The organism is Pontibacter sp. HSC-36F09 (genome assembly GCF_024171605.1).
Taxonomy (GTDB): domain Bacteria; phylum Bacteroidota; class Bacteroidia; order Cytophagales; family Hymenobacteraceae; genus Pontibacter.
The window spans coordinates 57,672-115,342 of the sequence record NZ_JALKAA010000004.1; the positions used below are offsets into that span (position 1 = coordinate 57,672).

A 57,671-nucleotide genomic window follows, 5' to 3' on the forward strand; every position below is an offset into this window, starting at 1 on the left:
TCCGCCAGCAGCTCATCCATCGTCTTGTTAAAATCTGCTACCCATTCTTCGTAGTACTTGCCGGTGCCGGGGCCAGAGAATCCGGTGTGGATCTTGCGCACTTTACCCTGGCGGTCGATGAAGATGGTGGTGGGGAAGGAGAGGACATGGTTTAGCGCCGGCAATGCCTGCGCGGCAGCTTCTTTGTCGGCCGGACCCGCGTAGAGCAGGTCGTACTCGATGTCAAAGCGGTCTTTCATCTTAGTCAGGCGCGGCACGGCTTGCTCGTAACCTTTCGTGCGCTCAAAACCCAGTCCGATGATCTCCAGGCCGCGGTCTTTGTTCTTGCTGTAGTAAGGGGCCAGGAACTGGGTCTCGTCCATACAGTTCGGGCACCAGGAACCCAGCAGTTGCACCAGCACCACCTTGCCCTGGTACTTGTCGTCCGACAAGGATACCTTGTTCCCTTCCAGATCCGGGAAGGTAAACTCCAGCGACTCGTAGCCTGGCTTCAGGAAAGTCAGTTCGTTGGCGTTGGCCAGCTCGGCGTTCTCGTTGCGCTTGGCTGTCCAGGACTCGTAGTCGTAGAGGCCGGCAAAGTACTCGCCTTGCAACGTACTGTCCGCACTTGGTTTGGCTGTGAACAGGTAGTCGTGGTTGCCGTCAAAAGTCGACAGCTTCAGCTCATTGCCTTCCACCTGACCTTCCAGGTAACGGTAGTCGCCGGTTTGCGTGATGAATGTGCCGGTAACGTGATTGTCTTTCTGCTCAAACACACCGATAGCCGGGTAGGTTTTGCCATCTTTCTTTGTAAAAGTCACTTCCCACTTGCCGGTATAGTCAAAAGTAGCCGGAGCGGGGTTTTCCTTGAAGCGATTGGTCTTGCCATGCTCGGCTGTAAAAGGAACGGAGTAGGGCTTGGACAGGTCGTTTCGGGTGAAGCGGCCGGCCATTTTATCGCCGTCTACTTTCGCAATCAGGTCGGCGTCGAAAATGTGCAGCCGTATCCGGAGCGAATCGCCCTCTTGATGAAATTCATCCACCAGAATGCGTTCATCGGCGTTCACCAGGTATAGCACGGTCTTGCCGTTCTGTTCTTCTGCTTCCATGATGAACGGAATCTCCTGGCCCTGGGCCTGGAGGGCAACCCGCCAAGAACCCGGTTTGATGGTGTTATCAGTAGATGTCATAGAGCCACAGGAGGTTAATAGCTGCGTGAATGACAAAGCCAACAACAAAATCAGCCTTGCCGGGGTATTAAAACAAGTACGTATCATACGGCAAAATTACGAGAAGGAATCGTTAAATGCGAAACATGAGAACGAATAGCACAGGCGGTGGTGGAAATGTTATATTCATGACCGCTAATGTTGTGCTTAAACACTCATATTTCGTACATTTGTAAACTTCACAATGAAGCATTAAACATCATAACAATAGCAAAACTATGGCATTTGATTTAGGAATGATCAAGGCAGTGTATGCCGGGATGGCCGAGCGCGTGAATGCTGCCCGTAACGCAGTAGGCAGACCGCTTACCCTAACAGAGAAAATCTTGTACGCGCACCTTTTCGATGGCAACGCGACACAGTCTTTTGAGCGCGGCAAGACCTATGTGGACTTCGCTCCGGACAGAGTGGCTATGCAGGACGCCACAGCGCAAATGGCCTTGCTTCAGTTTATGCAGGCTGGCAAGCCGCAGGTGGCTGTGCCTTCTACGGTACATTGCGATCACCTGATCCAGGCTCGTGTAGGTGCTGACCAGGACTTGCAAGACGCTTATACTGAAAACAAAGAGGTATACGATTTCCTTGCCTCTGTTTCAAATAAATATGGCATCGGCTTCTGGAAGCCAGGTGCCGGTATCATCCACCAGGTGGTACTCGAGAACTACGCCTTCCCGGGCGGTATGATGATCGGTACGGACTCCCACACACCAAACGCCGGTGGTCTAGGTATGATCGCGATCGGTGTGGGTGGCGCTGATGCTGTAGACGTAATGTCCGGCATGGCCTGGGAGCTTAAATTCCCGAAAGTGATTGGTGTAAAACTGACCGGCAAGATGAGCGGCTGGACTTCACCGAAAGACGTGATCCTGAAAGTTGCCGGTATCCTGACTGTGAAAGGTGGAACGGGCGCTATCGTAGAGTACTTCGGCGAAGGTGCTGAGTCTATGTCTTGTACCGGCAAAGGTACTATTTGTAACATGGGTGCCGAGATCGGGGCGACTACTTCAGTGTTCTCTTACGATGACAGCATGCGTGCGTACCTGCGCGCCACCAACCGCGAAGAAGTGGTAGAAATGGCGGACGAGGTGGCAGGCTACCTGCGTGCAGACGACGAGGTATACGCTGACCCGGCTGCTTTCTACGACCAGCTGATCGAGATCGACTTGTCTACACTGGAGCCGCACGTGAACGGTCCGTTCACGCCAGACGCTGCCTGGCCGATTTCTCAGTTTGCTGCTGTTGTAAAAGAGCACAACTGGCCAGCTAAACTGGAAGTAGGTCTGATTGGTTCTTGCACCAATTCCTCTTATGAAGACTTGACCCGTTCGGCTTCAATTGCTGAGCAGGCGGTGTCTAAAAAACTGGTTGCACAAGCTGAGTTTACCATCACGCCGGGTTCTGAACTCGTGCGCTTCACAACAGCCCGTGATGGCTTGTTGGATACATTCGCTCAGATGGGCGGTGTGGTACTGGCAAACGCCTGCGGACCGTGCATCGGTCAGTGGGCCCGTCACACCGACGACCCGACCCGCAAAAACTCCATTATCACCTCATTCAACCGTAACTTCGCCAAGCGTAACGACGGCAACCCGAACACACACGCGTTCGTGGCCTCTCCTGAGATCGTAACTGCTTTCGCTATTGCCGGTGACCTGACTTTCAACCCACTGGTTGACAAGCTGATCAACTCCGATGGAGAAGAAGTAATGCTGGATGAGCCAAGAGGCATCGAATTGCCACCACAGGGCTTCGCCGTAGAAGACGCAGGCTATGTAGCCCCAGCCGAAGACGGTAGCAGCGTAGAAGTGGTAGTAGATCCGAAGTCTGACCGTCTGCAGTTGCTGGAAGGCTTTAAGCCATGGGAAGGCACCGACCTGAAAGGTATGAAGCTACTCATCAAAGCACAGGGCAAGTGTACGACTGACCACATCTCCATGGCTGGTCCTTGGTTGAAGTACCGTGGTCACCTCGACAACATCTCCAACAACATGTTAATTGGTGCCATCAACGCCTTCAATGGTGAGGCCAACAAGGTATACAACGACATGACGCGTGGTTACGACACCGTACCTGCCACGGCCCGTACTTACAAGGCTGCCGGCATCGGTACCGTAGTAGTAGGTGACGAGAACTATGGTGAAGGTTCATCCCGTGAGCACGCTGCCATGGAGCCGCGCTTCCTGGGTGTTCGTGCCGTTATTGTGAAGTCATTCGCACGTATCCACGAAACCAACCTGAAGAAGCAGGGTATGCTGGGTCTTACATTCGCCAATAAAGCCGACTACGACCTGATCGAGGAGAAAGATACGATCGATATCCTGGGTCTGGAGGATTTCAAACCGGGTCAGCCGCTGAAAGTGGTGTTGACGCACAAAGACGGTTCTCAGGATGCCTTCATGGTAAACCATACCTACAACGAAGGACAGATCGAGTGGTTCAAGGCTGGTTCAGCCCTTAACCTGATCCGTTTGCAGCAAAAGCAGTCAGCTAACGGTTAATTAGCAGTTAGCTGCCCATAATAGAAACGCCCCGCTCGACAGAGCGGGGCGTTTTGTTTTACTGCAAGGTATAGCTTGTGCTAAGGTATAGCTCCGGTTATGGTCTGATGATCAGCAGGCGACTCGTCGTGGTATTGTTTTCGTACGTCAGCTGAACAATGTAAAACCCTTCTGCCAGACCGTTCAGGTCAAAAATGGCCTCGTGCGGCATACGGCTGCGTAGTTTCAGACTAACCCGCCGTCCCATGGCATCCGTCATGAACAGGATGAGTGGGGCGTCCGCCTTCGGCAAAGCAATATGCAGTTCGTGCACAGCCGGGTTCGGGTATACCAGGAAATTGGGAGGAGCAGGAATTATAGTTTCGACTTGCTTGATCTCTATCCGCCGCGTAACAGTGTCTTCACCACAATCAGAAGAATTCGAGACAATCAGGGAAACATCATAGTTGCCAGGCAGTTCATAGGTATAGCTGGGGTGCTGCTCCGTGGAGGTGTCTCCGTTGCCAAAATTCCATCGCCAACTGCTGCCATGCTCGCTTTCATTGCGAAAGTCGATGCTCTTGCCGGGTTCCATTTGTTCTTGTGGCTGCACGATGCTAAAGCCAGCTATGGGAGAATTGGCTACCACCAACTGGAAAGGTACCAGTGGACTGTCAAACAAGGAGTCGGCGTTGCAAACGTAGAGGATAGTGCTCGTATCGAGTGCGGTGATTTTGAAGTTGCTGCCTGCGCCTAGGAGCTTTGTTTTGGCTTCGTCAGCAAAAAACTTGAACTGTTTGCCGCCTGCTGGCGCCAGGCTGATCGAAGCACCCACACACACTGTATCGATGATGGCCAAAGGCGCTGGCCCGGCTTTCATGACCTGGTATTTTGTGAGCGCAGCTCTGGCGTTCTGTTGAAGATGTTCCAGATCGTCGCCGGCCACAATGGCAAACGAAACCAGTTGGCTCTGGCCCGGCGCTAATTTGTTGGCCGTCGTGCCCACGACATGGGCCACATCATTGCCGTAGCCGCTGCCCCAGGCTTTCTTCCTGGCCACGCCACCCGAAAGTGCTTTATTTTTCTCTTGTGTGCTAAAGCCGTCGGCAATTGCAAAGGTAGAGGAGCCCCCGGACAGGTTATCGATTGCGTAATAAGAAGGAGGGGTGACCGAAAGCAGACTTATACCTGCATAAGGCGATGCCTGTCCCATGTTATAGACGTATCCCATTTTCAGCGTTTCGTCCCAGTCGGCTACGTTCATGTAGGCATCCGTTATATTCCAGTCAGCGAACAGGCCGGCATGGAGCGTTTCGATCGTGTCTGGCGTGACATTGCGAATGCGGTACTCTAAAATAATATAGTCGGCGTCAGGAGACTCGCTCCAGGCCATGCCTTTGTAGCTCACCTGCACGCCTGCCTGGGCCGGAGCCGGGAATTTGTCGCGCATCACGCCACTGATCTCCTGATCCGCATCTTCTGTGTTATGGCGCAGCCGGGCAGATTTCACTGATACAAAGTCATTGTCCGTTTGCCAACTGGCATTGCGCACATTGTCCGATATACGGTCCGGGGCAGCGGCGACCATTAACCCACCTTCAAAAATCATGGAAGTGCCGCCTTTGTAGGTGATACCGATGCCCTGTCCGAAATTATACCCGTTATACCCGAGGTTACCTTTACTGGTCAGGGTAACATGCAGGTTATTGGCCGTCAGCATCAGGTAGTCAGGGTTGACCGGTAACTGGAAGTATTGAAAGTCCTGGTACGCGCCGTCCGCAAAACCGACTCTGAAAGTGGCCTGTGCATTGTGAGGCGCATCGGGGAGCACCACAAACCGGAATGGCTTGCTGTGGTTGTTACTTGTCGCCAGCGTACCCATGGCACCAATGTTGAGTTCATTATCATCCAACACCTTGATAAAAGGCGAGGTTGAGGTGAGTGTTAACTTGAGGGCAGTAGTAGGGTCGAGATAATTCATCATGCTCAGGTGAATCAGCAGCGTGTCGCCGATCTGAGCCACCTTGTTGTCAACGACGCTGAAAGAAGTACAACGCACTGACTTTGCCTGAATGTCCCGAAGCGCTCTTTTCACATTCAGGCGGCCTCTGCCAAGAAGTTCGAAATAAGAAGCATTACCAGACAGGTGATAGATATTATCTGAAGTAGCTCTCAGCCTCTCAATTACCTGCACGGCGTTGAGGTGTGGCAACTGAGAACGCAACAAAGCGGCAGCGCCTGCCACCTGAGGAGAAGCATAAGATGTGCCATATCCTCTGCTATAAGCATCATCTCTTGAGATAGCTGTAGTATAAATACCGGAACTGGGAGCGGTAACATCAACTTTATAATTCCAGGTTTGGCCACTGGTTTTCACATCGTTGTTAGTACCTCCTACTGAGAGTACATTCTCATAAGCTGCAGGATAAATATTAACTTTTGCATTGGTATTACCACAAGCGGCTACAATGACCACATCACGATCAAGTGCGGCGTAATTGATGATGTCCTGTTCAAATTTAGAAGACCCTTCCCCGCCCCATGACAGATTAATGATACTACAACCCTTGTCAGCTGCGTATACAATGGCTTCGTATCCTCCAAAGCTGCCATATTCAGTAGAAGGAAAAACCTTGATTGGTAAAAATTTGGTATTAAAACCTACTCCTGCAATGCCTACTCCATTGTCGGCGTGACCGATCGCTGCGCCGGCTACACCCGCCCCATGCCCACGGTAAGGACTGTCATCATCTGGGTTATTGTCTCGGTCTGCAAAATCCCACCCGAAGAAATTATCAATAAGTCCGTCTCCATCATTATCAATACCGTCAACAGGGTCGTCGTAATTATATTTGATTTTCTGACGAATGTCTTCGTGCGTAAGCCTGAAACCAGTATCCAATATACCTATTATGATGTTTGTATCGCCCTTTTGTATGGCCCATGCGCCATAGGCCTGTATGTTTTTCAGGTAAGCCTGCGAGGTTTTGGTGGAGTCGGCAGAGGGGTCGTTGGGCTGGTAGAGGGGTACCCGTTCGTAGAGCGGCTCCACGTACTCTACCATACCGGTTGCCAACAGGGCTTGCTGCACGGCTTCCAGATTGTGCGAAGGGTCGTGTTTCAATTCGTAGATAAGTGAGAGATCCACATGGGCTTTCCGGGCAAAAGGGGAGGGGGCTTTATCCGGAAATTTCTGCTCCACTGATTTGGCTCCTACCTTTTGCAAAGCTTTTTGCATGGGGTTTCCGGCAGCCATGCGCAGCTGGTTGCCGGACTGCGGCTTGAGCTTGTAGACGACAGTATGCGGTTTAGTCGTTGTTCCTATACCTGCTGGAGCGGACAGATGCTGCGCAGCCAACAAGGACGAACTCAGGACTAGAAACAGGAAAGATAGTATGCAGCGGTAAACCACTGGCCCTGGGGTAAACATTAAATCATATTAAACTATTAGGTGAATACAACCTCTGCCTGAGCAGGGAGAGGTATAAAGTAAAGCGCATACAGCACGGCGAAATTTAAAGATGCTTCCCGAGCTTAATAAAAAAATACGTAACTTTCCAACAATTGATTCTAATATATGTGTTTAATTATATAAAATAAATACTATGACCTCGAATTTGAAAAATAAACATCTTCCCATTCTAGAAAACGCTGTGAAAGCCTTGCATGAGCGTCGTTTTTTTGCCCAATATCCTGAAAACCCAATGCCTGATATTTACGGCGAAAATGCTGATAAAGAAGGTCGTGAGAGGTATAAGCAGCATCTTAACAACAAGTTTACAGAATTGGTGCATGATGGAGCTGAAAATTGGTCAGGTCAGGAAGAATCGCCTTATGAGCAGCAGCTATTAGGTATAAAGTACCCTTACTTCAGTGCAGAAACGCTGGTGGAGCGTGCTGATGAGGCTTTCCACCAGTGGCGCAAAGTAAAACCGGTTGATCGCGCTGCTATTCTGGTAGAGTCGCTGGAGCGCATGAAAACCAGATTTTTCGAGATTGCATACGCTACTATGCACACCACCGGCCAGGCCTATATGATGTCGTTCCAGGCGTCGGGTCCGCATGCGGCTGACCGGGCGCTGGAGGCGATCGCGGCAGGTTACGAAGAGCAGACGCGTTTTCCGGAACACATGGAGTGGGAGAAGCCAATGGGCAAGTATAACCTGAAGCTGAACAAGAGCTGGCGTGCCGTTCCGAAAGGTATAGGCTTGGTGATCGGCTGCTCTACCTTCCCTACCTGGAACACCGTGCCAGGCATGTATGCAAGCCTTGTTACCGGTAACCCGGTTATCGTGAAGCCGCACCCGAAAGCAGTCCTGCCTATCGCGATTGTGGTATCAGAAGTGCAGAAGGTGTTGGTAGAAAACGGCCTGAGCCCGTATATCTGCCAGTTGGGAGTAGACGCGGACGATCGCCTCATCACCAAAGAACTGGCCGAGAATCCGAAGGTAAAACTGATCGACTACACTGGTGGTACGGAGTTCGGTAACTACGTGGAGAGCCTGCCAGGCAAAGTGACTTTCACAGAGAAAACTGGTGTGAACTCGATCATACTTGATTCGGTGCAGGACATTGACAAAGTGGCCCAGAACCTGGCTTTTTCGCTTAGCCTGTACTCCGGACAGATGTGTACGGCTCCGCAGAACTTCTTTGTGCCGGCAAGCGGCGTAAAAGTGGGCGAAGAAGTGATGCCATACGAAGAAGTAGTGAGGAAACTGGCCGATGCCGTAACGGGCCTGGTGAATAACCCGAAAGCCGGGCCGCACATACTGGGAGCTATCCAGAATCCGTCCACAGCAGAGCGTGTGAAAGAAGCAGCCAGCGTGAAAGGCAAAGAAGTGCTGAGCACCTGCGACATCAGCAACCCGATGTTTGCCAACGCCCGCATCTGTACGCCGGTTATTTATGAAGTGGATGCGACAGAGAAAGAAAGCTTCAGCCGCGAATTGTTTGGCCCGATCGCTCTTGTCATCAAAACAAAGGACACAGACCAATCGATTGAACTGGCAAAAGAGATGGCTATGAATTACGGTGCGATCTCCTGCGGTGCCTATACCACAGATGAAGAAACAAAAGAGAAGATCATGGATGAGATGAGTCTGGCGGGCACTCCGGTGAGCTTTAACCTGACGGGCGGCATCTACGTGAACCAGAACGCAGCTTTCTCTGATTTCCACGTGACGGGTGGCAACCCGGCCGGTAACGCTTCCTTCACAAACCCTGAGTATGTGATCAAGCGCTTTACCTGGGTGGGCTTCCGTGAGCCTGTGGCTGGCTAGTCTGAGGTCGAAATAAAAACAAAAAGCCCCGGCGCTATACCTAGCGCCGGGGCTTTTTGTTTTTATTTGAACAGGTTGTCCATGTCCTTTTTGAGGTTGTCGAGGCCGTCTTTCAAGCCCTGCCATTTGCTTTGACTGTCCTCCTGGTCGCTTAGTTTGCTGGCGATAAGCTCACGTTTGGCTTCCAGCGCGGCAACATGCTCGTGGTAGGTATGGTTTGAGTCTGCAGCCGTGGCGTTTGCGCGGGCCTTCAGGGTTTTGATCTTGCTGTCAAGTTCTTCCAGGCTTTTCTCGATTTCCTCGCGTGTCAGGTTATTGGGCGCACGCATGTGTTCGGGTTTCAGGTTGTAAGTATCCATATCTTTCAGTTCAGGTTCAGTGTAAAGCGATACCACTTACAGGTATCACTCTAGATACTTGAAAAGACTTGAAAAGGATGTATAAAGGCAAGTGTTGATATGCTCTGGATGTTTTTTTGTTACTTATTTAGAAATTATCTAAATAAGTCTTTTCTGTTATAGAGATGGTGATTACTTTTGCATCACTTTTTAGAATTAATCTAATTAAAGATACATGCAACGCATACTCACTATCGTCTTTACCTTTGTGCTGCTGGCACAGCAAGCATTTGCACAAACCACTGGCCGCATCGAAGGCCGCATCCAATCCGAAAGAGGTGAAGGTATAGCTGGTATCAGCGTGGGGCTGGAGGGCACCTCTTACGGCTCCACTACCGATGACGAGGGAAAATTCCTGATCAAAAACATACCGGCTGGTAACTATACGCTGGTTGCCTCGGGTATAGGTTATACCCTGCAAAAGCAGTTGCTGGAAGTAGCAGGAGGGAAGGCTTCGTTTGTAAATGTGGACCTGGCCACGTCGTCGCATTCGCTGGGCGAGGTGCAGGTAACGGCGCATCGCAGTGGCGAGTACCTGCAGCGCACGGCTACCACCGCCACCAAAATGGAGGCACCTATCAAATCGGTGCCACAGTCGGTGCAGGTAGTGTCGCGCCGTGCCCTGGACCAGTTACAGGTGCTGCGCTTAGAGGACGCTATGCGTAATGTGAGTGGTGTGAGTATGGAGACGGGCTTTGGCGGTCGTTCTGACATCTTCCAGATCCGAGGTTTCCGAACCGATATGCAGAGTGTGTTCAAGAATGGATTCCGTAACACCGTGCGCACCTACCGCGAGAGCGCCAACATACAACAGATCGAAGTAATGAAGGGCCCGGCGTCTGTGCTGTACGGCGTGAGCGACCCGGGCGGTATGGTGAACATCTCCACCAAAAAACCAACAGCCCATACCTTCCAGGATATCCAGATCACGGCCAATAACTTTGGTTTAGTGAGACCTGCCATCGACTTAGGAGGTGCCTTCAACGAGAGCAAGACATTTAAATACAGGCTGAACGCCGCGTACGAGCGTGCTGACAGCTACCGTGATTTTGTAAAGACCAAGCGCATTTTCGTGGCCCCGGCCATCACCTACGATTTCTCCGACAAGACGTCCCTGACGGTAGAGACCGAGTTCCTGAACCACGACCAGCCATCTGACCGCGGTATCTTCTCTATCAACGGCCAGATTGCCCCCGTACCAAGAAGCCGTGTGGTGTTTGAGCCAAGCAACACAGGTGAGTTTACCAACCGCATGGCGCAGTACAACCTGCAGCACAAATTCTCAGAGGCATTGAGCTTCCGCCACGCTTTTAACTACAACTACGCCACGGAAACACGCGACGTAGTGGAGCAGACCACCGTTCTGAAAGACGGCTCTTTCCGCATCAATCGTCAGCACCAGGACCAGGACACCTACGACCGCAACATCGCTACCCAGAATGAGCTGTACGCCAACTTTAACACGGGCGCACTGATAGAGCACAAGGCCGTGGGAGGTATAGAGATTTCGCGTTCGATATTCGACATCTGGGTGAAACGTGCTCCTTACGACGTGTTCGACATTCTGAATCCACAGTATAACCCCAAACCAAAGGATTATTCGCTGCTCGCTTACTCACAGGACTACCAGGACCGTGTAGATGTGCTGGGCTTCTACCTGCAGGACTTCATCACGATCAACCAGCGCCTGAAGGTGTTGCTCGGCGGTCGCTACGACTTCTGGGAACAGGAGAAAGAGAACCGCATGAAAGAGGAGACAACCAGGCAAAGTAACAAGGCCTTTAACCCAAGACTGGGTGTGCTGTATGAGGTATACGGACCGGTTTCGGTATACGCCAACTACTCCAAGGGCTTCCAGCCAGGTATAGGACAGACGCTGGAGGGCGAAGCCTTTAAACCGATCACTTCAGTGCAGTATGAAGCCGGTACAAAAATCGGTTTGCTGAATGATCGTGTGAACCTGACGGCTGCTTACTTTGATATCACGCGCCAGAATGTGGTGGTGCCCCACCCGACACAGAGCGGCGCCAGCGTGCAGTTAGGCGAGGTGCAGAGCAAAGGTATAGAAACCGATATCACAGGGGAGGTGCTGCCTGGCCTGAATGTGATCGCCACTTATACCTATACCGACGCCCGCGTAACGAAGGATGCGCTGAGTGCAGAAGATCCAAAACGCACCGTAGGTCGCCGCTTCAGAGGCGTGGGGTATAACAACAGCAGCCTTTGGACAACCTATGAGTTACAGGATGGCTTTTTGAAGGGTCTGGGCATTGGTGGTGGCTTTACTTATGTGGAAGATCGCCCGGTAGATGACGCCAACAGCTTTATGCTGCCAGGCTACACCCGCTACGATGCGACCATGTTTTACAACAGCAAACGCTTCCATGCGGCCCTGAACGTGAAGAACCTGACCAACGTGAAGTACTACGAAGGCTCACAGTCCGTAACCGTGATTATGCCGGGTGCGCCTACTACGGTGCAGGGTACAGTAGGAGTTAGATTTTAAGAAAGCGAATCAGAGATAAATAGTATCGGCGGCATTGTCCTGACAGGGGCGGTGTCGCCGATTTCAAGTTAAGGTATATGCGCAAATTCCTCCTTCAGTTACATCTCTGGGTCGGCCTGACAGCGGGCGCCGTGCTAGCCTTTATGGGCTTGACGGGCTCGCTCTATGTGTTTCAGCCCGAACTGACAGTGGCGCTATACCCTGAGCATTACAAAAGCTCCAATCCAGAAGCTATACCTGTGGAGGTACGCCTTGTCGTAAAAAATGCCGAAGAGCAGTTCGGAGGCCAGGTGACCAACATCTTCTTCCCGGTGCGGGAGTTGGAGAACTACATTTTCAAGGTAAAGGGCAATAAGCAGTTTCAATTTTTCGACGCGGCAACCGGCAACTATATTGGTCAGCTTGAGAAGCGGCGCGGTGCAATGGACACCGTGTTGGACCTGCACCGTCACCTGGCTATGGGCGAGACCGGCGCAATGATTACACGTATAAGTGCTTTGTTGCTGGCCTTTGTGCTACTCTCGACGGGGCTATACCTGTGGATGCCACGTAAAATGAAGAACCTCAGGGACAAGCTGCGCCTCAAGCCCAATGCCTCATTCAAACGACGTAATTTCGACCTGCACAATGTCTTTGGGTTTTACTTTAGCATACCGCTGTTCCTGGCCGCCATTACAGGAGCATACTTTGGCTTTCAGGAGCAGACACAGGCGGTAGTAGATAAGCTGACGCTAGCCAAAGAACCGACACCGTACGTCAAAGCGCTGCGTTCTTCTTTTCTGCGGGGAGCGGCGCCGCTCACCGTGTATCAGGCACTCGATCGGATGGATGCCTTATACCCCGGATACGTGCCGCGCACCCTTGTCATGGCTCCCGATAGCGCAGCAACTCTCAACCTGACCTTCCTGGCATCATCCGAACTGGAGGCAGGTCCGCAGTACCGCCCGATGGTATACCTGGACCAATACACCGGTGCTACCGTGTATGATTACAATCCGCACACGGCTCCAACAGGCACGCAACTTACCCGCAACTGGTTTGTGCCGACACACTTCGGGGAAATTGGAGGTTGGATCACGCGCATACTCTGGTTCTTTCTGGGCCTGGTGCCCGCCACGTTGTGGGTGACAGGCATTGTAATGTGGTGGGGCAAAAGCAAAAAGAAGAGAAAAGTCCACGTCAAGGTGAAGGAAGGAATAATCGCTGGGAAAATTTAAACGTGCTAACAGCTGATATATCTTTAAATTCTACAAGCAAAAGTGTACTTTTGCGGCGCTATGGTATAGTATGTTCTGTGTCGCTTTCATAAAATGGCGATATAGTACATAAAGCGTCGCAATATTGAACATTAATTGTTTACGATATGTTAGTGGCACAACCGGGTAGATGAGTATCCGGAGGTGTAAATTGTAGCTTACCGTTGATTTAGGAGAGATAAAAAACTAACTATGAAGGAAGCATCCGAAATGCTTGACCTAGTGCTGTTGGTAGACGACGACGATACCACGAATTATCTGAACAAGCGCCTGTTGACCGACATGAAAGTAGCCAGAGAAATCCTGGTACTGAAGAACGGTAGAGAAGCAATCGATTATCTGAGCAAAGCCTGTGGCGAGAAGCCTGACCAGGCTTTTAAATGCCCTGACCTTATTTTTCTGGATATCAAAATGCCCATGATGGATGGCTTTGAGTTTCTGGAGGAATACCAGCGCAAAGGCCTGGATGCCGGCGATCATGTGATCATCCTGATGTTGACTTCCTCAGCAAGCTTTTATGACCTAGAGCGCATCAAAAGCTTCAAGAAAGTGAAAAAACATTTCTCTAAGGCGCTTACCAACCACGATGTAAGAGAAATACTGGCCGAGTTTTTCCAGAAACGAAAAAAATAGTGTAATCCATACTATAAACAACAAAGCCTGTATGCCGCAAGGTATACAGGCTTTGTTGTTTATTCATTCTCCTCTGATTCGGTTACCACTTCGCTGGCCGGCCACGAAAACACGAAGCGGGCACCACGCCCTTCTGACTCAACCCATACATCACTCCGCTTTTCCTCGAGTATGCGTTTCACGATGGCAAGACCCAGGCCCGAACTGTCGGAGCGTGTCAGGTTGTGGCCCAGCGATTCGTATTTGCTAAAGATCTGCTCCTGGTCTTCGGGGGCTATGCCCGGGCCATTGTCCTGCACTGTAAACAAGATATGGTCAGCTTCGAAGCTATACGCTATTTCAATTACGGCCTCCTCGGGTCTGTCGTGATACTTCACCGCGTTGCCAAGCAGATTGCTGAAAATCTGGTAAAAGTAAATTTCCTGGGTATAGAGGGTTGGCATATCATCCGGCAGTATTATTCTGAAAGACGCCGGTATAAAGAGCGACTCCAGCACTTTTTGCAGTACAACCCGAACGGATACGATCTGGCGGTGCAGGCTGTGGTGACCGGCAAGCGAATAGGCCAGTATACCTGTAATCAGTTTGTCCATCTTGCTGGCCTGCTCCCGCAACATCGGTAGGAGAGAAGCTGCGTCTTCGTTATTTCCGGTTTGCAGACTGTTCTCCAGAAAATTGATAATGCCGCCGATGTTTTGCAGGGGCGACCGCAGATCGTGCGAAACGGTATGTGCAAAGGCGTCCAGGTCTGCGTTCACTTTCTGGAGCTCCAGGTTGCGGCGCTCCCGTTCTTCTGAAAGCGTCTGTATCTCGAAGTTGGAATGCTGGAGTTGCAGGTTCAGCCTCCTGATCTCCTGAAGTTGCTGCTCTGCCTCCAGGTTGCGCAGACGCAGCTTTTCGAGCAGTTCGAGCTGCTGCATGTTCTGCTTTTTGATCTCCGCATACGGCGATATACCTTCTTCATCGTTAAACTCCTGCAACCAGACTTCCTTCAGACTCTTGGTCACGACAGGCGACTGTGTAGGTATACGCTTGCGGAGGGTCACGGCAGTGCCCTGCTCATGCTCAGTCTTGATCTCAAAAAAGTCGACGAGCTTGCGGGAGTTAACGATGCCCATGCCACGCGTCGCGGTGCTGCTGGCATATCTGGCCCGGTCATAAATCTGGTCAAGGTTTCCGATGCCGCGCCCGCGGTCTGAAACCCTGGCTTCCAGGTAATTGTGGCCGCTCTCCTGCACAATGCCAAACTGAATGGTGCCATTGCCTACATGCTCCACCACGTTGCGGCAGATTTCTGACACGGCCGTTGCAAACTTGGTTTGGTTAGCCTGCGCCATACCTGTTTTTTCAGACAGCTGCATAGCGCGCCTGTAAGCCAGCACCACATCCAGCTCGTTTGCAATATTTATCTTGAGAAGGCTCCTGGGCATGGACTACGGTTTAGCTTTGCATACAAGTACGAGCGTGTCATCTGTCTGGCGGCTGTGGTCTTTGTAAAGAACAGCCGCAATGGTGGTGGGCGAGTGGCGGTGCAGGTTCGGGTAGCGGCTCAGGTCCCAGCGCGATTTCAGTCCGTCGCTGTGCACTATAAGCACCTTGTTACGGTTCCAGTCCAGGCTTTGGTTGTTGAAAGTGCCCGGCACGTTATGGCCGAGTATGCCATTGTAGGAAATCACATTCTTGTAAGACAAACAACCCAGCGAACTTTCCATAGAGAAAAGCTTGCCGGCAATGTTGCCAATGCCACAGTACGTGAATTTGTTTTGCGTGATGTCGATGCTGGCGGCAAAGCCTACTGCGCCCCGGGTACGACGAATGCCATTGTGGATGACTTGCAGTGCCTGAGCCGGATCAGGTATAGGGTTTTCGCAAAAGGTTTTGACAGCAAGTTGTGCTGCTTCCTGTGCGTGCGTACCATGCCCAAGGCCATCGAGGGCAAGCAGGTAAGCGCCCCGTTCGTGGTGAATGACGGCATAGCCGTCACCACAGTCTACCTCTTTGGGCTTGGGTACCATGACACTGCCAATTTCGTAGCGTCGTGCCGAAGGTAAAGACTTAGCCGACTTGTATACCCGGGTCAAGATGACCGTGCCTACCTGAGGCTGTGAGTAAAGATCGAAAACATCCGACTGCCGCCTGATTGCTCCGAGCCCTTCGCCAGCAGAGCCATAGGTCGATACGCCATCTTCCAGCATGCGTTCAGGATCAGCCATACCGGGCCCGTTGTCGAGACTGATGATCTCGATTCCTTTGATGGGTTTTCCGATGGCCTTTACCAGCAACTCTCCACCCTGTGTTGTATGCTTCTCCAGGTTGGTAAGCATTTCCGACACAATGATATTCACTTTGCCCACAGCTCCCTCCGACAAGGCGAAGCTCTCGGCAAGGCGCGTAATATCTTTTTTTGTGAGGCTGGCGTGGCTCCGATCGGGTACTGCGAAGCGGTAATGTTGGTTAACGTCCATTTTTCCAGTGGATGACAGTGACGGTCGTGCCTTCTCCCGGATTACTTTTGAGGTCGAATTCGTTGACTAGTCGCTTGGCGCCGGGCAGACCAAGACCAAGGCTCCTGCCGGTAGAGAAGCCATCGCGCATGGCCATGGCGACATCCGGTATACCTGGGCCTTCGTCTTTGAAGGTTAGTCTTACGCCGGTTTTGGCATTATAGCTGATAATTTCGAGTATTACTTTGCCGCCGCTGGCGTACTTGAGCATGTTACGCACCAGTTCGCTGGCTGCCGTAATCAGTTTGGTCTGGTTTACCAGACTCATACCTATACGGGTGCTAAATTCGCGCACGCGGTTGCGGAACGGTACCACATCCTGTTCGCGCACGATCTCCATCGTGTCCTTAGTCATTACGATCATCCTGGTCTTCCTCCTCGTCGTCGTCTAGTTCCAGGTTATCGCCTAGTTTAGTGTTAAGTAATTCCATGCCCTTTTCTACATTCAGGGCAGTGTATACACCTTGCAGCGTTAGGCCGAGCTCCACAAGTGTAATAGCCACAGCGGGCTGCATTCCTACTACTACAGTTTCGGCATCCATAATGCGCGACATAGAGGCGATGTTGCCTAAAATGCGGCCCATAAATGAATCGACGATGCTTACCGTGGAAATATCAATCAATACGCCCCGTGCTCCGGTCTGGCTTACCATGTTGATCAGGTCGTTCTCCAGCGTCAGAGCTAATCTGTCGTAAAGGTCAATCTGAATGGTAACCAGCAGAAAAGGCCCCATTTTTAAAATCGGTATCCTCTCCATCATTCTAGCGCATTAGTTTCGGACCCTTGTGACGCTCTGTGCGACGCACCTCCAGATTAGTCATGCTAAAGGCAAGATGCAGTGCACTGGCCAGGCTGGCCTTGGTTTTGATGTTGGACAGGTCGATGCCCAAATGCACGATGGTTTGTGCAATTTCGGCCCGGATACCGCTGATAATACACTCGGCACCCATCAGGCGGGTAGCGCTTACGGTCTTGATCAGGTGCTGTGCTACCAGTGAGTCCACAGCTGGTACGCCGGAGATGTCCAGAATAGCGATGTTGCTGCCTGTGTTCACGATCTCCTGCAGCAGGTTTTCCATCACAACCTGGGTGCGGGCACTGTCCAGCGTGCCGATGATAGGAAGGGCAAGTATACCGTCCCACACCCGGATCACCGGCGTAGAAATCTCGCTGATCTCATCGGTCTGTCGCAAAATCACTTCTTCACGTCCTTTGATGAAGGTTTCGAAGGTGAGGATGCTCAGGTTGTCGAGCAGGGTGTTGAGCTGCATGATTTCCCGGTAGAGCATGCTTGTGTCGTCTTGTCGTTGCTCAACCAATACCTCAATCACAGACTGCTTCAGGCTCAGCACATACGCGCCGGTTTCGCGCGGGCTGAAACCTTGCCTGGCTCTGGTAATGGAGATGTCTCGGAGTGTATCCGTTACCTGCTCAAAATCAGTGTCATAGATATTGTCGTAATTGCCTTTGGAAACAGCTCGGAGCAGGCCGTCCAGCATCTCTCTCGATTGACGCTGCAATTCATCATTGGTCATCAGGTCATCCCGGAGGGCGGCATCAGACAGCTGATTTTGCATCCACTTTTCGAGGATGCGCTCTTTGTTTTTTTCTAGTACTTGTGCTGTTGTGTTCATGGTAGGGCAAAACGTAGCTTATGGACGTATGGTTTAGACGATGTTTAAATTTTACATCGCACAAAGGATTCTGGCGTAGGATACATGCTAAGTTAGGTATAATAATTGCAATCGAAGCATGTATCCCGTATTACGACTTACGTATACACAATTATTTTTTGTGAAGACTCAAGGACTTTCGGAAATGAGAAACCTGTTGTTTAGTACTGCTTTGCTGTTAATCTCACTGCTGTCGGCCTGCAGCCCTGCCACGAGTATTCAGTCTGAGCCCGCGCCCGGTTTTACGCTGGCAACCTACCGTCAGTTTGCCTTTATGGAGGTGGATTCTGATGTAGAGAATATGGGCCCTGATTATGAGGGGCACGTGCATTTTCTGAAGCAGGAGCTTGCCCGTCAGCTGGAACAGCGTGGTCTGAAGCAGGCTCCGTCTGTGGACGAAGCAGATCTGCTGATCAACCTGGGCATCGTAGTGGACAGAAAGGTGCAGACGAGGGAAACGAATATTATAACGGATCCGCCCCGCTACATTGGGCAGCGCCGCTATACCTGGAAGAGCGAAGAAGTGGAAGTGGGGCGCTATAGCGTAGGTACGGTGTCGGTGCACTTGGTAGATCCTGTGCAGAACGAGTTGATGTGGCAGGGCACGGCAGAGCGTATCATTTCCGACAAACCTGAAAAGCTGCGCGAGCAAATAGAGAAAGGTATAGAGCAGCTGGTGGAGGAGATGCCGTCGTAGGTGCGAATGATATTTAGCTAAAACGAGGAGAGGTAGTGAAATTTTGCTAACTCGTTAGGGCGCTGGTGGTGTACCAAGTGTATATTTAAAATTAGGAAGTATAGGTGATCCATTAATAACATCGTATCGGCTAGAAGCGCTGTTTTTAATATAAAATTTGAGATTAAATTTTCCGAGGATCTATAATATAATTAAGTAATTTAATTGTTCTTGGACCATGGCAAAGGGGTTAACTTACTATGAAGAAAAACCTCACTAGAACACCTGTTACTGTATTTCCCCTCATAATCCAGTATAAATAGAAGTGATAATTCTATATACCAAATGTAAAGTTCTAAAGCTTCTTTTCTTACTTCAAAAGATATTGTATTAAGGTTTTTTCTTTTTTCTGCTTGAGAATGTACAATGGCGTTCCGAATTTGAACTATTAGCTCTGGACCATCTAGTTGATTTTTCTTGTCTGCTTCTTTACTAAACTTTGTTAACTCCCGAAGCCCTTCAGGTATATTATAATCGGTACTTATTAAGCTCAGTAACAACCTTATTTTGTTTGAAGCAGCAATATTATCTGCGTCTTTACCTGAAATTAACTTCTGCTTTTCTATGACATGCCAGTTATAAATTAATTCTAAAGCAGATTGAGCCATCACAATCGAACCATGCAGTCCACCATTCAAGGAATTAGCGTCAAGATACCAGCCTACTACCGTTTCAAGTACATATTTGCCATCATTATCCCTCCATATTTCATTGAAATTATTCCAAAGATTATTTAGATGTTTAGCTTGTCGTTCTTCAACCCAATGCTTCACTCCAATAAATGGCTCAATGAAATTAGAGGTGTAGTCGACCCAAATGATTTCATTGTTATAGAAACCATGAGTAAACATTGAAGATGTACTCCTACCATTAATAAAGCTCAAGAATGTTGAAAAGCATTGTAAAATATCTCTCACTTCATCAATTGAGAGACTGCCATTCTTCTTACTTATTTCACCTTTGTATAAAAAGAAGTATCCGCCACTATCCTTAAGCAATTTTACTTTATTCATGTACTCAAAGTCCTTATCCAGTATGATAGTATATTTGGCATTCTCAAACAATATTCTTGAATGCCAAGTTTGTACTTGTTCACCAGAATAGCGCTTAATAGTCGCTCCACTAAGGTTAAGAAGATTCGGGATGTAGAAATAAGCAGCGTCTACCTTGATAGTAGAATCACCTTTAACAGGCCTTCCTGCTATAGTGCCTTTTATAGACGCTAACTCACCCGGATTATTAAATCCCATCTCAGTTAAAAAGCATTCACTGAAATGTTGTCCGTTAATAATGATATTGAATTTGTTAGATTCAGTCATTGCCATGAACTCATCAAGTGAATTTACTAATGTACTTCCTGTGAGAACAGGTCTAGATCGTGGGAACCATTTAAATTCGATCACTCCATTCACTATTAACTCGAGTAGATCGTTTTTTAACAAATAAGTGCCTTCATATATTTGAATAGTTTCATTGGGGCACGACATAAGTTCTGGATAGGGAAGTGCCTCAGGGAAATTGTCAAGATTCAATTTCATAATAGCTATTGTGAAAGGTCTTTGTTAGATCATAAGTTACAGTATATAATCAGAATACTTCAATTATTCTATCTTTTTCAGTTCTTGTAGTTGATGAAATTCACGCCACAAGGGTAACTGCATAATCAGGTTGAAGAATGCTTTGGTGATTGTTGATAATGCCAAAGTGCCTTAGTTATCCGTCTTGTTGCATCAAGAGTGAAATAAAAAGGGCCCTTTACATAATGTAAAAGACCCTTTATTGTCGGAGTGGCGGGATTCGAACCCACGACCTCCAGCACCCCATGCTGGCGCGATACCAGGCTACGCTACACCCCGAAAACTTTCGCAACATAGCAAAAACGTTCTTTCATAGCAAGACCAGGCCTGCATCTATACCTTAAATTATTTACAGGTATAATGCCCGGTTAGCTTAACTAGTTTAGGACAAATTACTTGTCGTATACCTTATGAAACAGCAACCGCAGCACGAACCCGATCACCAGCAGGCCAAGCCCGGAAAGAATAACCTGAAGCGGTAATGACACCGACATGGCCAGGCAGCCCATAAGGCCTAGTACAGGTATAAACTTGCCGTAGAGCTGATCCGAGTCTGGTTGTTTTAATGCAGCTATGTTAGTGATGCTGTAGTAGAGCAAAATCGTGAATGAGGCCGAACGCAGTATGAATTCGAAGGAGCCCGCCAGCACCAGCAGCAGAATGATTGCACCTGTGAGGAGGATGCCTACATGCGGAACCCTGAAACGGCGGTGCACCTGCTCAAACACAGGCGGCAGATCGTGCCGTCTCCCCATAGCCAGCATCATGCGGCTGATCCCCAAAATCTGGCTCAGCAGCACCCCAAGCATCGCGGTAGACGCACCAATCGTGATCACAGTGCGGATAGCGGGCGTGCTCAACGCAGCTGCTACCACCTGCAAAGGCGATCTGCTGTCAGTCATCCGCTCTGCGCCAATCACGCCAACCGCTACAAGCGAAACGGCCGCATACAGCACAATGGCCGAAACGATGGTGATAATGACCGCACGGGGAATCGTTTTATGGGGTTCGCGTACTTCCTCTGCCAGCGTAGCAATGCGGGCATACCCTGTAAAAGCGAAAAACAGCAAAGCCGCCGCCTCGGCTATACCTGCCATACCAAAGGGCGCAAAGGGCTGAAAGTTCTCCTGTTTGATAGCAGGTATACCGCTGAACACCAGGTATAGCAGCGAGACAAGCGTAAGCGCTACAATAATGAGATTGAGCATGCCGGCTTTTTTGATGCCGAAGTAATTGGCCACCGTCAGCAGGAGCACAGCCAGTACCGAGAGGACCAAAGGAGAAAAGACAGGTATAAGCTGGTAGAAGTAGCTCCCGAAACCAATGGCAACCACACCCGCTGCAGAGAGCTTGCTGATCAGGAACATCCAGCCTGCTGAGAAGCCGAGCGTGGGATTCAGTAAGCGGTAGCCATACTCATAAGTGCCTCCGGAGTGCGGGTATACGGCAGCCAACTGTGCGGACGACAGCGCATTGAAGGCCGCAATCATACCTGCAAATAGTAACCCCATCAAAAAGGCGGGACCCGCCAAACCAGCCGCCACGCCGGTCACAACAAAAATACCTGCCCCGATTATGGCGCCCAGGCCAACGCCCACCGCATCTTTTAAAGTAAGTACACGGAGCAGTTCGTGTTGCTGCGTTTTCGGCCTCTCCATTTTTGGTCTATAATTTTTGATAGTATCCGATACTCTGGAGTCATCATCCAAAGATATAGAAATACCGGCAAGTCTGGCAGGAGTGAGGAAAATTGCATGAATCAGGGCATAAAAAAAGCCCTACATTGCTGTAAGGCTTCTTGATGTGCACCCGAGAGGATTCGAACCCCTAACCCTCGGAGCCGAAATCCGATATTCTATCCAATTGAACTACGGGTGCTTACCGTGTTGCAAAAATAGAAACAATGCGCTAAAAAGGAAATTTTAGTGGCGATAATTATAATGCTGAAAGGTATAATGAACAGGTATAAATGGATATTAGACTCTTAATTGCTTCATCCCTAAAACAATAAGCAGATTTCGGGAGTTAGTAAATAATATTTCAAATCAAGCAAACGAAATCAGGAAGCTATGGAAAAAGTGTATACGGCAGAGGTTACTGCCACCGGCGGCCGTCGCGGCCATGTTGTATCATCAGATGGCGTGATTGATATGCCACTCTCGTTGCCCGAAGGATTAGGAGGGGAGAAGGGGAAGTCTAACCCGGAACAGCTGTTCGCTGCAGGGTATGCCGCCTGTTTTCAGAGTGCACTACTTCTGGTAGCCGGTAAGCAACATATCCGGTTAAATCCGGAGTCTACTGTAAAGGCACATGTGGATTTGCTCAAGTCTGAAAACGGAAAATACGGGTTGGGCGTGAAATTGGAGGTGCACCTGCAGGGACTCGACAAAGAGAAAGCAGAGCAGTTGGTAAATGAAGCGCATGAGGTGTGTCCTTACTCCATCGGCACACGCGGCAATATCAATGTGGAACTGGAAGTTGTGTAAACCTGCAACATGTATAAAGCAAAAGGGGCTGCCATCACTGGCAGCCCCTTTTGCTTTTATGATATGTGCTGGGATTAAGCTCCTACTTCAGCCAATACCTGCTTCACTTTCTCGGCAGCTTCTTTCAGCGCTACGGCAGAGTATACCTTCAGGCCAGACTCGTCGATGATGCGGGCGCCTTCTTCCGCGTTAGTTCCCTGCAGACGAACGATGATCGGCACCTTGATGTCACCGATGTTCTTGTAAGCCTCAACCACACCATTGGCAACACGGTCGCAACGAACGATACCGCCGAAGATGTTGATCAGGATAGCCTTCACGTTCGGGTCTTTCAGGATGATGCGGAAACCAGCTTCAACCGTCTGTGCGTTTGCCCCACCCCCTACGTCCAGGAAGTTAGCAGGCTCGCCGCCAGAAAGCTTAATGATGTCCATGGTGGCCATGGCAAGACCAGCACCGTTTACCATACAGCCTACGTTGCCGTCCAGCTTCACGTAGTTCAGGTTCGACGCGCTTGCCTCTACTTCCAACGGATCTTCTTCCGCAGTGTCGCGCAGGGCAGCCAGGTTTTTGTGACGGAACAGGGCGTTGTCGTCCAGATCCACTTTGGCGTCTACTGCCAGAATTTTGTTGTCAGAAGTCTTCAGAACCGGGTTGATCTCGAACATGGAAGAGTCAGTCTCCACATAGGCTCTGTAAAGGTTGCTGATGAATTTCACCATCTCCTTGAAAGCCTCGCCTTGCAGACCAAATGCAAACGCAATCTTGTTTGCCTGGAAAGGACGCAAGCCTACAGCCGGATCGATCCACTCTTTGATGATCTTCTCAGGCGTTTTCTCAGCCACTTCCTCGATGTCCATACCACCTTCAGTAGATGCCATGATCACGTTGCGGCCTTTGGCGCGGTCCAGCAGGATGCTCAGGTAATATTCCTTCGGATCGGATTCGCCAGGGTAGTACACGTCCTGCGCCACAAGTACTTTCTGTACCAGTTTGCCTTCAGGACCAGTCTGGTGCGTTACCAGCGTCATACCCAGGATGTCGTTAGCGATCTGCTTCACCTGATCCAGGTTTTTAGCCAGCTTCACGCCACCGCCTTTACCACGGCCACCCGCATGAATTTGCGCTTTGATCACGTGCCAGCCTGTGCCGGTTTCCTCGGTCAGTTTCATAGCGGCTTTTACAGCCTGGTCTGGCGTTTCCGCCACGATGCCTTCCTGTATGCGAACGCCGTAGCTTTTCAGAATCTCTTTAGCCTGATATTCGTGTATGTTCATGCTTTCAGTTTTATTGGACGCACGAAAGTAATCCTTTATCGGCTTAAATTCAAGAAATAGGTTTTTAAAATATTGGGGATTCGCTGTCTGCTGCCTGCCGCGACTGGTGTTTCTCTTCAGATCAGGCATTCGCTTCCCTGTGTGCAGGGAAAGTAACTGTAGAACATAGATTTTAGTAAGTGTACGTAATTCGTGCGTTATAACTGAACTTATAAAAAAGCGGACCATGCCCCCTAAAGATTCATTTGCCAAACGTGTAGCGCTGGCTGCTTTCATCGTGCTGCTGATAGCCTCCGGGTTTTTCCTGCTGGTCAAGGCAGCTTACTTCTTCCTGTTGGTTTTTGCCGGCATCCTGATGGCCGTGCTTTTCTGCGGGCTCACCGATTGGGTGGTGCGTCACGTTGGCCTGAAGCGCTGGCTGGCTTTACTGCTGGTAACGTTGCTGGTCTTTGGCTTGCTGATAGGGTCTTTTTTGCTGGTGGCTCCCACCATCTACGAACAGGGCGACCAGATGCGCGAAAAGATACCGCAGGCTTTCAGCAGTCTGAAGGAATGGCTGAGCCAGTATAACTGGGGCCAACGGCTGGTAGAGGAACTGCCCGAGGACTACAAGCGGATGATGCCGGAGCAAAGGGAGATCCTGCAACGCCTTTCGGGTGCTTTCTCGTCCACGCTGAGCATTCTGGCGGATTTTTTCATTGTGGTGATCACGGCGCTCTTCTTTGCGGCAAACCCGACGCTCTATACCCACGGCTTCGTAAAGCTATTCCCCGAGCACCGGCGCACCCGCATGCTGGAAGTGCTGCACAGCTGCTACTATACCTTGAAAATGTGGCTGCTGGGGATGCTCTCGGCCATGGCGATCATTGGTGTTAGCACGGCCATTGGGTACATGATTATTGGCCTGCCGCTGGCGCTCGCATTGGGTCTGATCTCCTTTTTTCTGGCCTTTATACCTAACATCGGGCCCTGGCTGGCAGGTATACCTGCCGTGCTGATCGGACTGACGGTGAGCCCCGATATGGCACTGCTGGTCATCATTGTCTACGGGGGCATTCAGATGGTGGAGACATACGCCATCACGCCCATTATCTTCCAGAAAACGGTGGATCTGCCTCCTGCCTTGCTGCTCTTTTTCCAAGTGCTGCTGGGTATACTTCAGGGCGGCCTGGGCCTGCTGATGTCCGCCCCCATACTGGCTGTACTGATGGTGATAATTAACGAGCTGTATGTAAAAGACGTGCTGGAAAATCAGAAGAGGGCAGAAGACGAAACGGGGAAAGTGTAACTACAGAGGTTGAGAGTTGATCCTTCAGATAAGGGCTATGAGCTGGGCTTAATTTTTAAGCAGCTTTTGTCGGATAGTAACTTTGACAAACATAACCTTGAGCTACAGAATACTGAATTACAGATAATACACAAAAGAAAATGATGCCGCGAGTATTTACGCGAATTTTAAAACCAGATACCCGGTTTGGATTTTTAATTAGGTATAAGATTTTGCGGCTTTACCTCAGCTTGCAATGGCTTCACCAAATTAACCAAATGCTTGGGGCTCTAATCGAACAACGATCTCGTACATCTTATAGTGGTAACGATAGAAGGGTTACAGATCTGAAAATGAATGGTTTGTGTTTAAAAATGGAAGGTATATGACAAAACAATAGTTTCAAAATAAGGGCATGAAAAGGCACCTCTACTCGTCTAGAAATTTAATATTTACACTCTTACTGCTATGCGTCGCTTGTGACAAGGAAGAAGACGCAGCTCCAATTGACACCCGAACACAAGCCATTGCTCCAGTCGCGCACGCCGGCAATGATACAACCATGTATCGTCCCTATAAAGAGTACGTTTTAAACGGCAGTGCCAGCACAGATCCAGATTCTAATATTGTCTCCTATCAGTGGAGATTAATGGCAGGGCCTTCCGCTGTCAACATCAAGCAACACTTCTCTGATGTCAAAGCGTATGCAAGTGAGCTTTCTATGCCGGGCAATTATGATTTTGAGCTGACGGTGACCGATGCCGATAAATTGACTGCTAAAGATACGGTGACAGTCACCATTATTGTTCCGACAGAAGTACCAGCCTGCTCTGATCCAAAAGAATTCATCTTCAAAGATCTTGTCTGGGACTATTCCTGGATCATGGAGATCGACATTTACAATTTCTATTCAAACCTTCCAGCCAACAGCCAGATTCAGAAGATCTACATAAAAAGAGACAATTCCAATGAGTGGGAACCCGTTGTATACCTGGCTGAGTCTTCCGGTTATAGCCTGCACACATGGGATTATGGGAATGGCGTATTCGTTATTTTACCAAATCAGAATATGGAAGATGATACCCCTGACGTGAAAATCGAGTATTGCGACTAAGTGCGCCTGACACCACAGGTGTTTTCACGATAACAGGAGCTAACGCTGCTCCCGCATGTCTGGCCCGGAGCTGAGGTTACTGCTAAATTTCGGAAGGCAGGTACCTCACTTATACCTTTTGTTTTGTAGCTTTGGCAGATAATCCATCGTCAAACATTATCGCCAGATCGTGCTGCAAGTCGTTAACGTTCACAAGAAATACGGTTCATTGGAAGTGCTCAAAGGGATAGACCTCACCATCCATGCCGGCGAAGTTGTTTCCATTGTTGGCGCTTCGGGCGCTGGCAAAAGCACACTGCTGCACATTCTGGGAACGCTTGACTCGGCCGATACCGGCGACGTACTGTTTGATGATAAGAACATTTCCCGCCTGAATGCGTCTGAACTGGCACGCTTTCGTAACCGGCACATCGGCTTCATTTTCCAGTTCCACAACCTGCTGCCTGAGTTCACAGCCCTCGAAAACACCTGCCTGCCCGGTTTCCTGGCCGGTCGCCCGGAGATTGAGGTAACCGAGCGGGCAGCCGAATTGCTCAGTATGCTCAACCTGGGCCACCGCATGCACCACAAGCCTTCGGAGATGTCGGGTGGAGAACAGCAGCGCACGGCCGTGGCACGCGCCCTGATCAACTCGCCGCGCATCATTTTCGCTGACGAGCCCAGCGGTAACCTCGACTCCAAAAATGCCCAGGAACTGCACGAAATCTTCTTCAAGCTTCGCGACGAGTTCAACCAGACCTTTGTGATCGTAACCCACAACGAACAGCTGGCCACTATGGCCGACCGCAAGCTGGTCATGAAAGACGGTCTGATCGTGCAGGAGGTTAGAGCCTAGGCTATACCTATATCTATAACCATTGTTCCTGGACTATACTTGGCCCTCTCTGGCTGGCTTTTCAACTATGTCCGCTCCCGAGGCCCTCTTCTTTGTTTCAAACCCATACCTCCATTGTAATTTTCACGTACAATATATCCCCCCTTTGCCTTTTTGTGCTAAATGGGAGACAATTACGAGGGGAAACATATTTTTCTGAAATTAATTTATAAATATCTGATAATCAGTTATTTATAATGTATATTTTTTGTGATTTTTTGCACCATTTCAGGAGCAGGTATGTTTGATATATGTACTAAAACATGAAAACTAACTAGATATGAGTCAAGTGAATAAAGAGACAAAAGTGGAGAGGAAGCCGAAGGTAGAAAGCTATGATATAGCGAAATCTGATGAGACGCTTCACTTAGCTGTTGACCTGGCTAAGTTTATAAAAGAGAATAGGTTATATCAAAATATACAAGGTAAAGAGTACGTAAACGTGGAAGGCTGGCAGTATGCCGGTTCCCGTCTGGGTATCTTGCCGGTGGTGGAGCATGTGGTCAACATCAGCACCGACGACGAGATCAAGTACCAGGCGAAGGTGAACCTGCTCGACCTGCGCAGTCAGCAGGTAGTGGGTGCCGGTTTTGCGATCTGCTCCAACAAAGAGCAGGGCAAAAAGTACTACCAGGAGTTCGCGATTGCCTCGATGGCGCAGACCCGTGCCATTGGTAAGGCGTACCGCAACATTCTGGCCTGGATTATCCGCGCGGCTGGTTACGAGCCAACTCCGGTAGAGGAAATGGACTACGCAGGCAATGATTCGTCTGCCAAGCCAGCTGTTCCTACCGAGAAGAAGGCAACCATGAAGGCTGCCCCTGCCACAGCTGCTGCTGAAGCAGCTGCCGCAGACGCTGAACCTACTCCAGGCGTACGCTACGCATCGGCCAAGCAGAAAGAGGAGATCATCCGTCTGCTGAACAACCCGGTGATCACGCGCCAGGAAAAGACCAAGATGTTGCTCAACATCAACCGATTTGACGAAGAGCGTGCCTCACAGGCGATCGAGAAACTGAAAAAGGTGATTGAGGACCGTGAAGATGGTCAGTCTGCAGCTGCTTAATTAGAACAATCTACCAGTAAAAGCCTGCCTCTAAAGAGGCAGGCTTTTTTGTTTTTCTACACTGCTAGTCTCTGGTATCGGATTCGAGATGCCTTATAAAATTTATTTGGAGGGATATGGTAGGTGTTTGAAGCAGTTAATGAAACGTTTTTTTAAAATATAGTTAAATATATATATTTGCCGATATTATCCATTTTAATTTTAATATCTTATGAAAGCAAAATTACTTTTAACTTTTGCCTGCTGCCTGATGATGCAGTGTGTGTTCGCTCAGAAGAAGGCCTATGAACAGGGCGATCTATTTATTCATGCAGGAACATCGCTGGGCTACTATGGCTATGGGTTTACAGGCAACCGCTCAGGTGCGTTTATCCCGGTAACAGCTTCCATCGAGAAAGGAATTCACGAAAGTATAAGTGTAGGCCCTTACGTTGGCTATGCTAGCTGGAAGTACAGCAACTACGGCTATGACTACAAATGGAACTTCACCTCAGTAGGAGCCAGGGCTACTTACCACGCTGTTCCTTTAATAAACGAAGCCTTGGGGGCGAGTATCAGCGAAGAGAAGCTGGACCTGTACGGTACGCTGCTGGTGGGACTCGAATTCAGGACTTTTTCCGGAGACGAGGACTTTCAGGGCTCATATGCCAACTCCACAAACTTTTTTATCGGACCGGTACTGGGCGTAAAGTATAAGTTCAACGAGACAGTGGGTGTCTACTTTGAAGGTGGCCGTGGCGCATTCGGCTTTGGTACATTGGGAGTGTCGATAAACCTGTAATTGATTTGCCACAGCAAAAAAGCCTTCCGGAACTGATTCCGGAAGGCTTTTTTTATGCCCTCTAGCCTTCGCATTATTCTCCTGCCATCGCTACGCCGCGAGTTTTTCTAGTGCACGATTGTCCTTTCCGTCCTTTCAGCCAGGTATAGGATACAGGTCTAGCGCTTAATCAGCTCTTTCAAATTCTTTCCCAAACACCAGATCAGGATTTCCCACTTGCGATGGAAATGAAGGTATGTGTAGTGAAAAATTCTGACTTCTGTCATCTATACTTTATCTTCGCTGTCCCATACCTATATTCCCTTGCCAGACATCCACCACATATTGCGCACCTTTTGGGGCTACGACCAGTTCAGGCCTTTGCAGGAGGATATTATCCAGTCGGTGCTGGCAGGGCAGGACACGCTGGCACTACTGCCGACGGGTGGGGGTAAGTCGATCTGCTTCCAGGTGCCGGCCATGGCTATGGAGGGGATTTGCCTGGTGATCACGCCCCTGATCGCGCTGATGAAGGACCAGGTGGAACAGCTCAAAAAGCGTGGTATACCTGCCGTGGCCATTTTCTCAGGTATGAACCGGCGCGAGATCGATATTGCCATGGACAACTGCGTGTATGGCAACGTCAAGTTCCTATACCTGTCACCGGAGCGGCTGCAGACCGAGTTGTTTCAGGAGCGGGTGAAACGCATGAAAGTGAGTTTGCTGGCCGTGGACGAAGCGCACTGTATCTCGCAATGGGGCTACGATTTCCGGCCGCCATACCTGGAACTGGCCGCTCTGCGCGAAACACTGTCGGCTATACCTGTGCTGGCCCTTACGGCTACCGCAACAGAGCAGGTGCGCATCGATATACAGGAGAAGCTGGCTTTCAAAAAGCAGAATGTCTTTGTCAAGAGCTTTGCCCGGGCTAATCTTTCTTATTCCTGCCTCTATACTGAAGATAAAGTGGGCCGCCTGCTCGAGATCCTGAACCGTATGCCTGGACAATCTATTGTGTATGTGCGCAGCCGACGGCAGACGGTGGAGATAGCCCGTTTCCTGCAGAGCCGGCGTATACCTGCGGCTGCTTACCATGCGGGGCTTAAATTTGAAGAACGCAACAAAACACAGCAGGCCTGGATTGAGGATAAGGTACGGGTGATTGTGGCAACTAACGCCTTCGGAATGGGCATCGACAAACCGGATGTACGGCTGGTTGTGCACCTCGATCTGCCCGAAAGTCTGGAAGCTTATTACCAGGAGGCAGGCCGTGCCGGGCGTGATGAAAAGTACGCTTACGCTACCCTGCTTTACGGCCCCAGCGATACCAAAGACCTGCTGCAGAAAGTAAAGGAGGCACATCCACCCCTGGAGCTGATCCGGCGGGTATACCAGTGCCTTGCTAATTATTACCAGATCGCAGTGGGCAGTGGCTTCATGGGCAGCTTCGATTTCGATCTGGCCGCATTTTCTAAAAATTACAAGCTGTCTGCACTCGAAACCCACCACGCCATCAAACGGCTGGAAGGGGAAGGCTATGTGCAGCTAAACGAAGCCTATTACAGTCCGTCGCGGCTATACCTGTTGCTTGACAACATGGCTCTTTATGAGTTTCAGGTGGCCAATGCGGAGCACGATGCCCTGTTGCGTCTGATTTTGCGGATGTATGGTGGCGAGGCCTTTACGGGTTTTGTAAAGATATCGGAACGTAAACTGGCCGAACAGCTCAGGAAGCCGGAGCAGGAAGTGCGCCGCAAGCTCGAGTACCTGCACAAGCTGCAGGTGCTGGTATACGAACCGCAGCACGACGCCCCGCAGTTGGTCTTCACTTCTCCCCGTCTGGATGCCGCCAACTTGCCGCTCAACCACAAAAAGCTGGAGCAGCTGCGCGACCGTGCCCTGAAACAAGCCAAAGAAATGGCGCATTATGTTGAGACCACCAACCGTTGCCGTACACAGTTATTGCTGGAGTACTTCGCCGAAATCAGTGACAAAAGTTGCCGCATCTGCGACTACTGTCTGACGCAGCGCAAAAAGGAGCGGGAAGGGCAGGAGCAGAAAGCCTTGCGACAGCAACTGCTACTGGCAGTACAGACCAAAAACCTGTTGCCAAAAGAGCTAGTGCAGCAGTTCGAAGCCAAACATGTTGAAATCGTGACGGAAATGTTGCGCGAACTGGTGGACACCGGCATCGTGAAGTACGCTGAGAGCGGCAAGCTATACTTGGCAACAGAACAGGTATAACCTACCAGTGTTTTGCGTATGACTCTATTATGTGGTTTCCAAAATCACACGGCTATGAACATCCTCTTTTTCAGCTCCAAGGTATACGGCCATCAGGCCTTTCTCACGAGCAATGCCCTGTAAAGAATAACAGCCGTTACTATGCAAAATATCACAGTCTTCGAGCAAGGGCGGCAACTGGAAAATGAGGTAAAGGTCTAAGCTATACCGATACCTGGTTATACCTTCGCTACAGATCAACCAGATCACTTACACGATCAGCTGCATTCTTTAGGCAGACTCGTTCTTTCTGTCTGTAACAGGTCTAAGGTTCTTGTCTGAAGAGGGACTTCGACTTGTTTTGAACATATTCTAATCCAATAATATCCTGCTTTCCATCCGGTACAGTTTCCTGTTAGCTTGCAGATGAATACCCTACATCGCCAGTAGGTATGATTTCACCAAAAACCGACTTTAAACTTTGACTAAACGATTTAAAAATGATACTTTTTTTGGTGAAACTATGTTGTTGTTAGTAGAGAAACCGTGCAAGTTTCGGGAATGATCAGCTCAAGTGGTCATCGGTGATTTCTTGCAGGAGGAGCATCTTTCACATTACGGGCGAGATAGAGGATAGACGGTATGTAGGGAAATTTAACAGGAAATTTGTGCCCAGAAATGAAATATTGACCTTTGAAACAATTGCTGCCTTTGAAAGAAAAATAAACCACGATACACGGCCCTATGATCCGGGCCTTCAGCTCCTGCCGGGACGCATGGAGGAGAGGCACCAAAATGTTGATTCAAAGCTGGGGATTCCAGCCTTGCGGAGAAATTTTAACCTGATCTACCTCCTGCTCGACGGCCTGCACGATATCCGGCTTGATGACAAACACCGCTGGCTGATGCCAAATGATCTGGTTATCGTTCCGGCTAACGTACTCTATGCTTCTGCCAATATAAAGGAATGCAAAGGCTACTGTATAGAGTTCACAACGACCTTTTTAGAACCAGTTGTTCTGGGCGGCTTGTCAGAGCAATTCCCATTCTTCGACCTGGAAGCCGAGCACGTTATCAGCCTCACCGCCAACGAAAGCAACCTCGTGCAGCGTTCCTTCGAGAATATCCTGGAGGTGCATAGTGGCCACTCCAGGGAGAAAACGCAACTGCTCCGCGACTATGTTCACATTTTACTGTTGCTCATCCGCGATTGCTACAAAGCCAGGTATACCGTTTACATTAAAGAGAAAGCGACACGTGCCGTGCAATTGACAAGCGCCTACAAGCACCTGGTCGATGAGCACTTCCGCGATATGCACGAGGTGCAGCAGTATGCCAGCCTGCTCAACATCACGCCTAAGCACTTGTCAGATGTTGTGAAGAGCACCACCGGCAAGCCACCGCACGAAATGATCCACAACCGGCTGCTGCAAGAGGCCCGCACACTGCTTAGCAACACAGCAATGAGCATGGCCGAGATTGCCTATACGCTCCATTTTGAGGATCAGTCCCACTTCAGTCACTTCATGAAACGCAAGACCGGTCAGACGCCATTGGAAATAAGAAAGAGCTTCTAGTCTGTACAAATTATTCCGGAATACATACAATACTTCTTGCGGTAAGTGGTTTAATTTTAGGTTGTTATAATCACACTAAACACTTACTACAATGAAAGAGAATACAATTCAACGAAAAAGAGGCCGTCCTGAAAGGGTAGAGGATTTTGCGCACCACGTGCTGGACGACCTGAGTGCTGCCGAGCGGGTGAGAATGTCTTTCCTGGGCAGCCAACTGGGGCTATTTAAAGCAATGGCTAACGCCGGGCCCATGACAGTGGGCCAGATAGCCCGAAACTCCGGAGCCAGCATCAAACTGGTGAAGCATTGGGCCGACAGCCTGGCCGCAGACGGTTACCTGGTGCACGAGGAAGAGGCTGATACCTTCTGCCTCCCCGAACCACACGCCACCGCCATGACCGACCCAACCAGTCCCTACTATGTCGGCAACCGCTTTATGAAAGCAAACGGCAACCAGCTCATCAAACCGATGGAATTGACGCACGTGCTGCCTGCTAACTATGTAAAACTACGAAGCCTGCTGCCTTCCGATGTGTCCGGACGTTTTTTCAGTGAGGAATACCTGTCCAGTCTGCTGCACAGCTGGATACCGGGTGTAGAGGGGCTCGCAGCGAAACTTGAATCCGGTATACTAGTAGCAGACCTGGGCAGCGGTCGCCACGGAGCTTCTACGCTGGTAATGGCAGGTCTCTTCCCCAATTCGACCTTCCTTGGCTTCGACAGGTATGTCTCCTCTGTGGAGCGGGCCAACCTGCTGGCCAAAGAAAAGCACATACCGAACGCGCACTTTGAGTGCGCTACAGATGAGCACGTGTACGCCTACCAATACGACCTGATCACCCTGATCGAGAGCGCGCACCACATGGGGGAAAATTTGCAGGACCTACTGACCGAATGCCGCCAGGTGCTTAAAACGGATGGAGTACTGGTAATTGCAGAAGCAAAAGACGGTAGCATCGTCAGCGAAGAGCAGTACCAGCGCCTGCGCTCTACCAGGGTTGTACCGACAGTGGCAGAGCACGTTTACCGGGTAGAGCGCGGCATTGACGGGCACGAGCACGAACTGCAAAAAGCGGCTACTGCAGCTGGCTTTTCAGTTTTCCGCAGAGTGGCCGAAACCTGGTACGACAAGGTATACGAGTTGCGCCCTTAACTTGCGGGGAGGCTACAGTTTCACTTCAACGGTTTCCTGCCGCTTGTCATGGTCCAGGGACTGGTTGTGCCGGAACACCGTTTCGTACCCGTTGATAGATACGGTTTTGGTGACATCCAGCACAAGCTGATCCTGTTCCCTGTGAATCCCCTGCAGTTGCTTATCCAGCTGCAGGGGGGCACCCCTGAGCGGAAGCTCCTGAAAAGGCATCCAGCCGAAAGTGGTATCCAGCACGATCACTTCCTTTGGCAGGTTTGTGCTGATGCGGCGCACCTTGAGGTTCAGTTTCAGTTTAGAATCCTGCCAGCGTGCCTCACTGTAATCCGTTTCAGTGAAAATCCTGAAAGCGACCTCTTTGTTGTAAACCGGCGAAGCAGGGAGAGGCGATACATCTTCTTTTTCTTTGTCGCAGCCGCTTGTGAGCAGCAACAAAAGCGCCAGAAGGGGCGCAAGGGTGCGTAGAGTTAGAACCATGGTATGCGTAAGTAGAAGCTGTTCGGAGGTGGCAACATATGGCGTTGCTTATATAGCGTTACGCATCCCCGAAGCTTCTGTTTACGCTTCCTGCCTAGTTTTTTTTCGAATTTCCCGGCTCCCGTAAGGGCAGCACCATGTGTTGCGTAGAGGGCGTAAAACCCAGCGATTCCCAGAAGCGGATACCTCCCGGGTTGTGCACTGATACCTGCAGTTCCAGGTGGTCAGCCCCCTGGTCGCTCAGCCACTTGCGGGCGGCTTCGAACAGCTCTTTGCCAATTCCTTTGCCACGGAACTCATTCCGTACTACCGTCTCGCCAATGTAGCCTTTGTTGGAAAGCTTGAAGCCCGCAGAGCCGGGCCGCAGACTAGCCACCAGCATACCTGCCCAAATATCATCAATCTCGTACACAAACACCCGCGTGCTTTTGTCCTTGAGGCGGTTGAGCAGCTCCGCTTTTAAGGTCTGTTCACTGCCCGGCCTATACCTGAACACAACGTGATAGGACTGTTGCATATCAAGCAGCAGGCGCCAGAGCTCATACAGCTCATCAATATCATCAGGCTGCGCTTCGAAGATCATAGCGGAGATGTTAGAAAAGCGTGGTCAGGTCGCCGATGCGCTCGAGGCGGTGCTCGTACTCGCTTACTTCGCGGTAGCCGTAGCCGGCATGAACAAACGGTACGCCCGCTTTTTGTGCGGCCTCCAGATCACCGGGGGTGTCCCCCACATAGACCGGAGCCTGCAGGTTATTACGCTCCACAATGGCTTTCAGGTTGATGTCCTTGGAATCGCCGGTGCGGCCGGAGCACTCGAAATCACCGAAAAATTTGCCCAGATCGTGCCGCTCCAGAAAGGCCTCGATGTAGCCATCCTGGCAGTTGCTCACGATAAAGAGGGGGTACTTGGCGTGCAGGTATTCCAGCGTTTCTTCCAGTCCTTCGTACAGATTGCCGCCGTGCTTGCGGATATGGGCCATTTCTTCCTGGCCGCTCACCTCCATCAGTTCCTGGCGCTGTGCCTGGTTCAGTTGCGGGAACAGCTTATCAAAGATCAGGTTGTGCTGGGTGCCGGCAATGGAGCGGACCTTGTCAGGAGTGATCTCTTGTATTTCAAAGTCAACTTTCTCCCGGGCAGCTCTCCAGGCCTTGGCTACTGTTTCGGCGGCATCCCACAGGGTGCCGTCCAGGTCGAATATGATGCTGTCTATTTTGCTGGTCATGTCAAGGTATAAGCTATGCACAATAGCAGGTTTTAGGTTATTGGTTGTGAGGAGGTATAAACGTCACCTCCACGATCAGGCCATCTTTCACGCGATACACGGCGATCGCGTCGGTGCGCGGCTCTCCCTTTTTGCGCTGCACCTTCTCGTGGTCAATCACCACATCACCCGCCACAATGCGGTTCACAATCTCGCAATGCAGATCCGGGGTGTTGGCAAACATAGCGCCGTAGCGTTTGTGCAGTTCGTCGCGGCCTTGGTAGGTGAGCACGCCCGGCTGGCGGTATACCTTCACGGTGTCGCTGAAGGCACTGGCAAACAGGTCGATGTCGCGGCTGTTGTAACCTTTCAGCTGTAGTTCCACGGGTTTTACAACGACAGGCGTTTCGGTTTTTGACTGGCTCATGGCGGTCATGCTGCTAAATAAAAGAAGGGCAAAGGGTAGCAGAAATTTGATCATGCGCAAAATTAGGCAATTTTGCGGGTATACCTTGCGCATTTCTGTTGCGTATAAGCGGAGCTATGATAGAAGAACTCATCATTCGCGCACTTTGCGATACGATACCTGACGAGCCTGTAGACGGATTGTTTTTGTTTGGACAGACCGAAGATAACCAGCAGGCAGCCTTTGAAACGGCCCACCAGTTTTTGCAGAGCGGACGCAGCGACAAAGTGCTCTGCCTCGGCACCAAGGCCATGAGCGGCTATCCCGGTTTTGAGGTATGGAAAAAGGAAATGAAGAAATTAGGTATAGGAGAAGAGCAGCTTATACCTGTTCCGCCTGTGCCCGCCGATACAGACCTGCTGCATACCCTGATCGAAGCGACATCGGCGGTGCGCTATGCGAAGGAGCAAGGCTTCAAAAGTCTGGTGGTCACGGCAGCCCCATTCCAGCAGCCCCGCGCTTTTATGACGGCCATCACGGCTGCCCTTCGTGAGTTTCCGGAGCTATACCTGTACAGTCTGCCCGGCAAGGCGATGCCCTGGCAGGAGGAAGTGACGCATTCGCAGGGCAAGCTAGAAGACACCCGCGCAGGGCTCATTGCCGGAGAAATGGAACGTATACGCTGCTACCACGAGCAAAATGATCTGATCTCTGTACAAGAGGCGCTTAACTATTTGAATAGGAGAGATTGAATTGTTAGAATCAGGATTTACAGGATTAAAGGATTGAATGATTCTCAAAATTGATTGTCCCTTTTAATTAAATCCTGAAAATTATAAAATTCTGTAAATCCTGATTCTGACAGATAATCGTGCACCAATCATACATGGGAACCGTGAACCCAAAAATTAATAATCAGCAATCAGCAGTCAACAATTCAACCATTAATAATTTAGCAATTTAGCAACCTTCCACCGCGATCATTTGAGTGCTGGAGGCACTCTGGCGCAGGACTTTTGCTGGGGCGTATTCATCAGAAGAGTGCCATGCTTTGGCTTGCTCCATGGTCGGGAATTCCAGTACCACGATGCGGGTTGGAGTCCAGTCGCCTTCGAGGTTTTGAGGATTACCGCCTCGCACAATAAACTTGCCGTCGTAAGGTTGCAACGAGCCTGGCGTCAGTTTTTTGTACTCCTCATAAGTAGCGTTGTCTGTCACGTCTATGTCTAAAATGATGTAAGCTGGCATAAAATTCAGGTATAGGTTATACAATAGGATGGCTGCATATTAGGTATAATCCGCGGATGGTGCAAACAGAAATTATAGAGGTCGTGGCATCATAAGCACTTGAAAAAACCGAGTTAGGTAGACTGTTTACTGTTTGATTGCGTACATCGCTCATATACAAGCCCTTCAACTTATGACACAAACCAAAAACCTCGAAGTCTGGCTGCGTGGACCGCTGCCTGATGTGCCCGCCATGCTGCAACCAGCAGCCCATGCACTGCTACAAGCTCGCGAAGAAGTCGGAAACTTTATGCAGGATTTTCCGGACGAACTGCTCTGGGAGCGACCTGCGGGAGTGGCCTCAGTAGGCTACCACCTGCAACACCTCACTGGCATACTGGAGCGCCTCTTTACCTATGCCCGCGGCGAACAATTAACCGAGCAGCAACTAGCCTCTTTGTATGCCGAGGGCAAGCCGGTAGGGCAGGACAGGCAGTCCGAAACGCTGGTGCAGAAGTTTAACGAGCAGGTGGATAAAGCCTTGGAGCAATTGCGGCAGACAGACGAAAGCAGCCTGACCGAAACCAGAAGGGTAGGACGCGCGCAGGTAGAGTCTACAGTGATGGGCTTGCTCTTTCATGCCGCCGAGCACAGCATGCGCCACGTGGGGCAATTGCTCGTAACAGCACGGGTGCTGCGCGAGCGGGAAATGTCGAATGGGAATATGGTCGACTGAGGCTATACCTGATCAAACAAAGCTCACATGCTCCCGCTCTACTCTAAGGTATACCTTTTCGCCTGTAGCGGCAGGTATAGCCTGTGTTCTGACAGTGACGCTGATGCCTGTTAATTGCACCTGCACATCATAAAAACCGCCAAAGAACATCACTTTTTGCACAGTACCCGTCAGAGCCCCGCTAGGATCAATTACAAACTTAAAGTGCTCCGGGCGCACCAATAGGTCACGACCTTGGCTGTCTATACCTAGACGGGCTGCAAATTCCGAAGTTAAGTCAGCAGGTATGAGGTTGAAGTTGCCGAAAAGACCAGCGGTATAGGAGTCAGCGGGGTGGCGGTATACCTGTTCGGGTGTGCCTTGCTGCACGAGGCGGCCTCCTTCGATTATCAAAATGCGGTCAGCCCAGGAGAGGGTGTCGTGCGGATCGTGGGAAATGAGGATACAAGTAATGGCGAGCCGCTCCGTGATATCGTGGATCACCTCTTTCAGTAACTCTTTGTGGCCTTTGTCAAGATTGGAATAAGGCTCGTCGAGCAATAGCAGGTCTGGCCAGGTGCTGAGCAGGCGGGCCAGGGCAATACGCTGGCGCTCGCCACCCGAAAGCTGGTTGGTTTTGCGCTGCTTCAGGTGACTGATACGACATACCTCGTACAGCGTTTCGGCCTCATCACCCTGCAGTGTATTGGCGTAGCGGAGCACCTGCTCCACCCGCAGGAACTGAGGCAAATCGTAGTGCTGCGACAGGTAGGCAATTCCTTCGTGGCCCGGCACCAGTTTGTCGTGCGGACCGATCACGCGCTTGCCCTCAAAAGTAATCTGTCCGGCACTGGGCTGCACCAAACCGGCAATGGCCTGCAGCAGGGTGCTTTTGCCGGACCCGGTTTCGCCCGCTATCACCAGTTTCTCATACTCGCCCTGCGCAAAGCTGATGTCGTGCAGCACGGTATGGCCGTCTTCCTGCACCTGTAGGCCGGATACTTCTAGAAAGCTCAAAGCCTAAAACTCGTCTTCGTAAAACTCGATCAGAGCACCAAAGTAAGACTCGTTCCAGCCTTCCACGATGTCATTGTAGGCCTCGTCAGGTATGTTGAGGTGGCGCAGTTCGGCAGAAGTGCCGTGCTTGTGCGGATGCAGTTTGATTGTAACGATGGATTTAACCTCCTGCTCACCGAAGTACCACTCCTGCACCAGTAACTTGCCTTCCTCAAACTCCAGGTTTTTGCCGACGATGTTCCCTTCAAAGAGCGAGAACTCCGAGCCCGGTTCCGTCGACATCTCAGCCGGATCGCCTGACCAGAGCTGTATCGTGTTGGGGTTGGTAAGGGCCGCGTATACCTCTTCCGGGGCGGCCGGCACGATAAAATATTTTTTGTAATCTTTCATATTTTGACTGCTGAGGTGGCCCTAATTGTTAGAGAAAGTCCTGATGTAGAGTTCTTCCACCTTCTGCCTCGCCCAGGGTGTTTTGCGCAAAAACTTCAGGCTGGAGTTAATGCTTGGGTTGATGTTGAAACTGTTGACATTGATCTTATACCCAAGTTCCTCCCAGCCATAGTAGTCTACGAGCTGCACCAGGATGCGCTCGAGCGTTTTGCCATGCAGGGGGTTGTTTTTCTGTTCTTCCATACGCAGATGTTAGGGCTTGCAAGTTCCGCACATTATCGGGAATACGCAATTAAATTAGCGGAGGGCTGCTATACCTGTTGCCGGTCTATATTCCAAGCTCAATCTGCACACCGGCCGTCCAATGGTAGTCGTTGTTGACAGATAAATAAGCATTTTGTGAATGATAGGCCACATTTCCTTGTACTTTCAGGCGATGCGCGCGCAGGTATTTGGTCACGCCTGCCACATAGGCCTCTTCGGTATTCTCCAGAGAACGCACCTCACGGTTTGGCGTGATGCGGGAGTAGCGGCCAGCCAGTTCCACATTGTTCGGGAAGATATAGCTGAGCTGGTAGTTCTGCCCACGGCCCGTCAGGACATAGCGGCGCTCGCCTGCTGCATTAAGTGTAATCGGTTTGTCTGCCTCACGGGCCATGTACTCGGCGTACAGGGCTATACCTCTGTACTTAAGCAAACCATCGAAAATATAGGTCTGTATGTCAGTTTGCTCGTACAAGTCGCGACCAGTTTGCGCGCCGGTGCGGCGGGCATCTTCATTATGGCTCATGCCGCCGGCCAGCGACAGTTTCGGGGTGGGTTCGCGCTCCAGATCCCCTTCAAAGTAGTCGCCTCCGTTGGTAAATTTACCCAAGGGGAGAATCTCCACGCGTCCGGTATAGGCCAGGCCTTTGTCCGTGCTGAACACGTTGCGGCCCTCTCCGGCAGTAAGCGCTCCTTTGATCAAATAGTGGAAATTGCCAATGCCGTTGTTGTACACCGCCTGAAAACCAAAATCCCGGTCAACGTTAAAACCCACGTTCACGATGGAGCGATCGATAAACTGCTGCTCGCCGGAAGATACCACACGCTGACGGTTGCCAGGAAGTTTTGTCTGCCCGAAACCGAACTGCCACCTGTTGTTCGGTTTGTAATACACCACGGCATCGCGCACCACGTTGGGACTGTTGTTGATGTTGGACTGGTCGCGCATGTTCCAGTCCATGTCGCCGCGTGAAAAGGAAAGTTGGATATTATAGGTCAGCTTAGGCGAGTACATAAAACCCTCGAAGCGCATACGCAATCGTCGCACTCGCATTTCGTACTCCGACACCCCAAAGTCGTCTTCGGAAATCGAGTTATACATCGCCCGGCTCTGCATGCGGAAGCGCATGTTGACAGAAAAAGAACTATCGGGTGTCACCACGCCAACGCCGCGTTTGAAATTGAAAAGCGGTGGGTTGCCATCCGACGTCTGTGCCACAACAGCAACTGGGCTTGCCAGCAAAACGGCTAGCAACAAGGTATAGATTTTCATATTAGTCTCCTGCTCTTAAAGAATTTATCCGGTCTTCAGAGCTAAAAAGGACCGGAGTGATCAGGTATAGGTTTGTGTAAAAACTAAGTGGGTGATAGGTAAGGTAACAGCACTATGTGCAGTTTAGTAAAATCCCCCGCTACTGAAGAGCAGCGGGGGATTTGTATATGGGTAATTCTATAGCGCGAGCGTCCTCGCTTGTGCTTATTATAGGTGGGCCGCCGGCCCTGTTGTGAATTGCCTCAGCTTAGCAATAGGGGCCTGAGGCCGCACGCTAGCAAGTCACGAGCGAGGACGCTCGTGCCATAGCATAGTTTCAAAGGTTAATAATCATCACGCTCAATGGCAGCCACACCTGGCAAGGTCTTACCTTCCATGTACTCGAGCAGCGCACCGCCACCGGTTGACACGTAAGACACACGGTCAGCATATCCCAGTTGGTTTACAGCGGCAGCCGAGTCACCACCACCGATCAGCGAGTAAGCACCGCGGCGGGTTGCGTCTACCACGGCTTCGGCAACAGCCTCAGTGCCTACCGAGAAGTTTGACATTTCGAACACACCCATTGGGCCGTTCCACAGAATGGTCTTTGAGTTTCGGATCACGTCGGCATACATTTCGCGTGCGTTTGGTCCGATGTCGAGGCCCATCCAGAGTGGCTTGATGTGGTGGCTGAGGGATGTATCAACGTTGGCATCGTTGCTGAACTCATCGGCAATGATGGAGTCAACCGGGATCATCAGGTTCACGCCTTTTTCTCTGGCCATCGCGATGAGGCGGCCGGCCAACTCAACTTTATCTTCTTCCACCAGCGAAGAACCGATCTGTCCGCCGTCTGCCTTCACGAAGGTATAGCTCATGCCACCACCGATCAGCAGGTTGTTCACGCGGTCCATCAATTTCTCAATGATCAGGATCTTATCGGAGATTTTGGCACCACCCATGATGGCGGTATAAGGGCGCTCGGCATTGTCCATCACGCGGCGGGCATTGTCGAGCTCAGCGTGCATCACATAGCCCATCACCTTATCGTTCGGGAAGTAGCGGGCGATCACAGCTGTAGAAGCGTGCTCGCGGTGAGCAGTTCCGAAGGCGTCGTTCACATACACATCGCCTAATGTGGAAAGTTCTCTTGCAAATTCAGGGTCACCTTTCTCTTCGGCTTTGTGGAAGCGCAGGTTTTCGAGCAGCAGGATCTCGCCGGGCTTCAGGTCTTGCGCCAGCTGCGCCGCTTCAGGGCCTACGCAGTCAGTTGCAAACTTAACAGTAGTGTTGAATTCCTGTGAAAGACGGTCCACGAGGTGACGCAGCGAGTATTTCTCTTCCGGTCCGGCTTTCGGGCGACCGAGGTGCGACATCAGAATCACAGCGCCGCCATCATTCAATATTTTCTGGATAGTCGGCACAGCCGCACGGATACGGGTGTCGTCGGTGATGCGGTAGTCAGCATCGAGTGGCACGTTGAAGTCCACCCGGACCAAAGCTTTCTTGCCGGCAAAGTTATACGCGTCTACAGTTTTCATGTACTTGTCTTTTTCGTTAGTCTTACTCGTTTTTCGTTTTTGCGGAGTTTTTGTTTCCGGTAAGCGTAAATGGGTGTACAAATATAGGGAAAAGGGTATGAATTACCCCATCCCAGCCTTCCCCTAAGAACAGGGGAAGGAGCGGTGCACGATTAACATTCCCCTACCCCCTTCAAAGGGGGAGTTTCCTGCCATTGCTGATTGATAGGTATAGGTAGGTATAGGCAATGTAGGATCTGTTATAACCACTGGCAGGTATAGCAAGAGTAACTTGGCCCTTAACCTATGAAACAGATCACCTTAGCCAGGTGCACTTTACGACACTCCACTGTTCGAGCGTACGGGGAGTTTAAAAGCGTCTTGATTTTTTGCCTACTTTGGGGGTAGGGGCCCTCTTTTTTCTCATTAAGGAAAAAAGTAAGGCCCGCCCGGCCAGGGCAAGCTAAAGAGCACTGAAGGTGGCTATACCTACTACAAGCAGTTGCTATACCTATACTGGTTCAAAGGGATGTGGACATCCCCAGCAGTTTGCTTTCGGATTTAAAGTTCCGAAAGAGCTTTTTCGGAGTGAACCTATTTGTAGAGTGCTGGTTTCTTTTGACTGCTATGCCTCTACCTAGGCCAGAGGCTCTACAATAGTAGACACAAGCGAATACGCTCGCGTCATCAGACATAATACTCCCAGCTGCCAGCCCGGCAAACCACCTCCCTCTTGGTTAAACATCGAATTTCTACACCACCTCCACCGTTATAGGTATAGCAAGCATCATAAATCCCGATTTTGCTATGTAAATCCAAAAGCATCCTGTATCTTTTGCCCCTTAAAATACTGAGTGTATTTGTTACCTTTGCATACCATGAAAGTAGGAATAATATTTGGCGGACCATCCCGTGAGCGGGAGATTTCATTTGCAGGTGGCCGCACCGTGTACGATAACCTCGATAAAGCCCTTTTTGAAGCCGTTCCGGTGTTTGCCGACAGCCTTGGCAACTTCATTTTGCTGGACTGGCAGTACATTTATAAAGGCACCATTCGCGACTTCTACCCGCCGGTGGAGGCCCTGCCGGAGAGTGAGCACGGACTGCAGATCTACCTGGAGTCGTTAGGTGATATGAGCGTGGAGGAGCAGGACCGCATTATTGCGAAAGCTGGGAAGCGCCTGTTGCCGCATGAATTCAAAAATCATTTCGACTTCGCTTTCCTGGCCCTACACGGACCGTACGGCGAGGACGGCAGCATTCAGGGTTTGCTTGAGTGGTACCACATTCCGTATTCTGGCTCAGGTATACTCCCATCAGCGATAGGTATAGACAAGGCGGCGCAGAAGGAGATGCTCAGGCAGCATGGCTTCCCGACGCCGGATTACCGCAAAGTGCAGTACGCTGAGTGGAAGGATGTTAACAATCGTAAGCAGCTGTTCGAGTCGCTGGTAGCTGATTTAGGTCTACCGCTGGTGCTGAAGGCACCGCATCAGGGCTCTTCGATCGGCGTTTCCATTGTGAAGGAGCACAACTACGAGCTGTTCGAGCAGGGTATGGACCGTAGTTTCTTTACCAAGAATATTTACAGGGCGCAATGGCAGGCGCTGGGTGAGGAGAAGCAGGTGGCCAGCATGAAGCAACTCGTGGATATCCGCGAGGGTATCGGCATGCCGGTGGTGCTGGAAAACGGTACTATTCTTTATCACCCGGAAGAGTTGCTGAATCACATCAACCATACCTTTGAAACAACCGATACCGAAACCATCGTGCTGACCAGTGTCGAGCACGAGCAGCAGGTGCTGGTGGAGGCCTTTATCAATGGACGTGAATTCTCTTGCATCGTAGTGCAGGACGAAGCCAGTCAGCCGATTGCCTTGCCACCAACTGAGATCGTGAAGGGTAATGAGGTGTTTGACTACCGCTCGAAGTATCTACCAGGTCTGGCACGCAAGATCACACCGATCAATTTGCCAAGCGAGCAGATTCAGGAGATTCGTAAGGCCTGCAGCAAGCTGTTCGTGGACCTGGGCTTCAACGTGTACGCCCGTCTCGATGGTTTCATCACCGAAGAAGGCAACATCTTCCTGAACGACCCGAACACAACGTCGGGTATGCTGCCGTCGTCTTTCTTCTTCCACCAGGCGGCGGAGATCGGCTTGAACCCATCGCAGTTCCTGACTTATATCATCCGAACCTCAGTGGCTGAACGACTGAAATCTGGTAAAGATACCGTGTCGCTGACCAAACTGCTGAGTAAACTCGACAATGCCATCCGCGAGGAAAACGCCCACCGCCACGACAAGATCCGGGTGGGGGTAATCATGGGTGGTTATTCATCTGAAAGACATATTTCGGTGGAAAGCGGTCGTAACATCTACGAAAAGCTTTCTTCCTCCACTAAATACGAGCCGCTGCCGATCTTCCTGACAGGCAGCAACGAGGCCCATCGTCTGTACAGCATTCCGATCAACATTATGCTGAAAGACAATGCTGACGACATCAAGGAGAAAATCCATCACTTTGAAGAAGGTGGTAAGCCACACCCGGTACTGCAGGAAATCATCAGCGAAGCTGAAGGCATCACGCGCAAGTATACTGGCAAGAGTCTGGATGAACCGAGCCGCCTGACCTATACCCAGTTGCAGAACATGGTAGATGCCGTGTTCATCGCCCTGCACGGTCGTCCGGGTGAGGATGGTGCTTTGCAGCAGGAGCTCGAGAAGCTGTCTATACCTTACAATGGTTCCGGCATCAGTTCTTCTCAGATCACGATTAACAAATACGAAACGAACGAGATTCTTGCCAAGCATGGCGTGCCGGTAGCGCATCACCGCATGGCCTGGAAAGAGGACTGGCTGAAAGACAAAGAAACTTTCTACCAGAGTCTGGAAACCGAATTCCGTTATCCGTTCATTGCCAAGCCAGCCGACGATGGCTGTAGCTCGGCTGTGAAAAAGATCAAGAACCGCGCGGAACTGGACGCCTTTACAACTCTGATCTTCCGTGAAATGGAGGAGCTGGACACGGAGTGCGCCAGAACACTGTCGCTTGGTTTCAAAGAAGAATTTCCAAACAAACAAGGCTACCTGGTGGAAACACTCATCAGCCGAAACGGAGCGAAACACTTCCTGGAAATCACCGGTGGTTTGCTGACCAGGTATGCACCGGATGGCACCGTTGATTACGAAGTGTTCGAAGCGTCGGAAGCTTTGGCTGAAGGCGAAGTGCTGTCGCTGGAAGAGAAGTTCTTGGCAGGAGAGGGGCAGAACATCACCCCGGCCCGTTATGCTGCTGATCCGGAGCGCCGCCAGAAGATATCTGATCAAGTGAAGGAAGACCTGAAGCGAGTGGCCCAGATCCTGAACATAGAAGGCTATGCCCGTATCGACGCTTTTGTGCGCGTGCTGGATAACGACGAGGTGGAGACCATCATCATCGAGGTGAACTCCCTGCCAGGTATGACCCCGGCAACCTGCATCTTCCACCAGACCGCCATCAACGGCTACAAGCCTTACGAGTTCATCGACCGCATCCTTACTTTTGGTGTGGAGCGAAACGAGCGGGCCAAGGAGCTGGAAGGGTATAAGTCGAGGAATGTGTAAGTTTAGAAGTTAGTGATGGAGTGAATTAGCGAATGAGTGATTCAAGGGTTAATTGAGTTTTTAAATAAACGAATCATTGTTCGACTTACTGTCTGGGTTAAATCTTTATTTTTGAATAACTAAACTCTCTAATCACTCAGCCACTCAATCACTAAAACAAAATTAAAAAGTCCCGAGGGGGCAGACAATCAACAATAAATTAAATGTTAAAGACGAATTCATTTGTGGGGGTGCTGGTACATCTGGCTTTGATGGGAGTGATCGTGGCCGGGTTGATCTTCGGATTCTTCTACCTATACCTGCCGTCGGCCACCAACCACGGCGAGACTATTTCGGTACCGAAAATCACGGGCATGCAGCTGCCGGATGCGGAGCCTTTTCTGGAAGAACAGAACCTGCGCTACTTCGTAAACGACTCCAGCTATCACCCGGAGTACAAGCCTTTTGAAATTCTGACGCAAGATCCGTCACCGGGCTCCAAAGTGAAGGAGAACCGCAAGATCTACATCAGTATCAACATGAAAAACCCGCCGATGATCAAGATGCCAAAGCTGATTGACGGGTCGGTGAAGAATGCAGAGCTGATCCTTAAAAGCTACAATCTGCGTCGCGGAAAGATAACCAATGTGCCTGATCTACAGCATGGCGCTGTGTTGAAGCAGTTTGTGAACGGTAAAGAGATACAGCCGGGCGACCAGGTGCCGAAAGGCGCTGTTGTAGACTTACATGTGGGCGACGGTTTGGGTAATACCGAGTTTGAAGTGCCTGATGTGGTAGGTATGCCACTCGACGAAGCTTCGGTGCTGCTGGTTGGCCAGAAACTCCAGCTGGGCAATATCATTTATGTGGCAGGCAGCGGAAAGCCGGACGGTACGATTGTTCGTCAGCGTCCGATCGCCGATGTGAAAGCCAAGATACGAACAGGCGAGCTGGTGGATCTTTGGGTGGCTGGCGAAGAGCCTGTGCAAGGTATAGACTAATAAATTCGCCCGCTACTCACTGTGACGGGCGCATTTTATATAAGTTAAGGTATGGGTATAAGACGGTTTCTGTTGACGATGGTAGTGCTCTGCTGCGGCTCTTTTGCTTCGGCTCAGGGCGTACTGACGCCCTTGCAGCAGGACCCGCAGCGTATACCTACAAGCAGCGCCTATCAACTCCGCACAGAGAACGATCCGCTTTCGCTACCATTTTTTGATGATTTCTCCGGTGCTGTGATCACCCCTGATCCGGCTTGCTGGATCAACGGCGGCACTTACGTAAACAACCGCTTCGCCCTTCGGCCGGTGACACGCAATGTGGCTACGTTCGACGGGCTCAATGCGCAGGGAAATCCCTATGGCAGCAACATCGCTGGTCCGACCGATACGCTCACTTCGCAGCCTATCCGGTTGGGGGGACTCACGCCAGCCGACTCTGTATACCTGAGTTTTTACTGGCAGTCTGGTGGACAGGGTAGTGCGCCGGAGCGAAACAATAACAACCCACGCTTCTTGCGCCTGGAGTTCAAAGATGCCGACAGCACCTGGGTACAGGTATGGCAGCAGACCGCACCGGGACTGGTGACGGAATTTGCACAGGCTTGGGTAGCGGTTCGGGAGCAACGCTTTCTGCACGACGAATTTCAGTTCCGTTTCCGCAGCGAAGGCACCCGCAATGCCCTGCGCGACGTCTGGAACCTGGACTACGTGGAGCTGGACCGCAATCGTCGTCGTGGCCAAAACACCACCCGCGACATCGGCATCAGCGAGAGCGTTTCGTCATTGATGGATTATACCGCAGTGCCCGCCCGTCAGTTTCTGGCTAACCCCGAGCTATACCTGCGCGATGAGATATCAGCCAGCCTGAATAACTTGGGCGACCTGCCGGGAGCCATTGCGTGGCGTGCCTTTATACAGCAGGTTGGCGCTTCGCCGGTCGATACCTTCCTGCGGGAAGAAGGACTTATCCCTGGCCAGGCACGGCAGCGCCCGATAACTGCAACACCGCGCATCAGCAATCTTAACCTCAATCCGGAAAGCTTTGTGTTGGAGCACGGTCTCTGGCTCGATACAAAAGAACAGAACGCCCGGCAGCGCGCCAACGACAGCACCCTGCAACGTACCACCTTCAGCGATTATTTTGCCCTGGACGATGGTACAGCTGAGGCCGGTTACAGCAGTCTCTATACCTATGGCAACACCCAGGTGGCGCAGCGCTTCGAAGTGGCTGCTCCGGATCAGGTACGGGCATTCCGGGTGCATTTCCCGCAGGTGGGTGTGCAACATAACAACATCTCCATCGTCTTCCGCATCTGGGCTGACGACAACGGACGTCCGGGTCGCACCTTGCATGAGCAATCTTTTCCGGTGCAGCAGAACGAGGGGCTCAACACTTTTTATGAAGTGGAGCTGAATCAGCCGGTTCCGGTAGGGGGTATTTTTTATGTAGGCTTCAGTCAACCCGCCACCTTATACCTGAATATCGGCTTTGACCGCAATGCCGGAACCACCGGACGCCTGTTTTACAACACAGTAGTTGGTGGCTGGCAGCAGGATTCTGTCAATGCAGGTGCTGTTATGCTGCGCCCTGTGATGGCCGGGCAGGCACTGGGTCTGGAAGAAGAAGCCCTCGAGACAAGACTGCAGGTATACCCGAATCCCAATACCGGCATTCTGAATTTCTCAGGTCCTTACCGATCTTTTTCGCTCTACGACGTAACCGGGCGTGAGATTCTGCGCCATAAAGCAACAGTCTGGCAGGAACCAGTGCGCCTCCCAAGACTTTCGCCAGGCTTATACACCATCCGAATTGAAACCGACCATCATACATTCACTACCAAACGCATCCTACTAAAATTATGATTACAACAGACATTACGGCCGAGGAACTCAAGGAAAGACTCGCCAAGGGGGAAACGCCCATCATTATTGACGTTCGCGAGGACTGGGAGCACCAGGAAAGCAGAATTGAAGGCGCACAGAACATCCCGCTAGGAGCTTTGCCGCAACGCCTCGATGACATTGAAGACTACAAAGACCTGGAAGTGATCGTGCATTGCAAGTCAGGTATGCGCTCGGCTTCTGCCAAGGCTTTTCTGCAGCAGCAGGGGTTCAAGCAGGTTCGTAACCTAGTTGGGGGAATTACTGGCTACCAGGGGTAAGGATGAGTATGGAGTATGGCGTGAGCGTTCTCGCTCGTGTCTGCTTTAGAAGGGGCCTTTGGCCCCTTTTTCTATTAGGTATTACTTGCTCATGCTAAGGTGGATATGGCTGTTCCAGGTATAGCAATGGTTGTGTTGTAGCAAAAGCTTTAGCTTTAGTAACTAATTTTGTTTTATAGCTTCGCCTGGCCGGCGGGCACTCACTTTTTGTCTTGATGAAAAAAGTAAGCAAAAAAATCAAGACTCCCCAAACTCGCTGAACGCTCAAACAGTGGGTAGTCGTAATGGTGCACATGGCTGAGGTGATCTGTTTCATTGTTCACGTTCAAGTTACTCTTGCTATACCTGCCAGTGGTGCATGAATCCTTAATGAAGCTACAGAGCTTATACCTAATTTTGATAATGGCAGAAAGTCCCCCTTCGAAGGGGGCAGGGGGATGTTAATCGTGCACAAGAAACTGCAGTTACAAAGCTCATACCTGTCAGATAGCAGCTACAGACTCCCTCCCCTGTTTTTAGGGGAAGGCTAGGATGAAAGTTCCCCCTCCTGTTTTTAGGAGGGGGCAAGGGGGAGGTTACTCAATCACAAAAGGCGTTGGACTAAAGCAAAGCAGGAAAATCACAAATGCCAATATCCCTAAGACCTTGCGGCCTGGCGTAAGCGGTGCTTCATTCGGGCAGGAGGGGTGGAAGATGCCCATGAGGCGTGAGAGTAGCAGACCGAAAACCAGCCAACCGCTATAGCCGTCGGCTGTAGGGTATAGCCAGGAAATTGCAAGCTGCACGACCAACACGATCAGTACCAAGTAAGTGGTAAAGCGCAGTTTCGGGGTGGCGGGCTCCAGCACAAAGAACAGGTAGAGCACATACAACGGCCATACCCAGATGTAACCTGCCACTTCCGGGAAGGTCTCAGCCAGGCTGTACTGCGCCAGCAGCATTCCAAACGCCGCCATCAGGCCATGCCGGTTGTCGTGCAGAATGCCCCGGAAGGCAAAAAACACGAAAGGAGCCAGTACTACCAAAAGGCTGTCATCCCAGAGCGGCTCCTGGTGCGGGGAGATCATCCCCATTCCGGCATACAGGATAAACAAACTGAAGAAGATCGGCGAAAGTTGGTTGAAGCGCTTATACCCAATCAGGCCATAGAGCACATGTCCGCCGTCCAGCTGACCGATGGGCAGCAGGTTGAGGGCCGTGAAGAACAAAGCCAGGTAGCCCGCAAAGAGTAGCGGGTAGTGGATCACTTCATAGGCATTGGGCACCAGCGCCGGGTCTGCCACATAGCGTTCGAAAAACCAAAACAACAAGTTCTTGCCGAGCGAGAAATTACCATCACCCTGGTATACATACTGGGCATAGTCGAGTCCGAATTGCTGGTACTCCGGATGGATCGTGAAAATAAAATCCGGGTCGGGCAGGTGCGTGAAGCCATACCACAGCAGCGGGATCGCCACTACAAAGCCGGCCAGCGGACCAGCAATGCCAATGTCGAAGAACTGCTGCCGGGAAAAAATACGGCTCCTGATCCTGATGAAAGCCCCCATGGTGCCGATGGTAGACGTGATGCCAAACCACAGTGGGATGTAATAAGGCAATGATACGTCGGCCCGGTAGCGCTTCGCGGTGAAGTAATGCCCGAACTCGTGTACCGTGAGCACGCCCAGGAAAGGTATAGAGAAGTATAACCCGGCTGCCAGTTCGGCCCAATTAAAAGTACCCGTCCACGAAAATCCCTCCGGCCCCCAGAAGAACAACTTGCCAAAACGCCACTCGGCCCCGGCAATGGTTGTCGTGATCAGGGTGAGCACAAAGAGCAGCAGGTGCAGGCTATACCTGTTTTGCTGCTTAGGAAACCGCATCCCTGAACACCTGGTTGATAGTAAGCGGCGGCTCCAGGAAGAGTGTCTGCAAGCCCACTTTTCGGGCACTCTCGATGTGCTGGATGCTGTCGTCGATAAAGAGCGTTTCTTCACGCTTCAGGTCGTTCTGTTCCAGTATCTGCTCAAACACAATGGCGTCGGGCTTGCGCTGACCGATCAGGTGCGAGTAGTAGGCCTGCTCAAACAGCGAGTCGAGACTCGGCATGGTGAAGCTGTGTTCTACCATCTCGTTGAAACGCTTCATGTGGATGGCGTTGGTATTGCTGAGCAGGAAAATGCGGTATTTTTTGCCCAGCTCACGTAGCAGCTCAATTCTTTCAGCCGGAATGTCGAGCAACATGGCATTCCAGGCATCGTCGATCTGCTCGTCGGTGGCGTCGAGGTGGTAGGCTTCGCGCAGGTGCTGACGAAACTCTCTGGGGCTGCTGTTGCCGGTCTCGAAGAGGTCAAAGAGGTGAGACTGTGCGCGTTGGCTGTATTCGATGGTATGGCCTTCGGTGCAATACTGCTCCAGTTCGCGTATGCTTTTATGGTAATCTATGTTGATGATGACCCCGCCAAGGTCGAATATGATGTTTTTAACAGTTGTCAGGTCCACGAAATTTTTTGGTCTGGTATTTGAAATTGTCAGCACAAATATGTAGAATTGCACTCCCAAATCAAAGGAAGCACATTCTTTTAAGGGAACGGGCCTATAGCTCATTCGGTTAGAGCAACTGACTCATAATCAGTAGGTGCCTGGTTCGATTCCAGGTGGGCCCACTTGATAATCAAGCACTTACGTAGAGAAATCTGGTAAGTGCTTTTTTATTTGCACACAATTTGCACACGTTTCTTCGAATAAGGGTCTGTAGTTTCTGCCTTTACAGCATGATTATGTGACTCCAATATTGCTTACACAGGTTAATGCTCGCCCTAATTGATATTCAATAAACTTGCCAAGGCTTTCATTAGTCCCTCTTCAATGACTTTTTGGTTATTCTTGCTCCAAAAAGGCACCTCACTTACTTTGACATTGATAATCCCCTCTCCAAGACCTGATGGGATACAAAATGTATAATCATCCGCCAGCTCCTCTGAAGTGTTAGGATAGAGCAGAATCACGTTTTCGCACCCTCTTCTGTAAGCGTAGCTGACCATCTGGTACATGTCCGACTGCGCCATCTCCTGCTTAATGTCAGTGTGTCTCAGATCCCAGCGAGGTTTATACTTGGTGTCGATAATGATCCTTTCGCCTGTCTTTCTATGCTCCAGAAAGATATCGTGCTGCATCTGGAAGGCCTTGGGGCTGTCTGAAAGGTAGAGGTCCGACTTCTGTGCATGCACTTTGTAGACATTTCCAAAATGCTTCCTGACAAAGCCTAACACAAAATCTTCAAACACATACTCCATCGGCAGCAGCAAAGCCCACTGCAGGCTGTCATAGGTGTGAGAGGAATACAGCTGCTGGTTTAGTATGCGCTTGCACCATTCGATGATGGTTGCATATTCTGTGAAGAGGGGATTAAGCGATACTGTATCCAAATCAGAGGCTGAGCAGGGGACATCCTCCACCTCATCCAGCTGGAAGGTGATTTGCTGTAGCAGCGACTGGGTGCTTGCGAGCTTGGTACTGCTTTGGAGTAGACGGCACACATATTTTATGGCGCGGTTGAGCGTGTTGTCGTATAGGAACGGCTCGTGCACACAGTCAATGTGGTGGTAGTTGCCGGTAGTCATGCCGTTGCGGATGTAGGCGCTGAAGTCTATCCTGCCTTTAGGGGAGTAGAGCACCTCCGTTACTTCTTCATACTGGCTGTAAGGCTGTGTGGCTATTACCTCAGCGGTGTAATTGGCAAAATGCCAGATCAGTAACTCAGGTAAAGGGTCTGCATCCTGTTTATCCAAAGAGGAATCCAGCACAGGGAAGTGTAGCTTGCTGCAGTAGCTGAACCAATAGAAGATGTGGTCCAACATGAGTGCTTTGCTAACAGATGGCTCCCTTTTGAAGACCTTGGGATAGATTTCGATTGTTTCTCCATCCTGTTGAATAAAGCCAATAAAGTTCTGCGTCTTGAAATCATTCCCATCAAACTTCAGAAACGGCTGAGATTGCTTCTCTTCTTCTGGCGCGGTATTTTCCTCGAAGAACTCTTCAGCATAGGCAATATAACGGTCTTTCCATACCTGTTGCAGGAAAGACTCCAGCTTCTTTCTGTTAAGCTTACCGAGCGGGTGGAATGCACTATATTCAAACAGCATGTCTAGCCTTGGCTATTGCCCAATCGTAGTTGTCTGTATCATATTTTACTTCATAGCCGCTGTTACTGAATAGATCGCGCACTAAGTCAACTTTACCAGAGAAGTACTCCATGAGCAGTGGTATGACCTTTCGCTTCAGAGTAGTGTATAGGTCTTGGTCTGTTATCTTGTTGATGAAGTAAGCGTGACCCACCAGGAAATCTGCACCTTTCTTTTCAAATATCTTCTTGTTGAGAGCCGCTAGCAGATCAGGCACATCGTCATGCATTTTTCCCTCTGCGGCAAGATCGTTTATAACTGATTTAGTAGGGTAAAACCCTCGGAACTCAAACCTTCTTCGAAGAGCAATATCAACAAGCGCAATAGATTTGTCAGCGGTGTTCATAGTGCCAAGTACATATAGGTTAGGAGGAAGGGCAAAATCCTGTTCTCCATTTGGTAGAGTAAGTCTTAGCTCGTTCTCGGCTCCTAGGCGCTTGTCTTCCTCCAGCAGCGTGATCAGCTCACCAAATACTCTGGAGATATTGGCCCTGTTGATCTCATCAATTATCAGTACATAATTTTTTAGCTGCGATACATTATTGGATTTCTCAACTGTGCTAGAGTGCCCAATTGCACTGGATTGCCAGCCCTGTTTCCAAAGTTTTTCTAAAACATATCTATAGTTATTTCGAGGGCCACCTTTGATAAATTCTCCTCTGTCAAAAGCAGTAGGATCTTCATAGGCTTTTTTTAGAGTCGCTTTTGTCAACGAATGGTCTTTTGAACCACTATGATATTCAAGCCTTATACTTTCACCAGTAATCTCAATAATCTTAAGTGTCTTCCCTGACTTCATCGAAATTTCAACCTCTTTACCATTTTCTATCAATGGCTTGAAATACTCTTTGAAAGCCTCCTCAAAAGGTTTAAGAGAAGGGGAAGAGTTTACTTTGACCTGTGGCTTATTATTATCTAGCTTTTTATCACCTTGCTTATCATACTCTTTTTTTGCCCTTTCACAGATATTGTAGAAGATACCTTCATTCTTTCTAAACTTCAAGTCAGCATGGTTCAAGTCTGGCTTTATACCTACCACAAAATCCTCATAGGAGTAATTCTGATGGAAGGTGATAAATTCGATCTGACCTTCTTTCTTCAGTTGATCGAATGTCTTTTTATTTGTTGCATGAGCAGAATCTTTCTTTCCTGTTATCAACTCAACGGCAAGTTCTATAGTATTATATGTTTTGCCGGTTCCTGGAGGGCCGTAGAGGATTATGTTTAAAGGTGTTTGAGGTGTTTTTAATAGATTAATATCATTTCCAGCTTGCAATGTAAGGTCAACGTTATCATCTAGATTGATAGGAGTTTGTACTAGCTTAGTCATAAAATAAGGCTCGAATAGGTACTTATTTGCTTCATCTAATTCATCCTCCTTAATAATAACACAGGTACTATTACTATTAGGAGTCCACCATTTCTGAGTGCCTCTATACTTAGTTTTATTTTTTGGTATAGACACAAGTTCAAAAGGCCTTTCAAGCCAGCCACCATTTCCGTAACCATTGTAAATAGCCGGAACTGCATCACCAGTGATTCTACCTAATAAACTAACAGCCACATTTCTATTACCAGGTGTCAAGTAAAAATAGTCTCCGACTCTCATCTTTTCAGAAAAGACTGATCCTTGGCTCTCGTTACTACGGCCAAGTGATTTGGTATCCTTATGAACCAGGATTTTGCATTGAGAAATACATTCCTCTATTTCCTTATCAGTAAAATCACCCATAGATACTTTAAAGACAGAAGCATCTCCTATCTCAATTTCTTCCAACCCTTTGTCGAGCATCCTGTAGAGTATATCCTGAGCAAGAATTTTGCGATTGGTATCCTTGAAGGCATCCTCAGGTATGAGATTATCTACCATATCTGATAGTTCAGTATCCGGCTCTAGATACTCTGATATAAACTCATTCAGTAACTCCAGGTAATGCAGATATTTTTCACCTTTTTTCCTTGCTTTTACACCGATTAACTTACAATACTTTTGATAGAAAGAATCTTTGTAGAAAGGATATTTATCCGGATTATGGAAAGCCAGGAACGTAGCCATCGTTCTCTCATCTTGATGGTGAGAGTACTTATCTTCAGGGACTAATTCCCGGTAAAGCTTCAATGTTTCTGTATGGAAGAATTCTAGCCTTTCAGCCAGTGGAAGGCTTTCATTGAACAGTACTTTAAAGCATTCCCTGTATGGCTCTGCTCTATCTTTGGCAAGATGATATATAACTGCTATACCTACACCATAAATAAGATTAGAGTAGTTGATACCTTTTAGTTCTTCTAGAAAATCAGACGCTGTTAGGTCAGGTCTCCCCTTATACTGATTAACTAACTTCCATTTATAGATTTCATCTGCAAGTTTATTCTCCTGTAGATCAATTTTATATTTGGCTATTAGCTCTTTGATAGGATCAGCCAAACTGTCTTTTTCTACTATAGCATAACCCATTTTTTCAAAGTACCTGTTTGTAGCATACCCACCACTATTAAACCAAATACGCTCCCCATTCATCTCCTCATGAGCTAGCCGCATAAGGTCTTTTGGAGGAAACTGTTCATTGCCAACTAGCACATTCCAACGGGTAGAAGGAACCAGATCGATGTTCTCAGATTTTATGCGAGCTACTGCTTTAAGGATGTGCTCTTTGGTGATGTTATTCGGTTCGAATGCCATATTTGGGAATAGTTTGTTTGGTAACAGATGCCGGCTATGAATTGTGCTTTACAGACCACAAGTATTAGCGTAATCTATTAGGCGACGCTTTGCTTCCTCCAGGCGCTCTTGCACATCATCCAACCCTCCAGTTGCGTCGGGATGTAATTTTCTACCACCTTCAATCAACTGGCGAGACCTTGGAGTAATTTTTCTGGCTGTTGCATCTTGCGCCTGCACCCAAAGGACACTCTCAATGCCAAGATTTATTGGCCGAAGTACGAATCTCCAGGAATTCTTATCTATCAACTTTTGCAATTCTCCTTTGATAAGGTCTATTGCTTCACCGTTTCTCCTATTAGATTTGTAAGTTAATCTTCCTTCTGGAATCGCTGGCTTAGGTGCTTGTTGCGCCTGTGGTTTTTCAGTAGGTGATTGTTTAACATCTGGCTTATCGGTGCTCACAATGTTTTGAGATACATTATGGCCAGCGTGCTTGTGCAGCACATCCAGTATCTTCTGAAAATTAGCACCGCCAGGTAAAGTATATGATCCAGCTACGGCTGTTAGTCCTTTAAAAACCTGCTCATCGGATGTATAATAGAACCACCCAGAAGCATTGCCTGGGCCGCTTGTGTTTGTTATTACTGTGGTGCAGTTTTGTAAGCCAAAGCCAATGAGGTCAGCCTGAAAATTCATCCAATCATTGGATGTAACAGAAAGCGTAACAGCTGATCTACCCACCATCAGGTTTCTGAGTAATGAAGTGTACTCGTGGATAGGATTGCCCAGTACTTGACTTTGCTGAATCACAAAAGCTTTGTCAGCAGGGTTGAAGCTATTGCTGTGGAAGGGAAAGGACTCCAGTTGAACAACATTGTTGTAGCCAAGGGCTCGCCCCATCTCAATCATTTTCTCAATCCTGGTTTTCGGGGTTCCTTTTAGCGTTTTTAAATAGTGGCTGGATAACACCTTTGCATTTTCTTCATAAGACAGCCCCGGATTTATGATACTCTTATTATCAAGTATGTTGTGTCTTCTCTGAAACTCCATTCCTCCGCCTGGATTATTGGTCAGGAAAAACATCGTATTACCTTCTTCAAAATCACCGCTAAGTATAAGGTATGGCTCAGGGCAGTACTCATCTTGGAAATTAGCTACCTGGTTTGCATTGAAACCAATATTTCCTGACAACCAGTTTTCAAAAAGCTGCTGGCAATATTTTTTGAATTCGTTCATCATCTTTATGGGTCAAATATTAAGTTTGGTGGTTGTGTAATTATAGAATCAAAGCTGTAAGAGAGCTTGTTTCATGTAGTGTGTTACTGCTGCAGCTCGGCTGCTAATTTTATTCTTTTCCTTAGTTCTTCTGTAACCTCTCTTTCCTGAGCAATTAGTCTGTCAATGAACTCCTCCAAATATGTAGAGTCTGTTGCCATCTTGATTCTTTCTTTGCGGTCTAGGTGCTCGAATTTTCCATACCGGCTAAAAGGCTTAGGATTAAACCAGCCGCAAAGCCACACGCTGGAATACATTTGGTTGTTGCTTTCTATTTGTTTTAGCAAGTCAGTGTAATAGCTTGGCTGC

General features: G+C 49.8%; 48 protein-coding genes and 3 tRNA genes (2 of these 51 cut by a window edge). 22 read left to right on the forward strand and 29 right to left on the reverse strand.

The genetic code is table 11. The annotated features are described in order from the left end of the window. Positions 1 to 1,169 carry the 5' portion of a peroxiredoxin gene (locus L1278_RS13210; RefSeq protein WP_253405191.1) on the reverse strand. The gene continues 10 nt to the left of window position 1, outside the view, so the window shows 1,169 of its 1,179 coding nt (coding positions 1–1,169); it begins with the start codon at positions 1,167 to 1,169; the stop codon falls past the left edge of the window. A gap of 257 nt (positions 1,170 to 1,426) precedes the next feature. On the opposite strand from L1278_RS13210, the gene L1278_RS13215 reads away from it, so the two are divergent. Beyond that, positions 1,427 to 3,706 (forward strand): aconitate hydratase, encoded by a 2,280-nt coding sequence (locus tag L1278_RS13215; RefSeq protein ID WP_253405192.1) that lies wholly within the window; start codon positions 1,427 to 1,429, stop codon positions 3,704 to 3,706. Between the two features lie 97 nt (positions 3,707 to 3,803). Here L1278_RS13215 and L1278_RS13220 read toward each other — a convergent pair whose 3' ends face one another. After that, the gene (locus L1278_RS13220) at positions 3,804 to 7,115 is read right to left on the reverse strand and encodes a S8 family serine peptidase (RefSeq protein ID WP_253405193.1); all 3,312 of its coding nucleotides are present in this window, start codon (positions 7,113 to 7,115) and stop codon (positions 3,804 to 3,806) included. 175 nt (positions 7,116 to 7,290) lie between these two features. Between L1278_RS13220 and paaN the strand changes: the two genes are divergently transcribed. Continuing rightward, entirely contained in the window at positions 7,291 to 8,964 is a 1,674-nt protein-coding gene (gene paaN, locus L1278_RS13225) for a phenylacetic acid degradation protein PaaN (RefSeq protein ID WP_253405195.1), read from the forward strand. Between the two features lie 62 nt (positions 8,965 to 9,026). Here the strand turns inward: paaN and L1278_RS13230 are convergent, their stop codons facing one another. After that, complete coding sequence (locus tag L1278_RS13230; RefSeq protein WP_253405197.1) at positions 9,027 to 9,323, reverse strand: hypothetical protein; 297 nt, start codon at positions 9,321 to 9,323, stop codon at positions 9,027 to 9,029. A gap of 214 nt (positions 9,324 to 9,537) precedes the next feature. Here L1278_RS13230 and L1278_RS13235 point away from each other — a divergent pair, with 214 nt between their 5' ends. From L1278_RS13235 to L1278_RS13245, 3 genes are all read left to right on the forward strand, one after another. Beyond that, entirely contained in the window at positions 9,538 to 11,868 is a 2,331-nt protein-coding gene (locus L1278_RS13235) for a TonB-dependent receptor (RefSeq protein WP_253405198.1), read from the forward strand. 77 nt (positions 11,869 to 11,945) lie between these two features. Then, on the forward strand, positions 11,946 to 13,085 hold the full coding sequence (locus tag L1278_RS13240; protein ID WP_253405199.1) for a PepSY domain-containing protein: 1,140 nt from the start codon (positions 11,946 to 11,948) through the stop codon (positions 13,083 to 13,085). 231 nt (positions 13,086 to 13,316) lie between these two features. Continuing rightward, positions 13,317 to 13,757 (forward strand): response regulator, encoded by a 441-nt coding sequence (locus tag L1278_RS13245; RefSeq protein ID WP_253405200.1) that lies wholly within the window; start codon positions 13,317 to 13,319, stop codon positions 13,755 to 13,757. A 59-nt stretch (positions 13,758 to 13,816) separates the two neighbouring features. Here the strand turns inward: L1278_RS13245 and L1278_RS13250 are convergent, their stop codons facing one another. Genes L1278_RS13250 through L1278_RS13270 form a run of 5 tightly spaced genes read right to left on the reverse strand, consistent with a single transcriptional unit; the run spans position 13,817 to position 17,896 of the window. Next, positions 13,817 to 15,187, reverse strand: a complete 1,371-nt coding sequence (locus tag L1278_RS13250; protein WP_253405201.1) for a sensor histidine kinase — start codon at positions 15,185 to 15,187, stop codon at positions 13,817 to 13,819. A gap of 3 nt (positions 15,188 to 15,190) precedes the next feature. Then, positions 15,191 to 16,222, reverse strand: a complete 1,032-nt coding sequence (locus L1278_RS13255) for an ATP-binding protein (protein WP_253405204.1) — start codon at positions 16,220 to 16,222, stop codon at positions 15,191 to 15,193. Continuing rightward, complete coding sequence (locus L1278_RS13260) at positions 16,212 to 16,616, reverse strand: anti-sigma regulatory factor (RefSeq protein ID WP_253405653.1); 405 nt, start codon at positions 16,614 to 16,616, stop codon at positions 16,212 to 16,214. The genes L1278_RS13255 and L1278_RS13260 overlap by 11 nt, the downstream gene beginning before the upstream one ends. Next, on the reverse strand, positions 16,609 to 17,019 hold the full coding sequence (locus L1278_RS13265; protein ID WP_188500231.1) for an STAS domain-containing protein: 411 nt from the start codon (positions 17,017 to 17,019) through the stop codon (positions 16,609 to 16,611). The genes L1278_RS13260 and L1278_RS13265 overlap by 8 nt, the downstream gene beginning before the upstream one ends. Before the next feature lie 4 nt (positions 17,020 to 17,023). Next, a complete protein-coding gene (locus L1278_RS13270; protein ID WP_253405209.1) occupies positions 17,024 to 17,896 on the reverse strand; it encodes an STAS domain-containing protein in 873 nt (290 codons plus the stop codon). A 184-nt stretch (positions 17,897 to 18,080) separates the two neighbouring features. Here L1278_RS13270 and L1278_RS13275 point away from each other — a divergent pair, with 184 nt between their 5' ends. Beyond that, positions 18,081 to 18,632 (forward strand): DUF4136 domain-containing protein, encoded by a 552-nt coding sequence (locus L1278_RS13275; protein ID WP_253405210.1) that lies wholly within the window; start codon positions 18,081 to 18,083, stop codon positions 18,630 to 18,632. 200 nt (positions 18,633 to 18,832) lie between these two features. Here L1278_RS13275 and L1278_RS13280 read toward each other — a convergent pair whose 3' ends face one another. From L1278_RS13280 to L1278_RS13295, 4 genes are all read right to left on the reverse strand, one after another. Next, positions 18,833 to 20,209, reverse strand: coding sequence for a hypothetical protein (locus L1278_RS13280; RefSeq protein ID WP_253405212.1), 1,377 nt, complete (start codon positions 20,207 to 20,209; stop codon positions 18,833 to 18,835). 244 nt (positions 20,210 to 20,453) lie between these two features. Then, positions 20,454 to 20,527: transfer RNA gene (locus L1278_RS13285), tRNA-Pro, on the reverse strand. 113 nt (positions 20,528 to 20,640) lie between these two features. Then, positions 20,641 to 21,906, reverse strand: coding sequence for an APC family permease (locus tag L1278_RS13290; protein ID WP_253405213.1), 1,266 nt, complete (start codon positions 21,904 to 21,906; stop codon positions 20,641 to 20,643). 146 nt (positions 21,907 to 22,052) lie between these two features. After that, positions 22,053 to 22,126, reverse strand: a tRNA-Arg gene (locus L1278_RS13295). A gap of 191 nt (positions 22,127 to 22,317) precedes the next feature. On the opposite strand from L1278_RS13295, the gene L1278_RS13300 reads away from it, so the two are divergent. After that, a complete protein-coding gene (locus tag L1278_RS13300) occupies positions 22,318 to 22,734 on the forward strand; it encodes an organic hydroperoxide resistance protein (protein ID WP_253405214.1) in 417 nt (138 codons plus the stop codon). Between the two features lie 74 nt (positions 22,735 to 22,808). On the opposite strand, the gene sucC is transcribed toward L1278_RS13300, so the two are convergent. Then, a complete protein-coding gene (gene sucC, locus L1278_RS13305) occupies positions 22,809 to 24,011 on the reverse strand; it encodes an ADP-forming succinate--CoA ligase subunit beta (protein ID WP_253405219.1) in 1,203 nt (400 codons plus the stop codon). 226 nt (positions 24,012 to 24,237) lie between these two features. Here sucC and L1278_RS13310 point away from each other — a divergent pair, with 226 nt between their 5' ends. From L1278_RS13310 to L1278_RS13345, 8 genes are all read left to right on the forward strand, one after another. Next, the gene (locus L1278_RS13310) at positions 24,238 to 25,299 is read left to right on the forward strand and encodes an AI-2E family transporter (protein WP_253405220.1); all 1,062 of its coding nucleotides are present in this window, start codon (positions 24,238 to 24,240) and stop codon (positions 25,297 to 25,299) included. A 394-nt stretch (positions 25,300 to 25,693) separates the two neighbouring features. Further along, complete coding sequence (locus L1278_RS13315; RefSeq protein ID WP_256488620.1) at positions 25,694 to 26,392, forward strand: PKD domain-containing protein; 699 nt, start codon at positions 25,694 to 25,696, stop codon at positions 26,390 to 26,392. Between the two features lie 169 nt (positions 26,393 to 26,561). Further along, entirely contained in the window at positions 26,562 to 27,227 is a 666-nt protein-coding gene (locus L1278_RS13320; protein WP_253405221.1) for an ATP-binding cassette domain-containing protein, read from the forward strand. A gap of 319 nt (positions 27,228 to 27,546) precedes the next feature. Further along, the gene (locus L1278_RS13325; protein ID WP_253405223.1) at positions 27,547 to 28,332 is read left to right on the forward strand and encodes a hypothetical protein; all 786 of its coding nucleotides are present in this window, start codon (positions 27,547 to 27,549) and stop codon (positions 28,330 to 28,332) included. A 211-nt stretch (positions 28,333 to 28,543) separates the two neighbouring features. Continuing rightward, positions 28,544 to 29,113, forward strand: a complete 570-nt coding sequence (locus L1278_RS13330) for a hypothetical protein (protein WP_253405225.1) — start codon at positions 28,544 to 28,546, stop codon at positions 29,111 to 29,113. A gap of 303 nt (positions 29,114 to 29,416) precedes the next feature. Further along, on the forward strand, positions 29,417 to 31,336 hold the full coding sequence (locus tag L1278_RS13335) for an ATP-dependent DNA helicase RecQ (RefSeq protein WP_253405226.1): 1,920 nt from the start codon (positions 29,417 to 29,419) through the stop codon (positions 31,334 to 31,336). An 803-nt stretch (positions 31,337 to 32,139) separates the two neighbouring features. Continuing rightward, positions 32,140 to 32,892, forward strand: coding sequence for an AraC family transcriptional regulator (locus L1278_RS13340; RefSeq protein ID WP_253405231.1), 753 nt, complete (start codon positions 32,140 to 32,142; stop codon positions 32,890 to 32,892). 91 nt (positions 32,893 to 32,983) lie between these two features. Then, a complete protein-coding gene (locus L1278_RS13345; RefSeq protein ID WP_253405233.1) occupies positions 32,984 to 34,045 on the forward strand; it encodes a class I SAM-dependent methyltransferase in 1,062 nt (353 codons plus the stop codon). Positions 34,046 to 34,057: 12 nt separating this feature from the next. Here L1278_RS13345 and L1278_RS13350 read toward each other — a convergent pair whose 3' ends face one another. The 4 genes from L1278_RS13350 to L1278_RS13365 form a co-directional block, all read right to left on the reverse strand. Continuing rightward, entirely contained in the window at positions 34,058 to 34,519 is a 462-nt protein-coding gene (locus tag L1278_RS13350; RefSeq protein WP_253405235.1) for a hypothetical protein, read from the reverse strand. A gap of 94 nt (positions 34,520 to 34,613) precedes the next feature. After that, the gene (locus L1278_RS13355; protein ID WP_253405237.1) at positions 34,614 to 35,102 is read right to left on the reverse strand and encodes a GNAT family N-acetyltransferase; all 489 of its coding nucleotides are present in this window, start codon (positions 35,100 to 35,102) and stop codon (positions 34,614 to 34,616) included. Positions 35,103 to 35,112: 10 nt separating this feature from the next. After that, positions 35,113 to 35,763 (reverse strand): HAD-IA family hydrolase, encoded by a 651-nt coding sequence (locus L1278_RS13360; RefSeq protein ID WP_253405240.1) that lies wholly within the window; start codon positions 35,761 to 35,763, stop codon positions 35,113 to 35,115. Between the two features lie 16 nt (positions 35,764 to 35,779). Then, positions 35,780 to 36,202: a nuclear transport factor 2 family protein gene (locus L1278_RS13365; protein WP_253405244.1), complete on the reverse strand. Its 423-nt coding sequence runs from the start codon at positions 36,200 to 36,202 to the stop codon at positions 35,780 to 35,782. Between the two features lie 62 nt (positions 36,203 to 36,264). Between L1278_RS13365 and L1278_RS13370 the strand changes: the two genes are divergently transcribed. Further along, positions 36,265 to 36,879, forward strand: coding sequence for a YdcF family protein (locus tag L1278_RS13370; RefSeq protein ID WP_253405245.1), 615 nt, complete (start codon positions 36,265 to 36,267; stop codon positions 36,877 to 36,879). A 208-nt stretch (positions 36,880 to 37,087) separates the two neighbouring features. Here L1278_RS13370 and L1278_RS13375 read toward each other — a convergent pair whose 3' ends face one another. Further along, a complete protein-coding gene (locus L1278_RS13375; protein ID WP_253405246.1) occupies positions 37,088 to 37,375 on the reverse strand; it encodes a DUF1330 domain-containing protein in 288 nt (95 codons plus the stop codon). Positions 37,376 to 37,547: 172 nt separating this feature from the next. Here L1278_RS13375 and L1278_RS13380 point away from each other — a divergent pair, with 172 nt between their 5' ends. Beyond that, positions 37,548 to 38,090 carry a DinB family protein gene (locus L1278_RS13380; RefSeq protein ID WP_253405247.1) on the forward strand — a complete coding sequence of 181 codons (543 nt, stop codon included), beginning with the start codon at positions 37,548 to 37,550 and terminating at the stop codon, positions 38,088 to 38,090. A 12-nt stretch (positions 38,091 to 38,102) separates the two neighbouring features. On the opposite strand, the gene L1278_RS13385 is transcribed toward L1278_RS13380, so the two are convergent. The 5 genes from L1278_RS13385 to pgk all read right to left on the reverse strand — a co-directional run bounded on the left by L1278_RS13385 (position 38,103) and on the right by pgk (position 42,536). Then, positions 38,103 to 39,086 carry an ABC transporter ATP-binding protein gene (locus L1278_RS13385; protein ID WP_253405249.1) on the reverse strand — a complete coding sequence of 328 codons (984 nt, stop codon included), beginning with the start codon at positions 39,084 to 39,086 and terminating at the stop codon, positions 38,103 to 38,105. 3 nt (positions 39,087 to 39,089) lie between these two features. After that, entirely contained in the window at positions 39,090 to 39,476 is a 387-nt protein-coding gene (locus L1278_RS13390) for an SRPBCC domain-containing protein (RefSeq protein ID WP_253405251.1), read from the reverse strand. Positions 39,477 to 39,497: 21 nt separating this feature from the next. Then, positions 39,498 to 39,719 carry a VF530 family DNA-binding protein gene (locus L1278_RS13395; RefSeq protein ID WP_253405252.1) on the reverse strand — a complete coding sequence of 74 codons (222 nt, stop codon included), beginning with the start codon at positions 39,717 to 39,719 and terminating at the stop codon, positions 39,498 to 39,500. Between the two features lie 85 nt (positions 39,720 to 39,804). Further along, the gene (locus L1278_RS13400) at positions 39,805 to 41,013 is read right to left on the reverse strand and encodes a porin (RefSeq protein WP_253405254.1); all 1,209 of its coding nucleotides are present in this window, start codon (positions 41,011 to 41,013) and stop codon (positions 39,805 to 39,807) included. Positions 41,014 to 41,336: 323 nt separating this feature from the next. Beyond that, positions 41,337 to 42,536 carry a phosphoglycerate kinase gene (gene pgk, locus L1278_RS13405; protein WP_253405256.1) on the reverse strand — a complete coding sequence of 400 codons (1,200 nt, stop codon included), beginning with the start codon at positions 42,534 to 42,536 and terminating at the stop codon, positions 41,337 to 41,339. An 857-nt stretch (positions 42,537 to 43,393) separates the two neighbouring features. On the opposite strand from pgk, the gene L1278_RS13410 reads away from it, so the two are divergent. From L1278_RS13410 to L1278_RS13425, 4 genes are all read left to right on the forward strand, one after another. After that, positions 43,394 to 46,120, forward strand: a complete 2,727-nt coding sequence (locus L1278_RS13410; protein ID WP_253405258.1) for a D-alanine--D-alanine ligase — start codon at positions 43,394 to 43,396, stop codon at positions 46,118 to 46,120. Between the two features lie 203 nt (positions 46,121 to 46,323). Beyond that, positions 46,324 to 47,100 (forward strand): PASTA domain-containing protein, encoded by a 777-nt coding sequence (locus tag L1278_RS13415; protein WP_253405260.1) that lies wholly within the window; start codon positions 46,324 to 46,326, stop codon positions 47,098 to 47,100. A gap of 51 nt (positions 47,101 to 47,151) precedes the next feature. Further along, positions 47,152 to 48,963: a T9SS type A sorting domain-containing protein gene (locus L1278_RS13420; protein ID WP_253405261.1), complete on the forward strand. Its 1,812-nt coding sequence runs from the start codon at positions 47,152 to 47,154 to the stop codon at positions 48,961 to 48,963. After that, a complete protein-coding gene (locus L1278_RS13425) occupies positions 48,960 to 49,262 on the forward strand; it encodes a rhodanese-like domain-containing protein (protein WP_253405262.1) in 303 nt (100 codons plus the stop codon). The genes L1278_RS13420 and L1278_RS13425 overlap by 4 nt, the downstream gene beginning before the upstream one ends. A gap of 575 nt (positions 49,263 to 49,837) precedes the next feature. On the opposite strand, the gene L1278_RS13430 is transcribed toward L1278_RS13425, so the two are convergent. Together L1278_RS13430 and L1278_RS13435 are read right to left on the reverse strand one after the other, a co-directional pair. After that, positions 49,838 to 51,124: a site-2 protease family protein gene (locus L1278_RS13430; RefSeq protein WP_253405264.1), complete on the reverse strand. Its 1,287-nt coding sequence runs from the start codon at positions 51,122 to 51,124 to the stop codon at positions 49,838 to 49,840. After that, positions 51,111 to 51,743 (reverse strand): HAD-IA family hydrolase, encoded by a 633-nt coding sequence (locus L1278_RS13435; RefSeq protein ID WP_253405265.1) that lies wholly within the window; start codon positions 51,741 to 51,743, stop codon positions 51,111 to 51,113. Before L1278_RS13435 ends, L1278_RS13430 begins: the two co-directional genes overlap by 14 nt. Positions 51,744 to 51,833: 90 nt before the next feature. On the opposite strand from L1278_RS13435, the gene L1278_RS13440 reads away from it, so the two are divergent. Beyond that, a tRNA-Ile gene (locus tag L1278_RS13440) sits at positions 51,834 to 51,907 on the forward strand. Between the two features lie 153 nt (positions 51,908 to 52,060). Here L1278_RS13440 and L1278_RS13445 read toward each other — a convergent pair. The 4 genes from L1278_RS13445 to L1278_RS13460 all read right to left on the reverse strand — a co-directional run. Continuing rightward, positions 52,061 to 53,386, reverse strand: a complete 1,326-nt coding sequence (locus L1278_RS13445; protein WP_253405267.1) for an McrC family protein — start codon at positions 53,384 to 53,386, stop codon at positions 52,061 to 52,063. Next, positions 53,376 to 56,105 (reverse strand): McrB family protein, encoded by a 2,730-nt coding sequence (locus L1278_RS13450; RefSeq protein WP_253405270.1) that lies wholly within the window; start codon positions 56,103 to 56,105, stop codon positions 53,376 to 53,378. The genes L1278_RS13445 and L1278_RS13450 overlap by 11 nt, the downstream gene beginning before the upstream one ends. 48 nt (positions 56,106 to 56,153) lie before the next feature. Beyond that, entirely contained in the window at positions 56,154 to 57,326 is a 1,173-nt protein-coding gene (locus tag L1278_RS13455; RefSeq protein ID WP_253405271.1) for a hypothetical protein, read from the reverse strand. An 80-nt stretch (positions 57,327 to 57,406) separates the two neighbouring features. Beyond that, on the reverse strand, positions 57,407 to 57,671 hold the final stretch of the coding sequence (locus L1278_RS13460; RefSeq protein ID WP_253405273.1) for a PD-(D/E)XK nuclease family protein. The gene runs 908 nt beyond the window's last position; the window shows 265 of its 1,173 coding nt (coding positions 909–1,173); its start codon lies beyond the right edge, outside the window; the stop codon is at positions 57,407 to 57,409.

Excerpts from the sequence above, each read along its gene's own strand:
- L1278_RS13215 (WP_253405192.1), top strand. The coding sequence starts at position 1,427 with ATGGCATTTGATTTAGGAATGATCAAGGCAGTGTATGCCGGGATGGCC.
- L1278_RS13220 (WP_253405193.1), bottom strand. The coding sequence starts at position 7,115 with ATGTTTACCCCAGGGCCAGTGGTTTACCGCTGCATACTATCTTTCCTG.
- paaN (WP_253405195.1), top strand. The coding sequence starts at position 7,291 with ATGACCTCGAATTTGAAAAATAAACATCTTCCCATTCTAGAAAACGCT.
- L1278_RS13230 (WP_253405197.1), bottom strand. The coding sequence starts at position 9,323 with ATGGATACTTACAACCTGAAACCCGAACACATGCGTGCGCCCAATAAC.
- L1278_RS13235 (WP_253405198.1), top strand. The coding sequence starts at position 9,538 with ATGCAACGCATACTCACTATCGTCTTTACCTTTGTGCTGCTGGCACAG.
- L1278_RS13240 (WP_253405199.1), top strand. The coding sequence starts at position 11,946 with ATGCGCAAATTCCTCCTTCAGTTACATCTCTGGGTCGGCCTGACAGCG.
- L1278_RS13245 (WP_253405200.1), top strand. The coding sequence starts at position 13,317 with ATGAAGGAAGCATCCGAAATGCTTGACCTAGTGCTGTTGGTAGACGAC.
- L1278_RS13250 (WP_253405201.1), bottom strand. The coding sequence starts at position 15,187 with ATGCCCAGGAGCCTTCTCAAGATAAATATTGCAAACGAGCTGGATGTG.
- L1278_RS13255 (WP_253405204.1), bottom strand. The coding sequence starts at position 16,222 with ATGGACGTTAACCAACATTACCGCTTCGCAGTACCCGATCGGAGCCAC.
- L1278_RS13260 (WP_253405653.1), bottom strand. The coding sequence starts at position 16,616 with ATGACTAAGGACACGATGGAGATCGTGCGCGAACAGGATGTGGTACCG.
- L1278_RS13265 (WP_188500231.1), bottom strand. The coding sequence starts at position 17,019 with ATGGAGAGGATACCGATTTTAAAAATGGGGCCTTTTCTGCTGGTTACC.
- L1278_RS13270 (WP_253405209.1), bottom strand. The coding sequence starts at position 17,896 with ATGAACACAACAGCACAAGTACTAGAAAAAAACAAAGAGCGCATCCTC.
- L1278_RS13275 (WP_253405210.1), top strand. The coding sequence starts at position 18,081 with ATGAGAAACCTGTTGTTTAGTACTGCTTTGCTGTTAATCTCACTGCTG.
- L1278_RS13280 (WP_253405212.1), bottom strand. The coding sequence starts at position 20,209 with ATGAAATTGAATCTTGACAATTTCCCTGAGGCACTTCCCTATCCAGAA.
- L1278_RS13290 (WP_253405213.1), bottom strand. The coding sequence starts at position 21,906 with ATGGAGAGGCCGAAAACGCAGCAACACGAACTGCTCCGTGTACTTACT.
- L1278_RS13300 (WP_253405214.1), top strand. The coding sequence starts at position 22,318 with ATGGAAAAAGTGTATACGGCAGAGGTTACTGCCACCGGCGGCCGTCGC.
- sucC (WP_253405219.1), bottom strand. The coding sequence starts at position 24,011 with ATGAACATACACGAATATCAGGCTAAAGAGATTCTGAAAAGCTACGGC.
- L1278_RS13310 (WP_253405220.1), top strand. The coding sequence starts at position 24,238 with ATGCCCCCTAAAGATTCATTTGCCAAACGTGTAGCGCTGGCTGCTTTC.
- L1278_RS13315 (WP_256488620.1), top strand. The coding sequence starts at position 25,694 with ATGAAAAGGCACCTCTACTCGTCTAGAAATTTAATATTTACACTCTTA.
- L1278_RS13325 (WP_253405223.1), top strand. The coding sequence starts at position 27,547 with ATGAGTCAAGTGAATAAAGAGACAAAAGTGGAGAGGAAGCCGAAGGTA.
- L1278_RS13330 (WP_253405225.1), top strand. The coding sequence starts at position 28,544 with ATGAAAGCAAAATTACTTTTAACTTTTGCCTGCTGCCTGATGATGCAG.
- L1278_RS13345 (WP_253405233.1), top strand. The coding sequence starts at position 32,984 with ATGAAAGAGAATACAATTCAACGAAAAAGAGGCCGTCCTGAAAGGGTA.
- L1278_RS13350 (WP_253405235.1), bottom strand. The coding sequence starts at position 34,519 with ATGGTTCTAACTCTACGCACCCTTGCGCCCCTTCTGGCGCTTTTGTTG.
- L1278_RS13355 (WP_253405237.1), bottom strand. The coding sequence starts at position 35,102 with ATGATCTTCGAAGCGCAGCCTGATGATATTGATGAGCTGTATGAGCTC.
- L1278_RS13365 (WP_253405244.1), bottom strand. The coding sequence starts at position 36,202 with ATGATCAAATTTCTGCTACCCTTTGCCCTTCTTTTATTTAGCAGCATG.
- L1278_RS13370 (WP_253405245.1), top strand. The coding sequence starts at position 36,265 with ATGATAGAAGAACTCATCATTCGCGCACTTTGCGATACGATACCTGAC.
- L1278_RS13375 (WP_253405246.1), bottom strand. The coding sequence starts at position 37,375 with ATGCCAGCTTACATCATTTTAGACATAGACGTGACAGACAACGCTACT.
- L1278_RS13380 (WP_253405247.1), top strand. The coding sequence starts at position 37,548 with ATGACACAAACCAAAAACCTCGAAGTCTGGCTGCGTGGACCGCTGCCT.
- L1278_RS13390 (WP_253405251.1), bottom strand. The coding sequence starts at position 39,476 with ATGAAAGATTACAAAAAATATTTTATCGTGCCGGCCGCCCCGGAAGAG.
- L1278_RS13395 (WP_253405252.1), bottom strand. The coding sequence starts at position 39,719 with ATGGAAGAACAGAAAAACAACCCCCTGCATGGCAAAACGCTCGAGCGC.
- L1278_RS13400 (WP_253405254.1), bottom strand. The coding sequence starts at position 41,013 with ATGAAAATCTATACCTTGTTGCTAGCCGTTTTGCTGGCAAGCCCAGTT.
- pgk (WP_253405256.1), bottom strand. The coding sequence starts at position 42,536 with ATGAAAACTGTAGACGCGTATAACTTTGCCGGCAAGAAAGCTTTGGTC.
- L1278_RS13410 (WP_253405258.1), top strand. The coding sequence starts at position 43,394 with ATGAAAGTAGGAATAATATTTGGCGGACCATCCCGTGAGCGGGAGATT.
- L1278_RS13415 (WP_253405260.1), top strand. The coding sequence starts at position 46,324 with ATGTTAAAGACGAATTCATTTGTGGGGGTGCTGGTACATCTGGCTTTG.
- L1278_RS13420 (WP_253405261.1), top strand. The coding sequence starts at position 47,152 with ATGGGTATAAGACGGTTTCTGTTGACGATGGTAGTGCTCTGCTGCGGC.
- L1278_RS13425 (WP_253405262.1), top strand. The coding sequence starts at position 48,960 with ATGATTACAACAGACATTACGGCCGAGGAACTCAAGGAAAGACTCGCC.
- L1278_RS13430 (WP_253405264.1), bottom strand. The coding sequence starts at position 51,124 with ATGCGGTTTCCTAAGCAGCAAAACAGGTATAGCCTGCACCTGCTGCTC.
- L1278_RS13445 (WP_253405267.1), bottom strand. The coding sequence starts at position 53,386 with ATGCTGTTTGAATATAGTGCATTCCACCCGCTCGGTAAGCTTAACAGA.
- L1278_RS13450 (WP_253405270.1), bottom strand. The coding sequence starts at position 56,105 with ATGGCATTCGAACCGAATAACATCACCAAAGAGCACATCCTTAAAGCA.
- L1278_RS13455 (WP_253405271.1), bottom strand. The coding sequence starts at position 57,326 with ATGATGAACGAATTCAAAAAATATTGCCAGCAGCTTTTTGAAAACTGG.